Consider the following 57671-nt stretch of genomic DNA (forward strand, 5'->3'; position numbering starts at 1 on the left):
AGGATAAAGATAAAGCCTTAGTAACAGAAATAGTATATGGTACTATAAAATATAAATTAACCATAGATAAAATAATACAAAGTTATTTAAAAAGTAATATAAAAAAATTAGATAAAGATATATTAAATATATTAAGAATAACAATATATCAAATAAGATATTTAGATAAAATACCAGAATTTGCAGCAGTTAATGAAGCAGTAAATCTTAGTAAAAGAGTTTGTTCTAAGTTTTCTAAATTAGTTAATGGAGTTCTTAGAAATTATATAAGAGACAAAAATAAAAAAATATACTATAATGGAAAAGATGTTTTAGAAAGTTTAAGCTTTAATTATTCTTTTCCTAAGTGGATGATTAAACTTTTTATAAATCAATATGGAGAAAAAATTTCTGAAGATATATTAAAAGGATTAAATGAGAGACCTAATATTACTGTAAGGGTTAATGATTTGAAATCTGACTATGATAGTGTTTTTGAAGAAATGACTAAAGAAGGATATAATATAGAACCAGGTTTTATATGTCCAGAAGCTATAAAAATATTTAATGGAAAAAATATAGAAAATAATATTTTATTTAAAAAGGGAAAAGTTACTGTTCAAGATGAAAGTGCTATGCTTGTGGCACCTTCTATGGATTTAAAGGAAAATATGGTTGTATTAGATTTATGTAGTGCTCCAGGAGGAAAAACTACTCATATATCTGAAATAACTAGTGATAAAAGTACAGTTCATGCTTATGATTTACATGAAAATAAGTTATGTTTAATTGAAGATAATGCTAATAGATTAGGAATAAAAAATATAGTAACAAAATCTATGGATGCTTCTTTATATAAGGAAGAATTAGAAAATTTTGCAGATAGAATTCTTATAGATGTTCCTTGTTCTGGTCTTGGAATAATAAGAAAAAAACCAGAAATAAAATGGAATAAAAATACGTCAGATATAAATAATCTAATACATATTCAAAGAAAAATAATGAAAAACTCAGCTAAGTATTTAAAAGACAATGGTGTATTATTATATTCTACTTGTACGTTAAACAAGAAAGAAAATGAAGAAAATGTGAAATGGTTTTTAAGAAATAATAAACATTTTAAAATTGAAAAACTATACTATGGTAATTGTGATAATATAATTTATCATAAGGAGGGGTATGTTACAGTACTTCCTAACAAATCAATGGATGGTTTTTTTATTTGTAGAATGAGAAAAATAGTAGGTGTATAGATTGAATAATATTTTAGACTTGAATTTAGAAGAACTAAAAGAGTGGATGGTTTCAAATGGAGAAAAAGCTTTTAGAGCTAAACAAGTTTTTGGTTGGATATATAGTAACTTTATTTGGGATTTTGACGCTATGAAGAACTTATCTAAGAATACTAAGGAAAAGCTTAAAGAAAACTTTTATGTGGGAATACCTAGGATAGTTAAAAAATTTAAATCAAAAGATGATGATACATGGAAATTTTTATTTAAATATCCTGATGGAAATATTATAGAATCTGTAGTTATGAAATATAAACATGGGAATTCTATTTGTGTGTCAACTCAAGTAGGTTGTAGAATGGGATGTAAATTTTGTGCATCTACAATAGATGGAGTAATTAGAGATTTAACTTGTGGAGAAATTTTAGGGCAAATTTTAGCAGCTCAAAAGGAAATAGAAGAAAGAATTTCTAATATAGTTTTAATGGGTAGTGGAGAACCTATGGATAATTTTAATAATGTGTTGAAATTTTTAAAATTAGTTGTAGCAGATTATACATTAAATATAGGACAAAGACATATAACTTTATCTACTTGTGGGATAGTTCCTAAAATAAAAGAGCTTGCAGATGAGAACATGCAGATAACTTTAGCAATATCTCTTCATGCTTCTAATGATGCAATGCGAAAAAATATAATGCCTATAGCAAACAAATACTCTATAAAAGAGGTATTAGATGCATGTAAATATTATATAAATAAAACAAATAGAAGAATTTCTTTTGAATATGCTTTAGTTAAAGGTGTAAATGATAGTAAGGAAAGTGCTACAGAATTAATAGGTTTATTAAAACCAATTATGTGTCATGTTAATTTAATCCCCGTAAATGAAATAAAAGAAAATGACTATGAAAAGTCTACATGTAAAAACATACATGAATTTGCAGAATTATTAAAGGTAAGTGGTATAGAAACTACTGTAAGGCGAGAAATGGGTTCAGATATAAATGCTGCTTGTGGACAATTGAGAAGAGATTATATTTCAGAATAATGAAAAAAGGGGTGCAAGATTATGTTGGGGATTTTATCTGATATAGGTAATGTTAGAAAGATAAATGAAGACTATGTAGGACATTTTATAAATAGAGAAATAGGATTTTACATAGTTGCAGACGGGATGGGTGGACACAATGCTGGAGAAGTTGCAAGTAAACTTGCTGTGGAAACTATAATAGATAACATTAAGTCTTTAAAAGATTATGAAAATATAGAAGAAATCCTAATAGAATCGATTTTAAAAGCTAATGAAAAGGTGTATAAATTAGCCAAGGAAAATTCAAAACTTAAAGGAATGGGAACAACAGTAACAGCTTGTTTAGTAAAAAATCAAAATATGGTAGTTGCAAATGTAGGAGACAGTAGCTGTTATAAACTTAAGAAAAATGGTGTTTTTAAAATAACTAAAGATCATTCATATGTACAACAACTTATAGATAAAGGTACAATTACAAAAGAAGAAGCTAATACTCATCCTAATAAGAATGTAATTACGAGGGCTCTAGGGACATTTGACTCAGTAAAAGTAGACACCTTTAGTGTCAATTTAAATGATGTGTACAAAGTTTTATTATGTACAGATGGTCTTACTAATTATGTTAATGAAAATGAAATGTACGATATAATAATGAATAATAAGACTGATAATAAATTAGCATGTAACCAACTTGTAGATCTTAGTAATCTAAAAGGTGGAAAAGATAATATATCAGTTATCCTATTTGAAGGAGAGTGTAGAGATGATAGGGAAAATGTTGGGCGATAGGTATGAATTGCTAGAAAAAATTGGAGAAGGTGGCATGGCAGTAGTTTATAAAGCTAAATGTCACTATCTAAACAGATTTGTTGCTATCAAAATATTAAAAGATCAATTTTGTAATGATAAAGAATTCGTAGAAAAATTTAAAAGAGAAGCTACTTCTGTTGCAAGCTTAGGAGATAACAATATAGTAAATATTTATGATGTAGGATCAGAGGAAGATATACATTATATTGTTATGGAATACGTTAAAGGAAAAACTTTAAAAGAACTAATAGATGAAAAAGGTAAACTAAATAACAATGAAGCTCTTTCTTTATCAATCCAAATAGCTAATGCATTAGTATGTGCTCATAAAAATAATATTGTGCACAGAGATATAAAACCTCATAATATATTACTTACAGAAGAAAATATAGTTAAGGTTACAGATTTTGGTATAGCTAAAGCTTCCGGTTCTGCAACTATAACTAATTCAAGTAAAGTTATGGGATCAGCTCATTATTTTTCTCCAGAACAAGCAAAAGGTAGTTTTGTGGATTTTAAGACTGATATATATTCTTTAGGTATAGTTATGTATGAAATGCTTACAGGGAAAGTTCCTTTTGATGCAGAAAGTGCTGTGTCTGTAGCTTTAAAACATATACAAGATGCGCCAACTGCACCTAAAGATTTAAATAAGGATATACCAGATAGCTTAAATAATTTGATATTAAAATGTTTAGAAAAGGATCCTATAAGAAGATACCAATCAGTAAAAGAGTTATCAGAAGATCTAACTAAAATAAAAAATAATGAAGACGTTAATATAAACAATATGATGGAAAATGATATGACTAGAGTATTAGATACTGATTTAGTTAATGACAAATTAAAAGAAGATTCTGATTTAGAAGATGAAGATGATTTTGAAGAAGATGAAGAAGACTTTGAAGAAAAGCCAAAAAGAAAAAGATCTAAAAAAATAAATAATAAACTTATAATTGGAGCAATTGCAGTGCTTGTTATTGTAATAGGATCTGTGGCAGCTTTCTTTTCTTTTGGTAAATCAGATGCTGGAGATAAGGTAGAAGTTCCTAATATAGTAGGAATGACTAAAGAAGATGCAGAGAAAGCTTTAAAAGAGAAAAATCTTAAATTAACAGTCGCTCAAAAGGTTAAAAGTGATAAAAAAGAAGGTACAATTGTAGAATCTTATCCACCATCAGGAACAAAAGTAAAAAAAGATTCTGAAGTTAGAGTAAGTATAAGTGGAGGAAAAATCTTAACTGTGCCTGATTTAAAAGGGATGGATTTACAGTCTGCTAAAGATCTTATAAATAATAGTGATTTAAAAGTAGGAGATGTAAGTAGAGAATATAGTGATTCAGTGCCAGAAGGTAATATAATAAGTCAAAGTTTAAATACAGGTGAAGAAGTAAAAGAAGGAACAAAGATAGATTTAGTTGTTAGTAGAGGTGAAAACCTAGAAGAAAAAAGGAGGCAACAAAGAGAAGCTGAAAAGCAAAGGAAAAGAGAAGAAGAAGCCCAAAGAAAAGCACAAGAAGCCCAAAGAAAAGCTCAAGAAGAAGCCCAAAGAAAAGCGGAAGAGCAAAGAAGAGCTGAAGAGCAACAAAAACCAGATCCACAGCCAAAACCGGATAAACCAGAGCCGGATAAACCAGAGCCGGATAAACCAGAGCCGGATAAGCCAGAGCCAGATAAACCACAACCGGATAATCCAGATCCAAGTCAACCTACTAATGGAAGCGGTAGTGGAAGCGGACAAAACAATAGTAATTAACCTTTAAAGTTATTTAGGAGGAAATATGAGAGGAACAATAATAAAAGGAATAGGCGGATTTTATTATATAAAAATAGATGGTTCTGATGAAGTAGTGGAATGTAAGGCTAGGGGTAAGTTTAGAAAATCTAAACTTACCCCTATGATTGGTGATGAAGTAGAAATTATTATAGAAAAAGGCAAAGGTGTTATAGATGAAATTTATGATAGAAAGAGTGAACTTATAAGGCCGGCTGTTTCTAATGTAACTCAAGCTTTAGTTGTATTTTCTTTTAAAAATCCTGAAATAAATATAGATTTATTAAACAAATTTTTGCTTATATGTGAGTATAATAATTTAAAAGCTACTGTATGTTTTAATAAGTTAGATTTAATAAAGGAAAAAGAATGTGAAAATACAATATCTATGATAGAGAAGGCAGGATATGATATAATATTTTTGAATGCTAAAAAAGGTATTGGTATGGATAAAGTAAAAGAGAAAATAAAAGGTAATGTTACAGTGTTATGTGGACCTTCTGGAGTTGGAAAATCAACTATATTAAATGAAATAACAGGAAAAGAAACTATGGCTACAGGAGATATAAGCAAAAAGCTAAAAAGAGGGAAACATACCACAAGACATAGTGAACTTATTTATGTAGATGAAGGACTTGTTGTGGATACTCCAGGATTTTCTTCTGTAAATATAGACTTTATGGATAAAGAAGATTTGCAATATGATTTTCCAGAGTTTAGAGAGTATATAGGTGGTTGTAAGTATAATGGATGTCTTCATTACAAAGAGCCTTCTTGTGTTGTTAAGGAAGCTGTGGAGAAGGGAGATATACATAAAGATAGATATGAATTTTATATAAAAACTTTAGAAAGTATTATAAATAGGAGGAATAAAAGATGATGAAATTAGCCCCATCAATATTATCAGCAGATTTTTCAAATTTAGGTGAGGATATAAAAACTATAGATAAATATGGAGCAGATGTTATACATATAGATGTTATGGATGGAATGTTTGTACCTAATATTTCTTTTGGTGTTCCAATAATGAAAAGCATAAGAAAATTTACTGAAAAAACTTTTGATGTACATCTTATGATTGAAGATCCTGCAAGATATGTAGAGGATTTCGTAAAAGCAGGAGCTGACATAATTACAGTTCATTATGAAGCAGATAGACATATAGATAGAACAATACAATACATAAAAAGTTTAGGATGTAAAGCTGCTATCGCTTTAAATCCAGGTACTCCAGTTTCAGTTATAAAAGATTTAATACCTAATTTAGATATGGTTCTTATTATGTCTGTTAATCCTGGTTTTGGTGGACAAAAATATATAGATTATTGCTCAGATAAGATAAAAGAAGTTAAAAAGTTAAGTGAAAAGTGTAATCCTAATTTACTTATAGAAGTAGATGGTGGAGTTAATAAAGATAACATAAAAAATGTAGTAGATTGTGGAGCTAATGTAATAGTTGCAGGTTCTGCTGTATTTAAAAACGGGGAAGTTGAAAAAAATATAAAGGACTTAAGAGAGGCGTTATAAAATGAAAGCACTTATATTAGCTGGAGGAAAAGAACCTTCTTTTGATATTTTAAAAGAGGAAGCTAAAAATAGTGATTATATAATTTGTGCTGATAGAGGAGCAAACTGTTTATATAAATATAATATAGTACCAGATTATCTTTTAGGTGATTTTGATTCTATAAATAAAGATATATTAGACTTTTTTAAAAATAAAGAATGTAAAATGGAAGTTTATCCACCGGAAAAAGATTATACAGATACTTATATAGCACTTAAAAGGGCTATGGATTTAAAGGTTTCTGAAGTGGTTTTCTTAGGGGCTACTGGAACTAGATTTGATCATGTATTAGGTAATTTAGGGTTATTAGATATATGTTTAGAAAATCATATAAAAGCTTATATAAGAGATGATAACAATAAAATTATGTTATTAGATAAATCCATAGATTTTAAAGCTCAAAGAGATAAATATTTTTCTGTACAAGCCTATGAGAATAAAGTGGAAGGCTTTTGTTTAAAAAATGCTAAATATCCTTTAGATAACTATACATTAAAAGTAGGAGATACTTTAACTATTTCTAATGAGTTTGTAGAAAAAGACTTAGAAATATCTTTTGAAAAAGGGAAAGTTATATTTATAATTAGTAATGATTAAAAATATTTGGAGAAATAATTAAATAGAATATTTAAAAGCTTTATAGTGAGTATACCTTCACTATAAAGCTTTTATTATTAATAAAATATTATAAGTTTATAGGTTAAGTATATAAAGAAAATAAATTAAGTTTTTTAGTAAAGTAAATAGTTTTTATGATAATATATGTTTTGATTTTTAATCTTTTTTATAAAGTTATAACTTAGTTATAAAAGTAACAGTTATATTTTAATGAGCATATAGATATTATATAGATTTATAAGGAGGCATTGGTGTGTCTTATAAGAGACGGTCTAAACATAGGAAACATAGAAAGAAAAAGAAAAGATTAGGACTTACAGCTGGTGCTATAGGTATTCTTATGATTATAGGAATAATTGTTCCTATATGGGGCTGGCTTTTAGGAGTTGGATCTGCTTTGATATACTTTGGATGGAATTTAATTAATACACATAAATAAATTTAATTATTTTATAATTTATGTTTGATAGATATTAATTATTATTTGATATATTTAAATTATTAATTTTAAATTGATATTGTTAACTTATAATTATAGATTAAATATAGAGGTGTTGTTATGAAGATTATGGCTCTTAAATTGCCCAAATTCTTATCTTATATAATAAAAAAGGTAAGAAAGGATAAAAATTAAATAAAAGAACATAAAATAAAAAATGCAATTGTTATAACAACTGCATTTTTTATGCTATATAGCACGTTGTACTTTACCAGAACGTAAGCATCTAGTACAAACGTGAACTCTTTTAGGAGCACCATTAACTATAGCTTTAACTCTCTTTATGTTAGGAGCAAAGGATCTTTTTGATTGACGATGTGAATGGCTGTATTGAACACCATAAACTACGCCTTTGCCGCATATTTCACACTTTCTTGACATGAAAACACCTCCTTAAAATTGTGAAGTCAGAGCTTCTCAATTCAAACACAAATTATTTTATCACAAATTGTAGGCTATATGCAAGCAAAATAGTAATTAAAAGCATTAAAAATTATAAATAATTGTATATTTCCTTGAATAAATGGCCATTTTAATATAAAATAATCTATATGATGTCATGATGAGGAGGTTTCTTTAATGATAGGAAATATAAGCAATGAGTATGGATATATAAATTATAATGAAGACGTAGTTGCAAACATTGTAGGTGTGTCTACAATGGAGTGCTATGGTGTAGTAGGAATGGCCTCTAAGAATGCTAGAGACGGTTTATGGGAATTAATTAAAGGTGGAAGCTTTAATAGAGGAGTTAAGATTAAAGTAAATGATGAAAAGTTAAGTATAGAATTATATATAATAGTTGAATATGGAACAAAAATTTCAGTTATAGCTAATAATATTATTCAAAAGATTAGATACAACCTAGAAAATTATACAGGAATTAAGGTTTCTAGTATTACAGTTAATGTTCAGGGTGTCAGAGTTTAGGAGGTAATTTACTGATGGAGTATACTAAGATAACAGGAATAGACTTTTATAATATGGTGGTGAATGGTAGTAACAAGCTTGAAAACAAAAAAGAGTTTGTAAATTCACTTAATGTATTTCCAGTTCCAGATGGAGATACAGGTACTAATATGTCTATGACTTTTAGATCCGCTGTTAATGAAATAAAAGATGCACAAAGTGAAACTATAGGAGACCTAGCTAAAAAGCTAGCAAGAGGAGCTCTAATGGGTGCTAGAGGTAATTCAGGAGTTATACTATCACAAATATTTAGAGGTATAGCTAAGGGATTAGAAGGCAAAGAAGAAGTGGATGCAGTAGAGCTAGCTAGTGCTTTAGGAGAAGGTTCAAAATCAGCTTATAAAGCTGTAATGAGACCTACAGAAGGTACTATATTAACAATAATAAGAGCAGCAGCTGAAAGTGGAGTGAAAAGTGAAGCAAGTAATATAACAGATTTAATGGAAGAAGTATGCCAGTATAGTGAAACTATATTAAACAAGACTCCTGAAATGTTACCAGTGCTTAAAGAAGCTAAAGTTGTTGATGCTGGAGGAATGGGATTACTTATAATATTAGAAGGTATGTATGAAGCCTTAAAAAATCATTTAGAAGTAGAAATAGAAGAAGAAAATGAAACAGGTAATTTAGAAAATGAGGGATCTTCAGTAAAAGAATTTAATACTGAAGATATAAAATATGGATATTGTACTGAGTTTTTCATATTAGCTGATAAAGTTGATGTAGATGGATTTAGAAATGAACTATCTCCTTTAGGTGATTCTATGATAGTTGTAGCATCTGAAGGATTAGTAAAAGTTCATATTCATACTAATGACCCAGGAAATATACTATCAAAAGCTATAAAACTAGGATCTCTTTCTAAAATAAAAATAGATAATATGAGAGAACAACATAGACATCTACTAGTAGATAAAGATAAAGAAGAAAGAAGTACTGCTGTAGATAGTGATGATTTTGTGGAAGAAAAAGAATTAAAACCCTATGGATTTATATCAGTAGCCTTAGGCGAAGGTATTAGCGATATTTTTAAAGATATTGGGGTAGATGTAGTTATAGAAGGCGGTCAAACTATGAATCCTAGTACAGAGGATATAGTTAAAGCTGTAGAGAGTATAAATGCAGAGAATATATTTATATTCCCTAATAATAAAAATATAATAATGGCATCTAATCAAGCAGCTGAATTAGTTGATAAAAATGTTGTAGTAATACCAACTAAAACAATACCACAAGGAATAACTTCTATAACTGTTTTTAATCCTGATTTAAAACCAGAAGAAAATGAAAAAGCTATGAAAGAAATAATAGGTACAGTTAGTACTGGATCTATAACTTATGCTGTAAGAGATACAGAGATAGATGGAAAAGAAATAAAAGAAGGTAATATATTAGGATTAAAAGAAGGTAAAATATCAAAAGTAGGAAGTAATCCATTAGATGTATGTGAAGATGTAATTGATGATATGGTTACAGAAGACAGTGAACTTATAAGTTTATTCTATGGTGAAGATTGTAAAGAAAATGAAGTTAATGAATTTGTAGAAAAATTAGAAGATAAATATGGAGATATGGATATTCAATGTTATTATGGTAAACAACCATTATATTACTTTATAATATCAGTAGAATAGTGAACATATTAAGGAATATTTAAACAGTTTATACCTAAGTAAAAAGAGCCTTTTAGGGCTTTTTTTACTTATTAGGAAATCACAGAATTTTAAAATTGTAGACTATATAAATTCCTATTATATTCTTATAAATATAGTATGAATTTATATTACTAGGTTCTTATATAGGAGGAATTCTATGAATATGTATGAAAATATAAGTTCCTTAAAAGGAGTAGGACCTAAAACTTTAGAACAGTTAAATAAATGTATGATTTTTAATGTTTTGGATTTACTTTTATATTTTCCTAGGGACTATGAATTTATAGAAGTTTGTAATAACGGAGCTAAGGCAGGGAAGGTTATTATAAAAGCTGAAGTTGAAGAAATAAAAAGAGATGTAAGGACAAGGAATGGAAAAACTATTACTAATATAATATTAAATGATGGGAATAAAGAGATTAAAGCAGTTTGGTTTAATCAACCTTATATGAAAAGACAATTTTCTATAGGAAAAGCTTATATCCTTGAAGGTTCTATAAAAGAATATAGAGGAGTTTTAACTTTAAATAATCCAAAAATAATTAAAGATTTTAAACCAGTTGAAGTTAAAAATAGAATATTGCCTAAATATCCTTTAAAAGGTAACTTGAAGAATAGTTTATTTGAAAAATTAATAAATGACATTTTAAGTAAAGTTAAAATAGAAGAAAATTTACCTAAAAGATTAATAGATAAATATAAATTATGTTCTTTAGATTTGGCTATTAGAAGTATACATAAACCTAAAGATAAAAAGGGCCTTATAGATGCTAAAAGAAGGCTTAAGTTTCAAGAATTACTAACTTATTGTTTAAAGACATGTATGCTTACAAAATATTTAAAAGAGAAAGATCAAGGGATTTCTTTTAAAACATCAGAGGATACTTTAAATTTAATAGAGAATCTTCCTTTTAAGTTAACTTCTGCTCAAAGTAAGGTTTTAAAAGAGATATTCAAAGATCAAAACTCAAATAAGCCTATGAATAGGTTGCTTCAGGGAGATGTAGGAAGTGGAAAAACTATAGTTTCTTTGATATCTGTTTTAAATGTTATAAATAATGGGTATCAAGCAGTTATTATGGCTCCTACAGAAATATTAGCGGTGCAGCATTATGAAGAGGCTAAATCTATATTTAAAGAATATAACTTAAATATAAGATTACTTTCTGGAAGTGTAAAGCAATCAGAAAAAAAGACAATAAAGAAAGATTTAGCTTTTGGAGAAATTGATTTGATTATAGGTACCCATGCTTTATTAGAAGATGATGTTGAATTTAAAAAATTAGGATTAGTTGTAACAGATGAACAACATAGATTTGGTGTTATGCAAAGAAGTAAGATTTTAAATAAAGGAAATAGTCCAGATACATTAGTTATGAGTGCTACACCTATTCCTAGAACTTTAACTTTAAGTCTTTATGGAGATTTAGATGTTTCTATAATTGATGAGCTTCCACCAGGAAGGCAAAAGATTGATACTTATTATGTTAATAAAAATTATAGAAAAAGAGTATACACTTTTGCTTTAAAACAAGTAAAAGAAGGAAGACAAGTATATATAGTTTGTCCTTTAGTTGAGGAAAATGAAACATTGGAGTTAAACTCTGTAGAAAAACTTTTTAATGAATTAAAAGAACTATATTTTAAAGATATAGAAGTTTTCATATTGCATGGGAAAATGCCACCGAAAGAAAAAGATCATATTATGAAAAAGTTTAAAGATGGGGATATAGACGTTTTAATATCAACTACAGTAATAGAAGTTGGAGTTAATGTTCCAAATGCAACTCTTATGATAATAGAAAACTCTGAAAGGTTTGGGTTAGCCCAATTACACCAGCTTAGGGGAAGGGTTGGAAGAGGAATTTTTAAATCTTATTGTATTTTAATTGCTAACATTAAAAATGATATAATAAAAAGAAGAATGGAAGTTATGAAAAATAGTAATGATGGTTTTTTTATTGCAGAAGAAGATTTAAAGCTAAGAGGTAGTGGAGAAATTTTTGGATTTAGACAGCACGGCGAGGACAATTTGCTTTTGGCTAATATAGTAGATGATATGAATATATTAAAGATAGCTAATAATGAGGCGAAAAATATATTAAAAAGTAATGATAAAGATGATATTAAGATAAAAAAAGAGGTTAAAAATAAAATAAAAGACAACTCTAAATTTATATGCTTTAATTAAAACACATATTTTTGTGAATGAATATTATTTATGTTAAAATATTATAAGAAATTTAGATTAATATATAAGTTTTATAGTTTCTTAAGGAGGAAAAATCAGCATGAGAATCATATCAGGAAGTGCTAGAGGAAGAAAAATTTTATCGCCAGAGAGTAGAGTAACTAGACCTACTTTAGATAGAATAAAAGAATCAATTTTTAATATTATACAAAATAGAGTTTATGGTTCTAAAGTTTTGGATGTTTTTGCAGGAACAGGAAGTTTAGGATTAGAAGCTGCAAGTCGTGGAGCAGAATTTTCTTACTTGATAGATAGAAGCCCAGAGACATATCCATTACTTAGGAAAAATATAGAAAATTTGAAATTTGAAGATATATGTAAAAGTTTTAATATGGATTCCTATGAAGGGTTAAAAGAATTTTCAAGAAGAAATATAGTTTTTGATTTAATATTTGTAGATCCGCCTTATGCTAAGGAAATGATACCTCCAGCTATTAAAATAATAGAAGAAGAGGGTTTATTACAAAAGAATGGGTTGATAGTTAGTAAAATAGATTCAAAAGAAGAAATATATGAAGGTAGTGAGAAAATTAAATTAGTTAGACATAAAAAATATGGTAATACAACTATTTGTTTTTATGAGTACAAGGAGGACTAAAAAGTGAAAGTAGCAATATATCCTGGAAGTTTTGACCCTATAACTAATGGACATCTAGATATAATACATAGAGCCTCAAAAGTTTTTGATAAGGTAATTGTATCAATTTTAGTCAATCCAGAAAAAAAAGGTCTTTTTTCTATAGATAAAAGAGTTGAACTTATAAAGAAAGTTACTAAAGATTGCGAAAATGTAGAAGTAGATAGTTTTCAAGGACTTTTAGTAAACTTTATGAATAAAAAAGAATCTAAAGTTATTATAAAAGGATTAAGAACAGTATCAGACTTTGAATATGAATTTAAAATGGCTCTTATGAATAATAAATTAGATTCAAGTATTGAAACTGTATTTATGATGGCTAATGCTAAATATTCTTATGTTAGTTCTTCTTCTGTAAAAGAAGTGGCTATGTTTGGAGGATCTATAGAAGGTTTAGTACCTAAAGAAATAATACCAGATATAAAAAAACAGGTGAGCAATAAATAATTTTATTTTACCAATGAATATAGGAAGGGAGATGTGACTGTGGATGTTATCAAGCTTTTAGAATATTTACAAGAAACAATAGAGTCAGCTTCTTCTATACCGTTAACAGGAAAGGTTACTATCAATAAAAAAGAAAGTTTAGAAGTTATTGATAGAGTAATTAACTGTTTACCAGATGAGTTTAAAAAGGCTAAGTGGATATGTGAACAAAAGGAAAAAATATTACAAGAAGCTATGGAAGAAGCTGAAAATATGAAAACTCATAATATGAAGATACTGAAAAAACAAATAGAAAATCATAACATAATTAAAGAAGCTAATATAAAATCTGACCAAATAATAAATGAAGCAAAAAAAGAGGGGAATTTTATAAGAAAAGCTGCTAGAAATTATGCAGATGAAATTCTTTGTAATTTAGAAGAAGAAATACAAAATAAAAGTGATGATATAATTTATAACATAGAAAAAAATTTAGAAGCTTTTTCAGCTTCATTAGAAGAAAGTATTAATTTAAGAACGGATGTTATAAAAGATAATATAAAAGAACTTAGAAATATGAAATAGTTATAATTTTCTTTTTGTTATAGTTTTATATAATATTATAGGAAGTATTAAAATAATAACTAATGATAAAAATAATAAATTGGATTGTATATGTGAAGTTTTGTTAAATCTAGAAAAAGCATTTAATGAAACATTAAGCATAGGTATTTTATAAAGTAAAATACAAATTATAGATCCTATAATTCCTTGGAAAATTTTTATTTTTATATATCTTTTCATATTTAAGTTGTGTTTATATGTGAATGAATATACTTGTGATGTTACTGAAAAACCACTAAAACATAATAAAAAGCTTATGGTAAATAATTTTACATATAAATTTACAGAGCTTAATGAAATTAAATAACATCCATTAGTCATTTCTATTAGTCCTAAAATAAAACCTTCAATAAGGTTTTTATCTAAAGAAAAAATATTACATATGTTATTTAAAGAGGTTTGAAACATTGTATTGTTTTTTATTATATTTAAAAGTACAGAAAAAAGAATAATAAATCCTGCTATATTTAAACAAGTTTTTATAGAATTATCTACACTAGTTTTTAATACTTCTCCTATATTTTTAGGAGAAGTATTTATTTTAGGTTTTGTATATCTATATTTTAAATCATTAAAATTTGGAGTAAGCAAACCTATTATTATACAAGATATATAATTTGATATAAGTAGTAAATATCCTGCATAAGGATTTTGAAGCATAGAAGTACCTACAGACCCAATTATAAAGAGTGGGCCAGCATTTGAAGCAATATTTATTAACCTTTGACAGGTTGGATAGTCTATATCTCCTCTTTCGTAAAGGTCACAAGAGTATTTTGCTCCTAAAGGATATCCGCATAAAGCGCTTACTACTAAAGGAAGGCTGCATTTTTCTGTAACCCTTAAAGGAGGACATAAAACTCTGCCTAAAAGTTTAGAATATATATAAACTCCATCACAATTTATTATTATATTTATAAGTATTAAAAAAGGAAACAATGAAGGAAATACTTTATAAAAAAATAAATTTGATCCAGATATAGTTGACTCTATACAAAGTTTTGGATTTAGAATTATATATACTATTAATATTGATGAAATTATTGAAATAATTAAGTTTTTGCTTTTAAAAATTATAAAAAGTAAAGATATAATGCATAGGAATATAATACAAAAAAGTAAAGTCAAATTTTTTCTCCCTAAAGTGATTTAATATAATTATATTTTAAAAATATAATTATATTACAGTATTGTGGTTAACTTTAAGAAAGTTATATAGTTATATTTAGTTTTACTTATATTATATTTAAGTTGAACTATTAAATAATTAATAATTTATTTTATGATTATTGGACTTTTTAAATAATCTTCATGCATACTTATATTTTTGTTTAATAAACTATAAGCTTTAGTTGATGCAATATCTAAATTTAATATAGGATCAGGATTTTTAGGGATTTTGCTATATAAATTAATATTAGAGGTTTTCTTTATTTCTTTTAATATTGAAGCTCCTTTTTTATTAAAACCTAAAATTCTAGCATAATTGCAAACTTCTTTTCTCCATAAATTTGTAGGGTGATTTTCAAAACCTATAAAATATTGGCATAGAATTCTAGAGATTCTAGTATAAGTATATCTTTTGCTTTTTATAGATAATACCAAATCATTGAAAGTTGAATTTTTATTTAATAATAGTTTAGATATTCTATTTTCAAGGCCTTCTTTTATATCTGGTAGATTATTTAATTTATTATTTTCTGATATATTTTTATATTGTATGAATTTTGTCATAGAATTTTCTAGGTTAAAATCAAAATTTGAATCTTTTAATTTTTTTAACACATTAAAAGTATTTAAAGGAATATGATTTTCTAAAAGGGATATATCATCCTTTTCTTTTAAATATTTTCTTATAGAAGATGCACTAGAATATTTTAAATTTAAATCTTCGTCATTATAATTAGAACCTTTTCTTTCTATTGTATAAGGAGTTATATTACTTTTAAGTTTTTTCAAAGATTTCATATATTCAATGCCTAATATATTGTTAGAAGAGCTTATTATAGAAGTTAAGGAATTTTTAGAGAATTTATACTTTTTATTAAATTCATCTAAAGCTATATTTCTTGCTTTAGCATAAGAGTTACCCTCATCTAAAGAATTTTTTAAAAACTTTTTATAATCTAAGGGCTCATCTAAGAGTATTTTTGATATAATATCTAAATCTTTTGTATTACCGCTTTCGCTTCCAAAACAAATACTATTAACTATATTTAATTTATCTAGTATTCCTACAGCTCCTAAAGAGAAAAATTCAGCAGAGGATAGACTATAAATTGTAGGAAGTTCTATAACTAAATCTACTCCATTTAAAAGAGCTATATTAGCTTTAGTCCATTTATCTAAAATAGAAGGTAATCCTCTTTGAACGAAATTACCACTCATAATAGCTATTATGCCATCACAATTAGTTAATTTTTTAGTTTCTTCTATATGTTTTATGTGTCCCTTATGCATAGGGTTATATTCAACAATTATTCCAGCAATATTCATTGTTATCATTCCTTTTTTTACAAATTATTTATATAAATTTATATATGTGTTAATATAATATATATACATATTATATAATAGCATAAACCATTTTATTGTGTATTATTAATAATCTTCTAAAGCGTTGGAGGAATTTATAATGAATAGTGGCATACAGTTGATTTATACAGTTAAAGATATAATGAATAAGGATTTTTTGAAAATTAAAGCTTCTAGCAGGGTATCAATGGCTCTTGATAACATGCTAAACTTAGAGAAAAATGAAATGCTCCTAGTAGACGATAATAATAATTTAGTAGGAGTTTTTACTAAAAATGATTTATATAAATTAAAAGATGAATATAGTACTTTTTATGAAGTTCTAGAAAAGAAAATAGTACAAAAACCTATAACTATTACTCAGGAAAAATCTATAATCGTTGCTAGAAATACTATGGTTAAAAACAATATAAAAAGATTACCTATATTAGATAAAGATGAAAAAGTTGTAGGTCTTATACATTTACATAATTTAAATGATGAGTTTTATAAAAATGTGGAGGAACTATACACTCTACAAGATAACATATTAGAAAATATGCATGAAGCAGTTTGTATAACAAATAGCAAAGGTGTAATAATATACTGGAATAAAAGTTCAGAAGAATTATATGGAGTAAATAGAAAAGATATTTTAGGTAAAAAAATATATGATGTATTCCCTAATGCTCTTATAACTAAAGTGCTTAAAAATCCTAGAAAAATAACAAATGTTAATAATGAACCTTATCCCGGTAAAACGGTTATATTAAGTGCGGTACCTATATATAATAGTAAAAATAAGCTTTTAGCTGTTGTTTCTACAGATAGAGATGTAACAGAAGTTATATCATTATCAAAGGAACTTATGAAAGAAAAAAAGAAGGTAGAATTTTTTGAAAGTGCTTATAAAAAGGAAATAGCATCAAATTATAGCTTTTCTTCTATAATAGGTAAAAGTTCAAAAGTAATAGAGAACATAAGTATTGCTAAAAAGGTAGCACCTACTTCTGCTAGTGTTTTAGTTACTGGAGAAAGTGGTACCGGTAAAGAAGTATTTGCAAAATCCATACATAAAGCTAGTGGAAGGACTGGAAATTTTGTTCCTATTAACTGTAGTGCAATACCTGAGAATTTATTTGAAAGTGAATTGTTTGGATATGTAGGAGGAACTTTTACTGGATCCCTTAAAGAAGGTAAAATAGGTAAGTTTGAGTTTGCTAATAATGGTACTTTATTTTTAGATGAAATAGGTGATATGCCTTTAAGTATGCAAGCAAAATTTTTAAGAGTTCTTCAAGATGGAATGATATATAGAATAGGAAGTCAAAAGGGGATAAAAGTTAATTGTAGAATAGTTGCAGCTACAAATAGAAATCTTCCTAATATGATAAAAGAAGGAAAGTTTAGAGAAGATTTATTTTATAGGTTTGCTGTTGTTCAAATAGAATTACCTCCTTTAAGAGAGAGAAGAGAAGATATAAAAGATTTTATAAATTTATTTATAAACCAAGTGTCTTGTCAAGAAGATATAAAAATAAACAGTGTAGAAAATAGTGTTTATAATGCATTATCTGCTTATGAATGGGAAGGGAATATAAGAGAACTTAAAAATGTAGTAGAGAGAATGGTTGTTTTATCTACAGATGGGAAAGTTACATTAGATTCAGTTCCAAAGCATATCATAGAGGATATAAGGGATATAAAAGAAGGTTCTTCTCATAAATATGATTTAAATGAAAGGGTTAAAAATACAGAGAAAAAGATTATAAAAGAAGTTATGAAAATAACAAAAGGGAATAAGAAAAAAGCAGCTGAAATATTAAGAATAAAAAGAAGTACATTATATTATAAGCTTAAACAGTATGATTTTATTGAATAGATAAAATATAGAGTATTACAAAATAATGCTATTGTTGTTACAATATATAAAATATGATATTATATTTATGGATATAGTCGAATTTTTAAACAATTTTTGACAAAATATCTACTGAACCACATTGAAATAAATATGAAGATAATATTTAAATTCATATTTATTTTCATAGGTCTAGTTTAATTGGTTATACTATTAATATGAAAATTTCTATATAAGAAATTTTAAAATAAAGATTTCAAACTTAGGAGGTATATTATTATGTCAATGTCAGCAGAACATGCAGAAGAACTAAAAAATGAATCAGCCGTTGTGTGCTGTAGAACAGAAGAAGGAACAGTATTAACAGCAGAAAATTTAGAAGATCCAGATATATTCCCAGATATGGTGGATTCAGGATTATTAAATATTCCAGATGATTGTTTGAAAGTAGGACAAGTAATAGGAGCTAAACTACTTAAAACTATAGATTCATTAACACCTTTAACTCCAGCTATAGTAGAAGGAGCAAAAGAATTAGAAGGATCAAATGAAAAAGAAGAAGTTTCAAAAGAAGAAGTAGCAGAAGAAGCTCAAGTAGAAGAGCCTTGTGAATACTTAGAAGATGCAGAGTCTTATGTTGAAGATGGAGTACTTAAAATAAGAATTGAAGAAGGAAAAGGTATAGATATAGAGTTACCTTTATAATATTCTAGTTTGTATTCGTTTAAAATTATAGAAGAAGCTAATAGTTAGGAACTATTAGCTTCTTTTTTTATTATTTTGGAAATTATAAAGTTTTTAGTAATATATTCTTTTAATCTTAATATGTTAAAATCAAGATTTTATATAAAACCTTAAAAAATATGTATTTTAAATTATAAACTATATTTTTGCTATATAATATTTATAAAAAATAGAATGTATACCTTTTAAATTGTTATAAATTTATTATTTTCATACTAAAGAAAATATAATTTTTATCAATATATATTAAAGAAAACGTTTTAATAAAGTTCTTTTTATTAAAAAACAATAAATTAATAAGGTATAATTTTAATATTTTAATTAAAATATTAAAACAAGTGTCAATTTTTTGCAAACAAGTGTCAATTAAATAACATTCATCATAACTTATCCATAACTTGAAAAACCTACCTTATATAGGGAAAAGAATTTTATTTCAATTTATTTTGTCAGTATTTAAACAGAATATGTGATTATAATATTTATCTATAGATGGAACAAATGGCTATAAGTTAATATTATAACTAGTTTTTATATTTTTTAACAAACTTGGCATGGATTATGCTTGGATATATATATGAAGTTATACTTAAGTTGAAGATTTAGGAGGCAGATTTATGGAGAAGTTATACCGATTTCCTCTAAAGATGCATGTAGGAGCACCAGATGTTCCAACAGTAGAAAAAGGACAAGAAGTTAAAAGAGGAGAATGCATAGCTAAACCAAATGGTTTAGGTGCAAAAATTCATACTAGTGTAACAGGTATTGTAGAAAAAGTTAATGATAAAGAAATCGTTGTGAAAGCAGCTGAGAATCAATCACCAAGCTTTGAAAAAATAAAAGAATGTGAAACTATAGAAGAAACTGTAGCAGAAGCTGGGATAATAGGAGCTGGTGGAGCAGGATTCCCAACTCATATTAAACTAAAAGCAGATATACCTGATGGATATGTCATAGCAAATTGTGTAGAGTGTGAGCCAGCACTTCATCATAATATGACATTCATGAAAAGAAATCCTGAAGTTTTATTAAGCGGTATAAGATATGCAATGAAAGCCACAAAAGCACCAAAAGGATACATAGCAATAAAATCAAAACATAAAGAAACTATAAAGGTTTTAAAAAATGCTTTAAAAGGTGCAAAGGATATAGAAATAAAAGAATTAAAAGACTTATACCCAATGGGAGAAGAAAGAGCTATAATACATGCAATATTTGGTAAGTGGTTAGAACCAACACAATTACCTTTAGAAGCAAAATGTGTAGTTTTAAATGCAGAAACATTATGCAATATAACTAGAGCGGTGGAAGAGAGAAAGCCAGTAATAGATAAAGATATAACAGTAATAGGAAAATTGAAAAGTGGAAATCAGCCTAATGTATTTATTCAAGTTCCAGTAGGGATAAAGGTAAAAGATTTAATAGAAGAATGCGGTGGAATAGATGGAGAATATGGTGAACTAGTAATTGGTGGACCATATACAGGAAAAGCTGGAGATATTGAAACATCTACAGTTACAAAAACATCTGGTGGAGCAATAGTTACAATTCCATTACCAGAATATAAAGGAAAAGTAGGCCTTTTAGTTTGTGCTTGTGGAGCTAATGAAGATAGATTGAAAGATGTAGCAGGAAAAATGAATTCACAAGTAGTTTCAGTAGCGGATTGTAAAAATATAGTATATGCAAAAGGCAAAGGAAATGGTCCTGGTAAATGTAAGACACCAGGTGAATGACCAGGTCAAGCAGCTGCAGTTATGCAGTTTAAAAAAGATGGAGCCCAAAGAATTATAATATCAAATTGTAATGATTGTTCAAATACAGTTATGACAATAGCTCCAAAAGCAAAACTTCCAGTATATCATCATACTGATCACATATTTAGAACAATAGATCATACTTTAACTAGAAGATTTCCAGTAGAAAATAAATAATAGAGAAATAGGAGGGTATGTAAATTATGTCAATGTCAGTAGAACATGCAGAAGAATTAAAGAATGAATCTGCCGTATTATGTTGCAGAACAGAAGAAGGAGAAATTTTAGCAGCATCTAATTTAGAAGATCCAGATATATTCCCAGATATGGTCGATTCAGGACTGTTAACTATTCCTGATGATTGTTTAAAAGTAGGAGAAGTAATAGGAGCTAAATTGCTAAAAACTGTAGATTCACTAACACCATTAACTCCAGACATAGTAGAAGGAGCTAAAAAGTCAGAATCAGAAGCTAAAGAAGTTTCTGAAGAAGTGTTAGAAGATGGAAGTGAAAAAGCAGTTCTAAAATATAATTTAAAAGCAGGAGAAGCTATAAAGATTGGTGACTTAGAAAATCCAATGCATTTTGAAAAACTTGAAGACTCTTTACTTGTAAAGTTAGATGAAAGAGTTTTAAGTAGAGAAGAAGTTGTTGGAGCCATATTAAAGGTCGATACACCAGCTTTAACTCCTGTAACACCTGAAATATTAGAAGGATTTGAGGAGGAAGTAAACATGAGTGTTGATGAAAAAGCAACAGTAAGTGGTGGAACTTTAAGAATTAAAATTGCTGAAGGAAAAGGAATAGATATAGAAGTTCCTTTAAATGGCAAAATAGGTTCTGGAAAAACAATGGCAGCTCCAAAAGTTGCAGCTGAAAAAGCTACTGTAGTTCCAGTTTCAGAAGTTAAAGAAGAAGTTAAACCTGAAAAAGTTATAAGATCACTTAAAAGAAAACATTATAAAATAGATGAAATAAAATTTGGAAAAGAAACAAAAATTGAAGGTACTACTCTTTATATAAGAGAAGATGTTTGCAAAGATGCTATAGAAGCAAGTCCATTAGTATTAGATGTAAAAATAGATATAATAACACCAGATAAATATAATACTTATAGTGAAACTATAATGGATGTTCAACCAATAGCTACTAAAGAAGGAGAAGATACTTTAGGTCTTGGAACTACAAGAGTGCTTGATGGCGTTATAATGATGGTAACTGGTACTGATGAAGATGGAGTTCAAATTGGTGAATTTGGATCATCTGAAGGTATATTAGAAGAAAACATCATGTGGAATAGACCAGGAGCTCCAGATAAAGGTGAAACATTTATAAAAACTCAAGTTACTATAAAAGAAAAAACTAATATGGAAAGACCAGGACCAATGGCAGCTCACAAAGCTACTGATGTAATAACTCAAGAAATAAGAGAAGCTTTAAAATCTCTTGAAGATGAATCATTAGTAGTAGATACAGAAAACTTTGAACAAGTAAGAAGACCAGGAAAGAAAAAAGTTGTAATAGTTAAAGAAATTATGGGTCAAGGTGCTATGCATGATAACTTAATATTACCAGTAGAACCAGTTGGATACTTAGGTGGAAAACCAAACGTTGACCTTGGAAATGTACCTGTAATGCTTTCACCACTTGAAGTAATGGATGGTGGTATCCACGCATTAACTTGTATCGGACCTGCTTCAAAAGAATGTTCAAGACATTATTGGAGAGAACCACTTGTAATGGAATGCATGAATGATTCTGAAATAGATTTATGTGGAGTTATATTTGTAGGAAGTCCTCAAATAAACACTGAAAAATTCTATGTATCTCAAAGAATGGGTATGATGGTTGAAGCTCTTGATGTTGATGGCGCATTCGTTACTACTGAAGGATTTGGAAATAACCACATAGATTTTGCAAGTCATGTTGAAGAAATAGGAAAGAGAGACATACCATGTGTAGCATTCTCATTCTGTGCAGTTCAAGGTGCTTTAGTTGTTGGTAATAAATACATGAAATACATGGTAGATAACAACAAATCAGAAGGCGGAATAGAAAATGAAGTATTAGGTTGTAATACTTTATGTAAGGAAGATGCTGTAAGAGGTCTTGCAATGATTAAAGCTGCTATGAATGGTGAAGAAGTTAAGAAATCTGAAAGAAAATGGAATCCAAACGTTAAAGAAAATAACTTAGAAGTAATAGAAAAAGCTAGTGGAGAAAAAATAGAAAGAGTTTTAAATGAAACTTCTATACCAATGAGTAAAAAAAGAGAAGAAAAATACTCAACAAAATAATATAGAAAAGTAGGAAAATATATGGATTTAAAATATGGTAGCAAAATCATAGAAATGGAAGGCGTTATAGTAGAAATAACAGATGGTTCTGTAGCTATAGATTTTAAAGGTAGACTTGGATATTTAAGAGTTCCAAAGAGAATGTTAATATCCGATTATGAATTAAAAGTTGGTCAAGAAGTTGGGCTTAATATGAGTTTCCCAGAAGTGCTATCTGATGAAATAAACGAAAAATATGTAAGTAATATAGAAATCCAAAAAAGAAGAGGATTGACTTCAGAGGATAGATGGCAAAAATAATTGAATTAAAAGTCAGTTTATGAAAATATTTCGTTTAAGAATAGGAAGGAAGGTAAAGATATAATGAGTTTAACTATTGTAAAAGGATTGCAATCAGAAATATTTGTTCCTATTACTCCAGATCCAGTATGGGCACCAGTTGAAAAGGAACTAAAAGATATGACAGTAGCAATAGCTACAGCAGCAGGAGTTCACTTAAAATCAGAAGAAAGATTTAATTTAGCAGGTGACTTTACTTATAGATTAATTCCAGGAGATGCTGATGTAAAAGATATGATGGTATCTCATGGTGGATATGATAATTCAGATGTTAATAAAGATATTAACTGTATGTTCCCAATAGATAGAATAAGGGAATTAGCAAAAGAAGGTTTTATAAAAGGTGTAGCTAAAACTCATGTTGGATTTATGGGTGGTGGCGGAAACCAACAAAAATTTAGAGAAGAAACAGGTCCAAAAATTGCTGAAATATTAAAAGAAGAAGGAGTAGACGCAGTACTTATGACTGCTGGATGAGGAACTTGTCATAGATCTGCAGTTTTAGTGCAGAGAGCGATAGAAAAAGTAGGAATACCTACAATAATCATAGCAGCATTGCCACCAGTTGTTAGACAAACAGGAACTCCAAGAGCAGTTGCTCCAAGAGTACCAATGGGTGCTAATGCAGGTGAACCTCATAACGTAGAAATGCAAACTGGAATAGTTAAAGATTCTTTAATTCAACTAACTAAAATAGAAAGTGCTGGAAAAATAGTACCACTTCCATATGAATATATAGCAAAAGTTTAGTTTAGTTCTTTTAAAATAAGATGCAATAATGTTGTGCAAAAATTGCTCAATGTTATTGCACTTATTTTATAAAAAATAGTAGAATATAGGTTGATTTCATTTAGTGCTTTAATATTTAATAGATAAATATGAGTATATATTTTATAGAAAAATATAGATTTTCTATTGGTTTTGTGAATTTAGGATGTTATTATTATGTTAATATAAATACAATTATTTAACGTTTACAATGAAAAAATTAACAAAAAACCCTTGGTATTATATACAAATTGTTAAAATAATGCTATAATAGTTATATATTTATCATATATGTTAATTTTATAATTAACATAATATAACATGGAAATGTTAATATAAATAGTGTATTATTATATTTGGTAAATTTAAAAAGGTGGTGATGGTGATGGAACAGGAGATAAATTTAAGAAGATTAGTTATAAAAACTTTCCATATAAATAAGGTTTTATTTGGAGAAAGAACATATATAAAAGATAAAGTTTTATATATAAGAGAAAACATACTAGAAAATGTACTAGATCATGAAGAGATGGAAGATAAAAACTTAATAGAAAAACTTAATATTGATATTATATATCCACACCAGAGACATAGATTTGTAAATTCTATAATGGATTTTTCTCCAATAGCAACTAAAGTTTTAGGTACTCTTGGAGAAGGTATAACACATGTGCTAACTGGTGTACAAGTTATGCTTACAGGAGCAGAAAAAGGTGGAATTCAAGTAGCTGAATTTGGTTCTTCAGAAGGAATATTAGATGAACAAGTAGTTTTTGGAAGAAGAGGAACTCCTTCAGAAAATGATATCATAATACATTTAAATGTGACATTAAAAGATGGAGAGGCAACTAATAGACCTGGTCCAATGGCTTCTCACAGAGTATGCGATTTGATTGTTCAAGAAATAAGAAATTATATGAAAAAAATGAATGGTAGATTTTGTGATGAAAAACATGAATATAATGATAGAATAAGACCTGGTAAAAAGAAAGTTGTTATTGTTAAGCAAGTAGCAGGTCAAGGATGTATGTATGATACTGGGTTATTTGCCAAAGAACCTGGTGGACTTGTAGGGGGCAAATCTATAATTGATATGGGAAATATGCCTGTAGTAGTAAGTCCTAATGAGTATAGAGATGGCATATTAAGATCTATGAATTAAAGGGTAGGTGATATTTTATGGGTATAGGACCCTCCACAAAAGAAACAACACTTCATCATTTTAGAGATCCACTATTAGAAATCGTTTCAAATGATAACGATGTAGATTTATTAGGTATAATTGTTGCAGGAACTCCTCAAGTAAATAAAGATAAAGTTTTCACAGGCCAAAGGATAGGAGCTTGGATTGAAGCTATGAGAGCCGATGGCGCAATAGTATCTATTGATGGTTGGGGAAATAGTAATATAGATTTTGCATCTTCCATAGAAGCAATAGGAAAAAGGAATATACCGGTAGTAGGAATGAGTTTTGTAGGTACTCAAGCTCAATTTGTAGTTACCAATGAATATATGGACACAATAGTAGACTTTAACAAGTCAAAAGAAGGAATAGAAACAGAAGTAGTAGGAGAAAACACAGTAATGCCAATTGATGCTAAAAAAGCTTTAGCATATTTAAAATTAAAAATGAAAAAGCAAAACAAATAAGGAGGCACAAAAAATGAGAGCAATTAAAACTATTCAAACTATTGAATCACACACTGTTGGAGAACCAACAAGAATCGTAACTGGAGGTATCCCAAAAATACCTGGAAAAACAATGGCTGAAAAAATGGAATATCTAGAAGAAAACATGGATAACTTAAGAACAATGCTTATGTCAGAACCAAGAGGACATAACGATATGTTTGGTGCTATATACACAGATCCAGCTGATGAAACAGCTGATATCGGTATAATATTCATGGATGGTGGCGGATACCTAAACATGTGTGGACATGGATCAATGGGTGCAGCTACTTGTGCAGTAGAAATGGGAATAGTTCCTATAGAAGAACCTTACACAAACATAAAATTAGAAGCTCCAGCTGGAATGATAAAAGCTAAAGTAAAAGTAGAAGATGGAAAAGCTAAAGAAGCTTCAATAGTAAATGTACCAGCTTTCTTATACAAGAAAGATATTGAAGTTGAAGTTCCTGAATTTGGAAAATTAAAATTAGATATATCTTTTGGAGGAAGTTTCTTTGCAATGGTTGATGTTAAAAACGTTGGAATAGATATCTCTCCAGAAAATTCTCAAAAATTAAATGATCTTGGAATGAGAATAATCAATGCAGTTAATGAACAAGTTGAAATAAAACATCCAGAATTAGAACATATAAAAACTGTTGACCTTTGTGAATTCTACGGAGAACCAAAAAGCGAAGATGCAGATGTTCAAAATGTAGTTGTATTTGGTCAAGGTCAAGTAGATAGATCTCCATGTGGAACTGGAACAAGTGCTAAAATGGCATTACTTCATGCTGAAGGAAAAATGAAGGTAGGAGAAGAAATCGTAAACGAAAGTATTATATGTACTAAATTCAGAGGTAAAATATTGTCTGAAACAAAAGTTGGAGAATATGATGCTATAATTCCAGAAATAACTGGTAGTGCATATGTTACAGGATTTTCACAATTCTTAGTTGATCCAGATGATCCAGTTAAATACGGATTTGTTTTAAAATAATACTTATAAAGTAATAAAGTATTAAAAATCATAATAAAATTATATTAAGAAAAGTTATTTTTTATGACAAATTTCTTTAATATATAATTTGTGTTATTAAAACATATAGTTTTTAAAATGATATTAAGTGGGCTCTTATAAATATATAGGGCCCATTTCTATAAAATGTGAAACCAATATATAGAAGTACTGTAGATAAAATCTAATTAAGTTAGTATTTGAGTAACAAAAGAGTTTTCTAAAAATTATAAAGTTATAGTTAGTTTGTTATATATGAACTAATTATATAGATTATAAATAATTAAGGAGGGCGCTTTATGATAGTAAAGGTAGTTTTTGGGGTACTTCTAATTTTGACTATTTATTTTGCGATTACATTTTTTAAGGATTATGCAAAAGTTTCAAAGGAAGGAAATTTAGAAAAAGATAACTTCTGGATTGCTGGAGGAGTTGGGTTTGTAGCAAATTTCTTTGATACTTTAGGAATAGGAAGTTTTGCACCACTTACAGCAATGCTTAAATTTTTTCATTTAGTAGAAGATAGAGTACTTCCAGGTACATTAAATGTTTCTTGTACTTTGCCAGTTGTTACGGAAGCACTTATATTTATAACAGTTATAGAAGTAGATCCTATAACATTATTTTCTATGTTGATATCATCAACTGTAGGTGCAGTTGTTGGAGCTAGTGTTGTATCTAAATTTGATGAGAAAAAAGTTCAGCTTGCAATGGGACTTGCGCTTTTGGTTGTTGCTGTATTAATGCTTGCAAGTCAATTAAAGCTTATGCCAATGGGAGGAGATGCTATTGGACTTACTGGAGGAAAACTTGTAATAGCCGTAGTAGTAAACTTTTTCTTAGGAGCTTTAATGACTCTTGGAATAGGATTATATGCACCATGTATGGCACTTATATATGCACTTGGAATGAGTCCAAAGGTTGCATATCCAATAATGATGGGTTCTTGTGCTTATTTGATGCCAGCTTCAGCATCAAAATTTGTTAAAGAAAGTGCATATAATAGAAAAGTGTCTATGTCTATAACAATATTTGGGGTTATAGGAGTTTTAATAGCAGCATATTTGGTGAAATCACTTCCTATAAAAGTTTTAACATGGATAGTAATAGTAGTTATAGTATACACTTCAATTACTATGCTTAAAGCTTATAGTAAAAATAAAGCTAAAGAAAGTCAATCTTTATCTAATTAAATAATTTGCATAATATATTTTATAAACATAAGTTAACACAAATAATATATTTAAAAATGTATTGTTTATAATAAACTAAATAAAAAAAGGAAATAGGGGGATACAAATGATAGTAAAAGTAGTTACAGGTCTATTAGCTGTATTAACAATTTATTTTGGAGTTTTCTTTTTAAAAGACTATTACAAAGCAGCAAAAGAAGGAAAATTAGAAAAGGATACTAATTTTTTAGTATCAGGAATAATAGGAATGGTTATTAACTTTTTCGATACTTTAGGAATAGGAAGTTTTGCGCCACTTACAGCAGCATTAAGAGGATTTAAGCAAACAAGAGATAGAGTGCTTCCAGGAACTCTTAATGTTTCATGTACAATTCCTGTTGTTGTAGAAGCTCTTATATTTATAACAGTTATAGAAGTAGAGCCTGTAACTTTATTTTCTATGTTAATATCAGCAACAGTTGGTGCTGTAATAGGAGCTGGGATTGTATCTAAACTTGATGAAAAGAAAGTTCAACTTGCAATGGCTATAGCCCTTCTTGTAGTTGCAGTAACAATGCTTGCAGGACAACTTAAATTAATGCCATCTGGTGGAGATGCAATAGGTCTTACAGGTGTTAAATTAGTAATAGCTGTAGTTGTAAACTTCTTTTTAGGAGCACTTATGACCCTTGGAATAGGATTATATGCACCATGTATGGCTCTTATATCTTTACTTGGAATGAGTCCAAAGATAGCATATCCAATAATGATGGGATCTTGCGCATTTTTAATGCCAGCTTCAGCAACAAAATTTGTTAAAGAAGAAGCATACAATAGAAAAGCATCTATGGCAATAACAATATTTGGATGTATTGGAGTGTTTATAGCAGCATATTTAGTAAAATCACTTCCTATAAATATATTAAAATGGCTTGTGATAGTTGTTATTATATATACTTCATTTACTATGTTTAGAGCTTATTCTAAACCTAGAACAGTTTAAAAGTTATAAAATAATAAAAAAGAGAGATTGCATTTTATTTTTGCAATCTCTTTTTTTATTATTAAGAAATTATAATTTTTAGTAATATATTACTTTATATTTATTTAGAATTAAAAAATAAAAGTTACATAAAATAAATTTACATAGTAGAATATATTAAAAAAACGACTTTATTTTTGTTTATTTATAAACAAACAGAAATAATTACTATATAAATATCAGGGGATATATAAAGGCCTAATAACGATTACAACTAACATAAAATTCTTTATATTCTGAAAATGTCAAAAAATCATACATATATAAGTATGAAAAGGTATAAAAAAATCGAATAAAGTAGAACTAAAGCTATTAAAAATAATTATAATGACTAAAAGTTGACACTTACATTAAATAAGTGTCAATATATTGACTTTAATTAGTTAAAAAATAAATTAAATAATGAATAAAAAATAGGAAATGATAATAAAATAACAAAAGAAGGCTTATAAAAGGCGAAAATAGCGATTTTTTGTAGTAAATTTAACTTTTTTTAAATAAATTTTATTAAAATTATAAAGTTGGCATAAACATTGCTAAGAAGTATATGTGTGTAAATAAGTTGAGGAGGGGTAACATGAATAAGCTTTACAAATTTCCTCTAAAGATGCATGTAGGGGCACCAGATGTTCCAACTGTAGAAAAAGGACAAGAAGTTAAAAGAGGAGAATGCATAGCTAAACCAAATGGTTTAGGTGCAAAAATTCATACTAGTGTAACAGGCACAGTAGAAGAAGTTAACGATAAAGAAATAATAGTAAAAGCAGATGATAACCAATCATCAGATTTCGTAAAAATAAAGGAATGCGACAGTATAGAAGAAACTGTAGCAGAAGCTGGAATAATAGGAGCCGGTGGAGCAGGATTCCCAACTCATATTAAATTAAAAGCTGATATACCTGATGGATACGTTATAGCAAACTGTGTAGAGTGTGAACCTGCACTTCATCATAATATAACATTTATGAAGAGAAACCCAGAAGTTTTATTAAAAGGTATAAGATATGCAATGAAAGCTACAAAAGCTCCAAAGGGATATATTGCTATAAAATCAAAACATGGTGAAACTATAGAAGTATTAAAAAATGCTTTAAAAGGTTCAAATGATATAGAAATAAAAGAACTAAAAGATTTATATCCAATGGGAGAAGAAAGAGCAATAATCAATGCTATATTTGATAGATGGTTAGAACCAACACAATTACCTTTAGAAGCAAAATGTGTAGTTTTAAATGCAGAAACATTATGCAACATAACTAGAGCTGTTGAAGAAGGTAAACCTGTAATAGATAAAGATATAACAGTAGTAGGAAAATTAAAAAGTGGAAACAAACCAAATGTATTTATTCAAGTTCCAGTAGGTACAATGGTAAAAGATTTAATAGAAGAATGCGGTGGAATAGATGGAGAATATGGTGAGCTAGTAATTGGTGGACCATACACAGGAAGTGCTGGAGATTTTGAAACATCAACAGTTACAAAAACATCTGGTGGAGCAATTGTTACTATAAATCTACCACAATACAAAGGAAAATTAGGTCTTTTAGTCTGTGCTTGCGGAGCTAATGAAAATAGATTAAAAGATATAGCAGGAAAAATGAACTCAGAAGTAGTTTCTGTAGTTGATTGTAAAAACATAGAATATGCAAAAGGCAAAGGAAATGGTCCTGGTAAATGTAAGACACCAGGTGAATGACCAGGTCAAGCAGCTGCAGTTATGCAGCTTAAGAAAGAGGGAGCTCAAAGAATTATGATTTCAAATTGTAATGATTGTTCAAATACAGTTATGCAAATAGCTCCAAAAGCAAAGCTTCCAATATATCATCATACTGATCATATATTTAGAACAATAGATCACACTTTAACAAGAAGACTTCCAGAAGAGTAGAAGTGTAAATAAGAATTTAAGGGAGGTTACTAACATATGTCAATGTCAGCAGAACATGCAGAAGAACTAAAAGATGAAGTAGCTGTTGTATGTTGTAGATCAGAAGAGGGAACAATAATAACAGCAGAAAATTTAGAAGATCCTGATATATTCCCAGATATGGTGGATTCAGGACTACTAACAATACCAGATGATTGCCTAAAGGTAGGAGAAGTAATAGGAGCTAAATTGTTAAAAACTGTAGATTCATTAACTCCATTAACTCCAGACATAATGGAAGGAGCTAAAAAAGCAGAATCAGAAGCTGAAGAAGTTTCTGAAGAAGTTTTAGAAAATGGAAGTGAAAAAGCAGTTCTAAAATATAATTTAAAAGCAGGAGAAGCTATAAAGATTGGTGACTTAGAAAATCCAATGCATTTTGAAAAACTTGAGGATTCTTTACTTTTAAACTTAGATGAAAGAGTTTTAAGTAGAGAAGAAGTTATTGGATCTATATTAAAGGTCGACACACCGGCTTTAACTCCTGTAACACCTGAAATATTAGAAGGATTTGAGGAGGAAGTAAACATGAGCGTTGATGCAAACACAACAGTAAATGGTGGAACTTTAAGAATTAGAATCGCTGAAGGAAAAGGAATAGACATCGAAGTACCTTTAAATGGAAAAATAGGTGCAGCAAAATCAGTTGCAGCTCCAAAAGTTTCAGCTGAAAAAGCTACTGTAGTTCCAGTTTCAGAAGCTAAAGTAGAAGCTAAACCAGAAAAAGTAATAAGAACTCTTAAAAGAAAACACTACAAAATCGAAGAAGTTAAATTTGCAAAAGAAACAAAAATTGAAGGAACTACTCTTTATATAAGAGAAAATATTTGCGAAGATGCTAAAGAAATAGATGTATTAGTTAAAGACTTAAAACTTGAAATAATAACTACAGATAAGTACAACACTTATAGTGAAACTATAATGGACGTACAACCAATAGCTACTAAAGAAGGAGACGATTCTCTAGGTTCAGGTGTTACAAGAATACTTGATGGTGTTATCATGATGGTAACTGGTACTGACGAAGATGGAGTTCAAATTGGTGAATTTGGATCATCTGAAGGTATATTAGAAGAAAACATCATGTGGAATAGACCAGGAGCTCCAGATAAAGGTGAAATCTTCATAAAAACTCAAGTTACTATAGAAAGAGGAACTAACATGGAAAGACCAGGTCCTCTAGCTGCTCATAAAGCTACTGATGCAATAACTCAAGAAATAAGAGAAGCTTTAAAATCTCTTGAAGATGAATCATTAGTAGTAGATACTGAAACATTTGAACAAGTAAGAAGACCAGGAAAGAAAAAAGTTGTAATAGTTAAAGAAATCATGGGTCAAGGTGCTATGCACGATAACTTAATATTACCTGTAGAACCAGTTGGAGTATTAGGAGCTAAACCAAATGTTGACCTTGGAAATGTACCTGTAATGCTTTCACCACTTGAAGTAATGGATGGTGGTATCCACGCATTAACTTGTATCGGACCTGCTTCAAAAGAATGTTCAAGACATTACTTTAGAGAACCACTTGTAATAGAATGCATGAATGATCCTGAAGTAGATTTAGCTGGAGTTTTATTTGTAGGAAGTCCTCAAATAAACAGCGAAAAATTCTATGTATCTCAAAGAATGGGTATGATGGTTGAAGCTATGGACGTAGACGGAGCATTCGTTACTACTGAAGGATTCGGAAATAACCACATCGATTTCGCAAGCCATGTTGAACAAATAGGTATGAGAGGCATACCATGTGTAGCATTCTCATTCTGCGCAGTTCAAGGTGCTCTAGTTGTTGGTAATAAATACATGAAATACATGGTAGATAACAACAAATCAGAAGGCGGAATAGAAAACGAAGTATTAAGTTGTAACACTTTATGTAAGGAAGATGCTGTAAGAGGTCTTGCAATGATTAAAGCCGCTATGAATGGCGAAGAAGTTAAGAAATCTGAAAGAAAATGGAATCCAAACGTTAAAGAAAGCAACTTAGAATTAATAGAAAAAACTGCTGGAGAAAAAGTAGACAGAGTTTTAAATGAAACTTCTATACCAATGAGTAAAAAAAGAGAAGAAAAATATGCAACAAAATAAGATGAAATTAAAATATGCTGATAAAATCATAGAAATGCAAGGCGTTATAGTAGAAGTTAAAGACGGCTCAGTAGCTATAGATTTTAAAGGTAGACTTGGATACTTAAGAGTTCCAAAGAGAATGTTAATATCTGATTATGAATTAAAAATTGGTCAAGAAGTTGGACTTAATATGAGTTTTCCAGAAGTTTTATCTGATGAAGTAAATGAAAAATATGTAAGTAATATAGAGATCCAAAACAGAAGAGGATTAAGCTCAGACGATAGATGGAAATAAACAAAAATAATTAAGCTATTACAGGAAAGGAAGGTTAATACAATGGATACAATAAAAGGATTACAATCAGAAATATTTGTTCCTATTACTCCAGACCCAGTATGGGCACCAGTTGAAATGGAATTAAAAGATATGACAATAGCAATAGCTACAGCAGCAGGAGTTCACTTAAAATCAGACAAAAGATTTAATTTAGCAGGTGACTTCACTTATAGAACAATACCAGGAGATGCTCCATCAGCAGACTTAATGGTATCTCACGGTGGATACGATAACGGAGATGTTAATAAAGACATCAATGCAATGTTCCCAATAGATAGATTAAAAGAACTAGTAGAAGAAGGATTCATAAAAGCAGTAGCTAAAACTCATATAGGATTCATGGGTGGTGGCGGAAACCAACAAAAATTCAGAGAAGAAACAGGTCCTGAAGTAGCTAAAATCTTAAAAGATGAAGGCGTAGATGCTGTACTTATGACAGCTGGATGAGGAACTTGTCATAGATCTGCAGTTTTAGTGCAGAGAGCGATAGAAAAAATAGGAATACCTACAATAATAATAGCAGCATTACCACCAGTTGTTAGACAAACAGGAACTCCAAGAGCAGTTGCTCCAAGAGTACCAATGGGTGCTAATGCAGGAGAACCAAACAACGTAGAAATGCAAACTGGAATAGTTAAAGATTCTTTAATCCAATTAACTAAAATCAGCAGTGCAGGTAAAATAGTACCACTTCCATACGAATACGTTGCTAAAGTTTAATTTATAAATAAAATAGGCTTTGCTTAGAGCAAAGCCTATTTAATAACAATAATTGTTAGAAAAATAACAATTTTAATAATTGTATTAAATTAACTAAATATTTTGTAAAATAAAGCATGATTAACTTATTATGAAAAAAATAAAATTATTTTACATATTTTCATAAAAATATGTAGAAATTTTAAGAAAAATGTATTAAAATGAACTAGCAAAGAAAAATAAAATAAATAAAAGAGGTGTTAATATGGTAAAAATAGTTATAGGTGTATTAGTTGCACTTACAGCATTCTTCGGATTCTTCTTTATTAAAGATTATTTTCAAGCAGCAAAAGAAGGTAAATTAGAAAAAGACACTAACTTCTTAGTATCAGGAATTATAGGTATGGTAATAAACTTTTTCGACACTTTAGGAATAGGAAGTTTCGCACCACTTACAGCTTCTTTAAGAGGATTTAAACAAACTAGAGATGGAGTACTTCCAGGAACACTTAATGTTTCATGTACTATCCCAGTTGTTGTTGAAGCTATAATATTCATAAAAGTTATAGAAGTAGATCCTGTAACATTAGTTTCTCTTTTAGCAGCAGCAACAGTTGGTGCTGTAATAGGAGCAGGAATTGTATCTAAACTTGATGAAAAGAAAGTTCAACTTGGAATGGCAATAGCGCTTCTTATAGTTGCAGCAACAATGCTTGCAGGACAACTTAAATTAATGCCATCTGGTGGAGATGCAATAGGTCTTACAGGAGTTAAGTTAATAATAGCAGTAGTTGTAAACTTCTTCTTAGGAGCTTTAATGACACTTGGAATAGGATTATATGCACCATGTATGGCTCTTATATATTCTCTTGGAATGAGCCCTAAGATAGCTTTCCCAATAATGATGGGATCTTGTGCATTCTTAATGCCAGCTGCATCAGTTAAATTTGTTAAAGAAGGAGCATATAATAGAAAAGCATCTATGGCTGTAACAATATTTGGATGTATTGGTGTGTTTATAGCAGCATACTTAGTAAAATCACTTCCTATAAACATATTAACATGGCTTGTAATAGTTGTTATTATATACACTTCATTTACTATGTTTAGAGCTTATTCTAAAGCAAAAACTGCTTAATTAGTAAAATAAAAAATAAATAAATAAAACAAATAGGTTTGGATATTATCCAAGCCTATTTGTTTTATTTATTTTAAAGCTAGATATAATTTATTAACAATATATTATTTTTATATTGAATAAATATTATACATAAAAGTAATAATAAGCATATTATATAATATTTTCTTTAACTATATATTAATATAACGTAAATAATGTTATGTTAATATCAATCTTTCGACAAACATATAGTAAAATTTACATATATATTAAATATATTAAAAGGAGAAATAGTATGATAAAAATATTTTTAGCAGTATTACTTGTTTTGACAGCTTACTTTGCATATATTTTTTTAAGTGATTATATAAAGGCATATAAAAGCAATAAGATAGAGAATTCTAATTTCGCCTTTTTAGGAGTTATAGGATTTATAGCATGTTTTTTTGATACATTAGGAATTGGTTGCTTTGCTATAATAACAGGATTTTTAAGAAACTTTAAACTTTCAAAGGATAGAGTTCTTCCAGGAACTCTTAATGTATCTAGTACTATTCCTATTGTAGTGGAAGCACTTATATTTATGACTGTTATAAAAGTAGAAACTATTACGTTATTTTCAATGATTATAGCAGCTGCTATAGGATCTATATTAGGAGCAGGCTTTGTTTCCAAATTAGACGAAAAAAAAGTACAGATATATATGGGAATAGCTTTGCTTTTAGTAGCCCTATTAATGCTTGCATCACAATTAAAATTAATGCCAGTTGGTGGTACATCCACAGGTCTTACTGGATTTAAGCTTGTTATAGCTATTGTAGGTAACTTTATATTAGGAGCATTAATGACTCTTGGAATTGGCCTTTATGCCCCTTGTATGGCTTTAGTTTTTGCATTAGGTATGAGTCCTAAAATAGCATTTCCTATAATGATGGGATCTTGTGCATTTTTAATGCCTTTTGCATCTTATAAATTCATAAAGGAAGATGCTTATGATAGAAAAGCTTCTTTAGCAATAACTATATTTGGATCTGTAGGTGTTTTAGTTGCAGCATATATTGTAAAATCTCTTCCAATTAAAACTTTAACTTGGGTTGTAATAGTAGTTATAGCATATACATCATTTAGTATGTTTAAATCAGGGATTAAAAAAAGAAGGTACAATTAAAGAGAATTTGTAAATTTATAATAATTTTTTGTAGTAAGATACAATAAAATAAAATCAATAAAAGTAGAAAAACACAATATTTTGTATAAATATCTGTGTTTTTTTTGTATTTATAAATTTATTATTGAAAATATGTATTAAATAGGGTTATATTATATATGTATATACTACTATATTAAATTGAAGGTTGAAGGGAGAAAACGACATGAAATTAATGGAAAAACTATGGGAAAAAGCTAAGGCTGATAGAAAGAAAATCGTCCTTGCAGAAGGGGAAGAGGAAAGAAATCTACAAGCATGCGAAAAAATATTAAATAATAAAATTGCTAATGTAGCCTTAGTAGGGGATGAAAATAATATAAAAGAAAAAGCAAAATCATTAGGTTTAAACATAGATGGAGCAGAAATATTTGATCCAGAAACTTCAGATAAAACTGAAGGATATGCTAAAGAATTTTATGAACTTAGAAAACATAAAGGTATGACTTTAGAAAAAGCGGATAAAATAGTTAGAGATCCCTTATATTTTGCAACAATGATGGTAAAAATGAATGATGGAGATGGTTTAGTATCTGGTGCTGTTCATACTACAGGAGATTTATTAAGACCAGGACTTCAAATAGTTAAAACTAAAAAAGGTGCAAAAGTGGTATCAAGTGCATTTATAATGGAAGTTCCTAATTGTGAATTTGGTGAATCAGGAATGCTTCTTTTCTCTGATTGTGCAGTAAATCCTAATCCAACATCAGAACAATTAGCATCAATTGCTATATCAACAGCAGAAACTGCTAAATCTTTATGTGATATGGATGCTAAAGTTGCAATGCTTTCATTCTCTACTATGGGAAGTGCAAAACATGAACTAGTTGATAAAGTAGTTGAAGCTACTAAACTAGCTAAAGAGCAAAGATCAGATTTAGATATAGATGGAGAATTACAATTAGATGCAGCTATAGTTAAAAAAGTTGCTGATTTAAAAGCTCCAGAAAGTAATGTAGCTGGAAAAGCTAATGTATTAGTATTCCCAGACTTACAAGCAGGAAATATTGGATATAAATTAGTTCAAAGATTTGCAAAAGCAGAAGCTATAGGACCTATATGTCAAGGTTTTGCTAAACCTATAAATGACTTATCAAGAGGATGCAGCAGCGATGATATCGTAAATGTTGTAGCGGTAACAGCAGTACAAGCTCAAAATATGACAAAATAGAGACAAAAATATGGTAAAATAGAGATAAAAAAAGGAAGGCGGTATAAAAATGAATATATTAGTAGTTAATTGCGGAAGTTCATCTTTAAAATATCAATTAATAGATATGGAAACAGAAAAACCTTTAGCAAAAGGTCTTGTAGAAAGAATAGGAATAGAAGGTTCTATACTAACTCAAAAAGCAAATGGAGAAAAATATATCATAGAAGAGCCAATGGATGATCATAAAAAAGCAATAGAGCTTGTTTTAAAAGCTTTAGTAGATGGTAAACATGGTGTTATAAAAGACATGTCAGAAATAGCTTCTGTAGGTCATAGAGTAGTTCATGGTGGAGAAAAATATTCTAAATCTGTACTTATAGATGAAGATGTTATGAAAGAATTAGAAGATTGTATAAAATTAGCACCACTTCATAATCCACCAAACTTAATTGGAATAAATGCTTGTAAAGAACTTATGCCAAAAACTCCAATGGTAGCAGTTTTTGATACAGCTTTCCATCAAACATTACCAGATTATGCATTTACATATGCGTTGCCATATGAAATGTACAGTGATTTAGGAGTAAGAAAATATGGATTCCACGGAACTTCTCATAGATTTGTATCTGCAGAAGTAGCAAAAATGATGGGAAAAGACATAAAAGATCTAAAAATAATAACTTGTCATTTAGGAAATGGAGCAAGTCTTTGTGCTATTAACGGAGGAAAAGCTGTAGATACAACTATGGGATTCACTCCACTTGCAGGACTTGTTATGGGAACTAGATGCGGAGATATAGATCCATCTATATTACCTTTCTTAATGAAAGAATTAAATATGTCAGCAGATGATATAAACAATGTAATAAATAAAAAATCTGGTGTATTTGGTTTATCTGGAGTAAGTAGTGACTTTAGAGATATAGAAAACGCTTCTAAAGAAGGAAACAAAAGAGCAGAACTTGCACTAAAAGTTTTTGATTATAAAGTAATAACATCTATAGGAGCTTATGTAGCTGCATTAAATGGTGTGGATGCTATCGTATTCACAGCAGGTCTTGGAGAAAATTCAGCAACTAATAGAGAAGCTATATGTAATGGATTAAGTTACCTTGGAATAGAACTTGATAAAGAAAAGAATGGTATGAGAGGCGAAGCTGTAGAAATAAGCAAAGCTGATTCAAAAGTAAAAGTATTTACTATACCAACTAACGAAGAATTAATGATAGCAAGAGATACTGAAGAAATAGTAAACGCTTAATAATAGGAATTTATTAGGATAAAAAGTCAAGTAAATGTTATAACTTAATTATAAAATACTTGACTTTTTAATATCACCTTTATATAATAAATTGTGGTTGCTATAATTGAGGTGAGTTTTATGAAATTAGATGTATCGGATTTAATAAGAAAAAATAAAACTTATAAAGAAGTACATGTAGAATTAAAAGACAGCGAAGGTTTTTTTGACGGAACTGAAAAAATTAATTATTTTAAAGTACCAAAATTAAATGGGGAAGTTAGTATATCAGATAATGTAATAGTTTTAGATGGCAAATTGCAAGCTGATTTAGAATTAACTTGTTCAAGATGTCTTGAAAAATTTCATTATCCTATTGATATGAACATACAAGAACAATTTGTTATTGATGATTCTAGTAATGAAGATAATGATGATTTGATAGTTATCAATGGTGATGTTATTGATATTACGAAAGTTATAGAAAATAACATAATTGTGCAATTACCGATTAAAAGACTCTGCAAAGAAGATTGCAAAGGATTATGTCAAAAGTGTGGAGCAAATCTAAATGTTTCAGAATGTAATTGTGAAACATTAGATGTAGATCCTAGATTGGCAAAATTGAAAGACTTTTTTTCGAACAACTAAGGAGGTGTTTACAGTGGCTTGCCCAAAGAGAAAAATTTCAAAAGCAAGAAGAGATTCAAGAAGAGCTCAAACTTTTAAACTAAGTTTACCAGGAATAGTTGAATGTCCTCAATGTCATGAGATGAAACTTGCTCATAGAGTATGTAAAAGTTGTGGATATTATAAAGGCAAAGAAATAGTTGCTTCAACTGATAAATAATAAAAGAAAGTCTTTATGACTTTCTTTTATTTTTTTTACCTTATGAATATAAATAAGGTATTTATTTAAGTGAGTTTTATATTTAAAATAGAAAAATATTGTCCCAATAGATTTTATCATTTATACTTTTATAAGAAAGGGAGTGTGTTTTATGATTATTGCTGTAGATGGCATGGGAGGAGATTTAGCTCCTGATGCAGTAGTTGATGGATGTATACAGGCTGTTAAAGCTTATAGTGATATACATATAATAATCACTGGAAAAGAAAATATTATAAAAGATAAATTAAAAGAAAAAGGTTATAATGGTAATAAAATAGAGATATTAAATGCTGAAGAAGTTGTAAGTACTAATGAAGCTCCAGTTAGAGCAGTAAGAAGAAAAAAAGATTCTAGTATGGTGAAAGCTCTTCAACTTGTAAAAGACAAAAAAGCTGATGCTATTATTTCAGCAGGAAGTACAGGAGCATTAATGGCAGGTTCTACTTTTGTTCTTGGAAGGATAAAAGGTATAAATAGAGTTTGTTTAGCGCCACTTCTTCCTGGAGTTAAAAACCCATTTATGATAGCAGATTCTGGTGCTAATGTAGATTGTAAGCCAGAATATTTAGTTCAATTTGGAATGATGGGTAAAGTTTATTTTGAAAATGTTTTAGGAGTTAAAAATCCAACTATAGGATTAGTTAATATTGGAGAAGAAGAAGAAAAAGGTAATGAACTTACAAAATCCGCCTATTCTCTCTTAAAAGACACAGATTACAATTTTGTAGGTAATGTAGAACCTAGAGATATACCAGAAGGAAAAGTTAATGTATTGGTTTGTGATGGCTTTGTAGGTAATAGTATATTAAAAACTTATGAAGGGGTAGCAATAAATATATTTAAAATGTTAAAAGAAGATATAATGAGTTCTTTTAGATCAAAAGTTGGAGGAGCACTTTTAAAACCTGTATTTAAAAATTTTAAAAAGAAATTTGATTATACAGAGTATGGTGGATCTCCATTTTTGGGAGCAAAAGGAATATGCATAAAAGCTCATGGTAGCTCTAATGCCAAAGCTTTTAAGAATGCTATAAGACAGGCAAAAATATGTAATGATAAGAAGATAGTTAAAAAAATAGAGGATAATTTACACAATTTAATATAAAATATATATAGCCGAATTAACTAATTTATATTGACGGCTACTAGGTTATGTAATATTATTTATTTATAAAGCATTAGGAGGTGAGACTTTTGGTATTTGAAAAAGTAAAAAGTATTATAGCAGAACAGCTTAGTATAGATGAAGAAGAAATCAAAATGGAATCATCTTTTGTTGATGATTTAGGTGCAGATTCACTTGACGTAGTAGAATTAATAATGGCATTGGAAACAGAATTCGATTTAGAAATAGCTGATGAAGATGCAGAAAAAGTATCTAAAGTAGGCGACGTAGTAGAATACATAAAGAAAAATGTTGGTGAAGAATAATTTTTGATTTGAAATCCCCGCATAAGCGGGGATTTGTATTTAAATTTTAAAGTTTATTCTTGAGTTTATTTTTAAAGTTAGCTGAAGAATAAACTTTGTTAAGGAAGTGAAATGTTTGAAAAACAGAGATGATGTACTAAAGCAACTTCAATATAAATTGAAAGTTTATTTTAAAGATGAAAAATTACTTAATATAGCTCTTACTCATAGTTCTTATGCTAATGGTAAGAAAAATATAAAATATAATGAAAGATTAGAATTCTTAGGAGATTCAGTTCTTCAAATTACAATATCAGAGTACTTATTTACAAAATATAAAGATAAATCAGAAGGAGTTCTTACAAGAAAAAGAGCAATAATTGTATGTGAAAATTCTTTATATCAAGTAGCTAAAGATTGGAATTTAGGAATATATCTTAATATGAGTAAAGGGGAAGAGCTAACTGGAGGAAGAGAAAGATCTTCTATACTAGCAGATTGCGTTGAAGCTATAATAGCTGCAGTTTATTTAGATAAAGGACTTGAAAAAGCACGTACTTTTATATTAGATAACTTTAAAGAAATAATTGAAAAAGCTATGAAAAATGAAATTATATTAGATTATAAAACTAGGCTTCAAGAATTAGTTCAACAAAAGGCAGACAAGGTTATTTTATATAAACTTATAAAACAAGAAGGTCCTCCTCATAGAAGAAAATTTTATACAAGCGTTATAGTAGATAAAAAGGTAGTTGGAACAGGCTTTGGATACAGTAAGAAAGAATCAGAACAAAGTGCAGCTAAAAAGGCATTAGAAGTTTTGGAGGATAAAAATGAGTAAAAGACATTATATAATACCTATATTTGTACCTCATGAAGGTTGTCCTCATAACTGTGTATTTTGTAACCAAGACAAGATTACTGGATTAGATTGTGAAACTATAGATGATAATTATACTAGAGCTACTATAGAAGAGTATATAAAAACTATAGAAAAAGAAAACAGCATAGTAGAGGTTTCATTTTTTGGAGGCACTTTTACAGCAATTCCTATGGAAAGGCAAAATAAGTTTTTAAAGGTTGCTAAAGAATATAAAGATAAAGGTATAATAGATTATATACATATGTCAACAAGACCAGATTATATAGATGATACTATACTCCATAACTTAAAAAGCTATTCCGTTGATGTAATTGAACTAGGAGTACAATCTTTAAATGAAGAAGTTTTACTTAAATCAGGAAGAGGACATTCAGGGAAAGATGTTTATAAGGCATCTAAGCTTATAAAGGAATATGGATTTACTTTAGGTCATCAAATAATGGTAGGATTACCTTGTGACACTTTTAAAAAAGATGTGGAAACGGTAAAGAAATCTATAGAAATGAAACCAGATATAGCTAGAATATATCCTGCCTTAGTTATAAAGGATACTCCTATGGAAGAAATGCTAAAGGAAGGTATATATAGACCATATACCTTAGATGAAGCTGTAGAAATAACAAAAGTGTTATATTCTATCTATAAAATTAATAATGTTAATGTTATAAGAGTAGGACTTCAACCAACAGAAGAAATTAATGTAGATGGGGAAATTGTTGATGGTCCCTTTCATCCAGCTTTTAGAGAACTTGTTGAAGGAAATCTTATGAATGAGATGATTTTTGATTCTATACCTAAAGATTATGATAAATCTATAGAAGTTTTTATAAACAATAAAGATATATCTAAGTTATACTGCAATAAAAAATATTTTTTTAATAAAATTTTAAAGAATTTAAATAAAAATACCATAAAAGTTATACAAAATTCAAAAATTCAAAGGGAAAGTTTAGAAATCCATTTAGACCATAAAGTGATTAAAATTTCATTAATTGAATATATGAAAAATGTATATGGTAGAGGAATTTAAGAAATATAATTGAATTTATAATATAGAGATTGATTAAGAACCGTGTAATAAACACGGTTCTTAAGTTTTAAAATAGTTATAAAATTTAAGCTTTTTAGTAAAATAAGTATTATTTTAAGTATTTGATTTTTTAAAAATCTTATATTTAAAGAGTTTAAAAATAAAATTAAAACTATATTTACATTAAAGTTATTTAAGCTTATATATGTACTCTTTATTTCAATAAATAATTGATATTTGTTTACATATATAATAAACTATTAAGGCGTATTAAAATAAATAATAAGTGAAAGATGCTATTAATATTTTGTTAAATAAAGTACTTTAGAATTTAAAGTATCCTTTCTATTAGTAGATTTTCATGAATAAGTAATCCATAAATATATTATAAGAATTACTAGTTATTTATTTTAGTTAGGTAGATGTGATCATTTATAAAAGAGGTGTTTAACATGAAAAAGCAAAGTAGAGAAAAAATGAAAAAAGTATTAGTTATATTTATAGTTTTAATATTTGTAATAGGTTTGATGCCTATGTTGTTTATGAGATAGGAGTGTACTGAATGTTTTTAAAATCTATTGAAATAAGAGGATTTAAATCATTTGCTGATAAAACAGAATTGTTATTTAAAAGAGGGGTTACAGGTATTGTAGGTCCTAATGGTAGTGGAAAAAGTAACATATCTGATGCAGTTAGATGGGTGCTTGGTGAACAAAGCGTTAAATCCTTAAGAGGCAGCAAAATGGAAGATGTTATATTTGCAGGGACTCAATTTAGAAAACCTGTAGGTGTATCCCAGGTGTCTTTAATATTAGATAATAATGATAAAGAATTGGACATGGAATATTCAGAGGTTATAATAACTAGAAGACTATATAGATCAGGAGATAGTGAATATTATATAAATAATACTAAATGTAGACTTAAAGATATTCAGGAACTTTTTATGGATACAGGTATAGGTAAAGAAGGGTATTCTATAATAGGACAAGGTAAGATAGATGCTGTATTAAGTGGAAGACCGGAAGAGAGAAGAAGTCTTTTAGAAGAAGCTGCTGGAATAGTTAAATTTAAATCAAGAAAAGATGAAGCTACAAAAAGACTTTTAAATACAGATGAAAACTTAGTTAGAATTGAGGATATCTTAAATACTTATAGTGAACGTTTAGAACCTTTAAAAAATGATAGCGAAAAAGCTAAGGTTTTCATAGATTTATCAAATAGTTTAAAAGAAAAAGAAATAAATTTAATAGTTTATTCTATAGAAAATATAAATAAAAAATTAGAGGAGATAAATGAAAAGTTTAATTTATCTAAAGAAAAAATAGATGAATTAAAAAAAGAAAAGGATAAATATAAAGAGGATACTGAGAGGCTTACTTCTGAGTTAGAAAAATTAGATAAGAATAATTCTCTTTCAAAAGAAAAATATTATAATAAAAAAGATTTATGTAAAGATTTAGAGTCTGAAAATATATTAATAAGCGAAAAAATGAAAAATATACAAAAGGATATATTAGAAAGAGAAGAAGAGTTTAAATCTAATGAGAATAAATTAAAAAATTACATAGAAGAAAAAGAAAAATTAGAAAAAATAATAAAAAATATAAAAGAAAAATCAGATGAGATAAAATTTAGCATAGAAAATTCAGAGAAAAATATTTTGGATTTTAATGAGTTTTATAAAGATAAATCTAATAGGCTTAATAAATTAAAAGAAAATCAAATAGATATAGTAAGTGATATTTCTAATACAAGAAATGATATTGCAATACTTAAAAATGATATGAAAAATATTCAAAATAAATTAGAACAAATAGAAAGTTCTTGCAAAACTTACTTAAATTCTATAAATATAAATTTAAAAACTAAGTTAGAAATAGAAAAACAAATAGAAAATATAAATAAAAATATAGATAACTTGAAAAATAATTTAGAAAGAAATTGTAAAGAGATATCAAGTATAAAAATATCACTAAGTAGTAAAGAAAAAAAATTAAAGCAAACTACTTCAGAAACAAACAGATTAGAAGCAAACTATCAAATGTTATCTAACCTAGAAAAGCATTATGAAGGGTATAATAGAAGTGTAAAAGTTCTTATGGAGCATATTTCTAAAGATAGAATTAAAGACTCTAAAGGTAAGTGTGAAGTTTTAGGTAAAGTAATAAAAGTTGAAAAACATTTAGAAAAAGCTATGGAGATTGCTTTAGGAGGTTATATTTCTAACATAATAACTAAGGATGAGTTTATAGCTAAAAATCTTATAAACTATTTAAAAAGTAATAATTTAGGAAGAGCAACTTTTTTACCTCTTACAACTATTAAAGGTAAAAAGCTTAATTTGAATAATAATATTTTAAATTATAAAGGGTTTATTGGAATTGCAAGTGATCTTATAAAATACAATGATAGATTTTCAAATATAATAAATCATGTATTAGGAAGAACTATAGTGGTGAAAGATATGGATTCAGCATTACATGTATCTAAAATAATGAAATTTTCTTGTAAAGTTGTTACTATAGAAGGAGAAGTTGTTAATCCTGGAGGTTCTTTAACCGGTGGAAGCTTTAGAAAAAAATCAGGAAGTAGCATAATAAGCAGAAAAAGAGAAATTGAAGAAATAAGCATGAAAGTTAAATCTTCAAAAGAAGAAATTGAAATTTTAAGTAAAAATATTAGTCAAAGAAGAAATGAATTAAAAATATTAGATGAAGAAAATCTAAATATAAAAGATGAAGTATATAAAGACAACATAGAAGTAACTAAACTTCAAAGTAAACTTATGTCTATTAGAGAAAATACTGATACTTTAAAAAGTAATTTAAGAGTTTCAAAAAAAGAAGTAGAACTTATAGAAAGTGATATAAATTCTACAGAAGTAAACATAAAAAAAGAAGAAAATAAATTAAATGAATTAATAAAAAACAAAGAAATTAACGAGAAAAATATAGATAGTTTAGAAAAACTAATAAATGAGAAAAATAAAACAATAAAAGATTCAGAAGAAAAATTAACAGAGCTTAAAATAAAAAATGCTCAATTAAAAGAAAATATAGATAGTAAATCAAAAGATTTTAATAATATACAAAAGGATATAAAAGAATTACAAAATAATCAAAGTGATATATTAGTAAAAAATAAAAGAGATAATGGTACTATAGAGGATTATAAAAATAATATTATAAACAATAAAAAAGAAATAGACAGCATAAAAAATTCTATTGAAAATCTAGAGAGTAGTTTTAAAGAATATGAAGTTTATAGAATAAAGCTAAAAGATAATTTAGAAAAATATAAAAATAAAGAAGAAAGTATAAGTTTGGTTTTTCAAAATAAAGAACAAGAAGTACACAAGCAAGAACTACAAATAACTAAGCATAAAACAGAGAAGGAAAGTTTTTATAATAAGTTAAATGAAGAATTTTCTTTAACTTATGCAGAGGCATTAAGCTTTAAAAAAGATATTTTAGATATAGTAAAATATAAATCAGAGGTATCATCTTTAAAGGGGAAGATAACTTCCTTAGGAAATGTAAATTTAGGAGCTATAGAAGAATATAAAGAATTAAATGAAAAAATTACTTTTATGAATAACCAAAAAGAAGATTTAGTTAAATCTAAAGAAGAACTTCAAAATGTTATTGATGAAATGACTAAAAAAATGAGAACTGTATTTTCTGAAAATTTTAATAAGCTAAATAGGTATTTTAATGAAACTTTTAGGCAACTATTTAAAGGTGGAAGCGGTAATCTAATATTAAATGGTGAAGATGAACTTACTTGTAATATAGATATTAATGTTCAGCCGCCAGGTAAAAAATTACAAAACATTAATCTTATGTCCGGTGGAGAAAAGGGACTTTCTGCTATAGCACTTTTATTTGCTATATTAAAAATGAAACCTACACCTTTTTGTATATTAGATGAAATTGAAGCAGCTTTAGATGATGCTAATGTAATACGTTATGGCGAATTTTTAAAAGAGTTTTCAGAGAAAATACAATTTATAGTTATAACTCACAGAAAAGGTACAATGGAAGCATGTGATGCATTGTACGGAGTTACCATGGAAGAAAAAGGAGTATCAAAACTTATTTCTGTAGATTTAACAGCAAGAAAAGAAGCTGCTGTTACCTCATAAAAAAACTTAAAGGAGAGATAAACATGTTTGGAGGATTTTTTGAAAAATTAAAAACTGGACTTTCAAAAACTAAAGATAACTTTACAGACAAAGTTAATAGTGTATTAAAACTTGCAGTTACAATTGATGAGGATTTATATGAAGAATTAGAAGAAATACTTGTTACTGCTGATATTGGAGTAGACACATCCCTTGAAATAATAGAAAGATTAAGAAAAAAAGTAAGAGAAGAGAAAATAAAAGATCCAGAGGAAATAATACCAGCTTTAAAAGCTGTTGTACTAGATATATTAGGTAGAGAAAAAGGTAGTATAGAACCTGAAACTACTCCTAAGGTTACTTTTATAATTGGAGTAAATGGGGTAGGTAAAACAACTTCTATAGGAAAAATATCTTCAAAACTTAAAAATAAAGGATTTAAAGTTATTATGGCAGCAGCAGATACTTTTAGAGCAGCAGCTATAGATCAGCTTGAAGTATGGAGTAATAGATCCGGTGTAGATATAATAAAACATCAAGAAGGATCAGATCCTGGTGCTGTTGTTTTTGATGCAATACAAGCATCTAAAGCTAGAAAAGCAGATGTTTTAATATGTGATACAGCAGGAAGATTACATAACAAGAAAAATTTAATGAATGAACTTTCTAAGATAAATAAAATATTAGAAAGAGAATATGAGGAAGCTTCAAAGGAAACTTTATTAGTGTTAGATGCAACTACAGGACAAAATGCTGTTATACAGGCTAAGGAGTTTATGGAAGTTTGTCCTATAGATGGCATAATACTTACTAAATTAGATGGTACTGCAAAAGGTGGAGTAGTTATTTCTATAAAAGAACAACTTGATATTCCAGTAAAACTTATAGGTGTAGGAGAAGGCATAGAAGACCTTCAAGAATTTGATCCTGAAGAATTTGTAGAAGCATTATTTTAAAAAATTAGGGCTGTTAAGTAAAAATACTTGACAGCCCTTTAATAGTTTGGTAATATATAAATCGTTGTATTTAATAAATAGATATGGAAATGGGGAATCGATATTAAACTTAAAGATTTTAATATGGATGAAAGAATAGAAGTATCAGTATTAATAGACTTTTATGGTAACTTACTTACAGATAAGCAAAATAAAATAATGAACCTATATTATAATGAAGATTTTTCTTTAAAGGAGATATCCGAAATTACTAATACTACAAGGCAGGCTGTTTATGATATTATAAAAAGATGCCATAAGCTTTTGGTTCAATATGAAAGCAAGTTACAAATTATGAATAAAGATTTAGAACTTAAAAAAGCAAAAAAACAATTAATAGATAGATTAAATAAATTAAAGTCAAGACAATCAGATGAACTTTATGATAATATAGAAGAAATAAAACAGTACGTAATTGATAATATTTAGGAGTGGATTGTAATGGCGTTTGATGGATTAGCTTCTAAGCTTCAAGATGCAATGAAAAAACTTAGAGGTAAAGGTAAACTTTCAGAAAAAGACATAAAGCAAGCAATGCGAGAAGTAAAACTTGCACTGTTAGAAGCAGATGTTAACTATAAAGTTGTTAAAAAATTTGTAAAAGGTGTTAGTGAAAAAGCTGTAGATAAAGAAGTACTAGAAAGTTTAACTCCCGGTCAGCAAGTTGTAAAAATAGTTAATGATGAGTTAACTAAGCTTATGGGAAGTGAAGAAAGTACAATAAAATATTCAAATAGTGGAATCACAGTTATAATGCTTGCAGGACTTCAAGGTGCTGGTAAAACTACAATGGCAGGGAAATTAGCACTTCATTTTAGAAAAAGAAATAAAAGTCCATTGTTGGTAGCTTGTGATGTATATAGACCAGCTGCTATAAAACAACTTCAAGTTGTAGGAAAACAAATAGATATACCTGTATTTACTATGGGAGATAAATTAAACCCAGTAGATATATCAAAAGGTGCTATTGAATATGCTAAAAACAATAAACACAATGTAGTTATAATAGATACAGCCGGTAGACTTCATATAGATGAAGATCTTATGGATGAACTTAAAAACATAAAAGAAAATGTTGATCCTAGTGAAATACTTTTAGTAGTAGATTCTATGACTGGTCAAGATGCAGTTAATGTAGCTAATAATTTTAATGATAAATTAGATATAACAGGAGTAGTCCTTACAAAACTAGATGGTGACACAAGAGGTGGAGCTGCTCTTTCTATAAAAGAAATGACAGGAAAACCTATAAAGTTTGCAGGTATCGGTGAAAAAATGAATGATTTAGAAGTTTTTCACCCAGATAGAATGGCATCTAGAATACTTGGAATGGGAGATGTTCTCTCATTAATTGAAAAAGCAGAACAATCAATTGATCAGGAAAAAGCAAAAGAAATTGGAGAGAGAATGTTAAACCAAGAGTTTAACTTTGAAGATTTCTTAGAATCTATGAAACAGATGAAAAAATTAGGACCTATTACTAAACTTTTAGAAATGGTTCCTGGTATGAACTCAAAGCAACTTAAGAATATGGATTTAAGTCAAAGTGAAAAAGATTTAAAAAGAATAGAAGCTATAATAAATTCTATGACTAAAAAAGAAAGACAAAATCCTACTCTTATATCATCATCTTCTTCAAGAAAAAGAAGAATTGCTAATGGGTCAGGTACAAAGGTTCAAAATGTAAATAAACTTTTGAAAGATTTTCAAGCTTCAAAGAAAATGATGAAGCAAATGAAAGGCATGCAAAAAGGAATGAAAAAAGGTCTATTTGGGAAACTCCCGTTTTAGATAAAATAAATTATTAACCTAAAGGAGGTGAAACACATGGCAGTAAAAATCAGATTAAGAAGAATGGGTGCTAAAAAAGCTCCTTTTTACAGAGTTGTTGTTGCAGATTCAAGATCTCCAAGAGATGGTAGATTTATAGAACAAATAGGATACTACAACCCAATCGTGAAACCAGTAGAAGTTAAATTAGATGAAGAAAAAGTATCTAAATGGATTAAAAATGGTGCACAACCAACTGATACAGTTAAAAGATTAATGAAACAAGCTGGAATATCAGAAAAATAATACTGGGGGTGTATAAAGTGAAAACTTTGGTTGAAACTATAGCTAAGGCATTAGTAGATAACCCAGATAAAGTTCAAGTGAATGAAGTAGCTGGTGAACAATCAGTTATTCTTGAACTAAGAGTTGCACCTGATGATATGGGAAAAGTAATTGGAAAACAGGGAAGAATAGCAAAGGCTATTAGAACTGTTGTTAAAGCAGCAGCTATTAAGGAAAATAAAAGAGTAGTTGTTGAAATAATATAAAAGAGTTAGGTGAGCCTAACTCTTTTATTTTTAAAATTATTTAAAGGGCATTAGTACATAATTTAATTGTTTTAATATATTTTAAAGTAATATATAATTAATTATATAAAAATAAATAATAAGAAATAGTATTAATTACATGATTTAAAGGAGAATGAAAATGAAAGATTTTATATCTATAGGTCAAATTGTAAATACTCATGGTATAAAAGGAGAAGTAAAAGTATATCCTTTAACTGATGATACTAAAAGATTTAAAAAACTAAAAAAAGTTTACATAGATGGTGAAGAAAGAAATATATTAAGTTGTAAATTAAAACCTACTACTGTAGTTTTAAAAATAGAAGGAATAGATTCTATAGAAGAAGGAAATAAATATAGAAATAAATATCTAGAAGTTGAAAGAGAAAATGCTGTTAATCTTCCAGAGGGAAGGTACTTTGTTATAGATATAATAGGTTGCAGCGTAGTAGATACTAATGGAGAAAATATAGGTAAAGTTTATGATGTTATGGAAACTGGTAGCAATGATGTTTATGTTGTAAAAGGTGAAAAAGAAATACTTATACCTGCTATAGAATATGTAGTAACTAATATTGATATAGAAAATAAATTAATTACCATAAAACCTTTGGAGATGTGGCAATAATGAAAATAGATATTTTAACATTATTTCCTGAGATGTTTAATATATTTAATCATAGTATTATTGGAAGAGCTCAGGAAAAGGGTATTATAGATATAAATACTTTTAATATAAGAGACTTTACCAAAGATAAACATAAAAAAGTAGATGATTACCCTTATGGAGGAGGAGCGGGAATGCTTATGGCTACCCAGCCTATAGTAGACTCTATAAGAGCGGTAAAGAAGCTTAATAAAGGTAAGGTAGTATTTCTAGGACCTAGAGGTATTCCTTTTAACCAAGAGATTGCTAAAAGCTTATCTAAAGAGGATGAGATAATATTTTTATGTGGACATTATGAAGGAATAGACGAAAGGTGTTATGATTACATAGATATGGAAATATCCTTAGGGGATTTTGTTTTAACAGGAGGAGAAATGGCCTGTATACCTGTAGTTGATTCTGTATGTAGAATGGTAGATGGAGTTTTATCTAAAAGTGAAAGTTATGAAGATGAATCTTTTTATAATGGACTTTTAGAATATCCTCAATATACAAGGCCAGCTGTTTTTGAAGAAAAACCAGTTCCTGAAGTTCTACTTTCAGGTCATCATGAAAACATAAGAAAGTGGAGAAAATTCAAATCTATAGAAACTACTAGAATTAAAAGACCGGATTTATTTAAAAAATACACTATTACTAAAGAAGATAAAAAGATTTTAAAAAAATTTAACAGGGATAAATAATTAAATAAATTTATATTATATAATGAATTTTAAATAAACCTGTTGAATTACTATTATATATGTGGTAAAATGATGGTTGTGCTAGTACGGGCGGTCCTCTATTTACATATTTTACAAAAGTGAGTACGAACGTCAATAAACGATAGGAGGGAATGCACATGTTAGATATAATAAAAGCTATAGAAGCAGAACAAGTTAAAAGTGATTTACCAGAATTTCACGTAGGAGATACTGTAAAAGTTCACCAAAGAATTAAAGAAGGTAACAGAGAAAGAATCCAAATTTTCGAAGGTACTGTTCTTAAAAGACAAAATGGTGGAGCAAGAGAAACTTTCACAGTAAGAAGAGTTGCTTACAACGTAGCAGTTGAAAAAACTTTTCCTGTTAACTCTCCATTAGTTGAAAAAATCCAAGTAGTAAGAAGAGGTAAAGTAAGAAGAGCTAAACTTTACTACTTAAGAGACAGAGTTGGTAAAGCTGCAAAAGTTAAAGAATTAATGAGATAATAATTAGGGACTTTATAAAGTCCCTTTTTTCATATCAGGAGGTGAATTACCCTAAAATGGCAAAACAATTTATGGAAATTATAAAATCTATTGTTATAGCTGTTATAGCAGCATTTCTTATAATAACCTTTGTCTTTGAAACGGTAAGTGTTGATGGACATTCTATGGACCCAACATTAAATGACAGAGATAGATTAATAGTGGAGAAAGTTTCTTATTATTTTAGGAAACCTAAACCAGAGGATATAATAGTTTTAAAATATCCATCAGATACTAGAGAAAAGTTTATAAAAAGGGTAGTAGCAGTTGCTGGAGATAAGGTTAGCATACATGATGATAAAGTATATGTTAATGGAAAAGAAAAGGACGAACCTTATATAGCAAAGGAAAGAATGGAAGATTTTAATGAAGTTATTGTTCCAGAGGATACAGTTTTTGTATTAGGGGATAATAGAAATCATAGTAGAGATAGTAGATATCCAGATGTTGGTTTTGTTAATTTAAAACTGGTAGTTGGAAGAGCTGCTTTAAGAATATATCCTTTTAGTAGGTTTGGAAGTTTGTATAATAAAAAATAATAATAGGCTTAAATGTGCTTTATAATTTAAATTTAGAATAAGTAATAGGCAAGTATGCTTATTACTTATCATATTTTAGATAGAGTAAGCTTTAAGATATTAAGGAGGACAAATAAACAAATGAATATAAATTGGTTTCCAGGACATATGGCTAAAACTCGTAGACAAATAAAAGAAAATTTGAAATTAGTAGATGCTGTAATAGAAATTAGAGATTCAAGAATAGTAAGTTCTAGTAAAAATCCTGATATTGAATCTATATGTGAAAATAAGCCTAGAATAATATTGCTTAACAAAAAAGATTTAAGTGAACAAAATATAACTAATGGATGGATAAATCATTTAAGTAAAAGTAATATAAAGGTTTTAGCTGTGAATTCTCATACTGGAGAAGGATTAAAAAAAATAAAACCAACTTTAAATGATCTTTTAAAAGATAAACATGATAAGTTAAAAAGTAAAGGTATAGTAAATATTATAGATAGAGTTATGGTTGTAGGAATACCTAATGTAGGTAAATCATCTTTTATAAATAAAATGGCTAAAAATTCTATAGCAAAAGTAGGAGATAGGCCAGGAGTTACAAGAAGTAAACAATGGATAAAAACTAAAATAGGAATAGAACTTATGGATACACCAGGAGTATTATGGCCTAAATTAAATAGCAGTGATGTACAATTAAATTTAGCTTTTACTGGAGCTATAAAAGATGAAATTATGGATATAGAAACTTTAGCTTTAAGATTAGTAGAAAAGCTTCAAGATTGTTACCCTGATAGATTAATGGAAAGATACAAATTAGATGAGTTAAGTGAAAGTGGATTAGAAAACATGGAGAATATAGCAAGAAAAAGAGGTGCTATAATATCTAGAGGAGAAGTAGATTATAATAGAATTGCAGTTACTCTTTTAGATGAATTTAGAGGGGGAAAACTAGGGAAAGTATCCTTAGAAAGACCGGATACTGTTTAATTTTAGGAGATTGATTATATGAGTATAGAAAATATATATGATATTAATAATACATCAGATTATAAATACAGTGATATAAAAAAGGCTGTAGATAAATTTAAAAAAGAATATAGCATTTCTTTTAGAGAAAGAGTTCAATCTGTAGTTGAACTTTTAAGTAAAGATTCAAGAAAAAATGTTATAAATCTTTCAAATAACCTTTTAAAGTTTTTGGACAAGTATCATAGTGAAGTTAGTAGAGTAAATTCTATGTACGAATTTGATAGAGAAATCTTAAGAAAAAAGGGACTAAATATACTTTGTGGAGTAGATGAAGTTGGAAGAGGACCCTTAGCAGGTCCTATAGTTTCTGCATCTGTAGTATTAGATTTAAATGTTTTAGAAGAAAAGATGATACTTGAAATTAAAGATTCTAAAAAACTATCTAAGAAGAAAAGAGAAGAGCTAGATTTAATAATAAGAGAAAAAGCATTAAGTTTTAATATAGAATTATTAGATAATAAAGTTATAGATGAAAGAGGTATAGCATGGTGTAATAATGAAGTGCTAAAAAGAGCATCAGAAGGATTAAAGGTTAAACCAGAGTTAGTTCTTTCAGATGGATATCCTATAAAAAAAGGTAATATAAGAAATGAATATGTAATAAAGGGAGATAACAAAAGTGCTAGTATAGCCTGTGCTTCTATTATAGCTAAAGTTTATAGAGACAATATTATGAAAGAATATAATGAAACTTATCCTGGTTATGGGTTTGATTCAAATGTAGGCTATGGAGCACAAAAACATATTGATTCAATAAAAAGCCAAGGCCCTTGTAAAATACATAGAAAAAGTTTTCTAACAAATATTTTAGAAAAATAAAACATACAAAAATGTTTTTATAAAGTTAAAAATAAAGAACCAATTGGCATATATTTAACAAAGTATTTGATAAAATACTTATATTTTCATTAGGTGTATAAAAATATATGAAATGGTTCTTTTTATTATATAATAAATTATTTTTTATAGACCAAAAGCATTTTTTATAAGACGTATTGAATGATTATTATTAGAATGGTTTAATATTATTTCAACTACATCAAATCTAAAGTTAAATTTAGGGTATAACTTTTTCTTTAAAATATACATTTGAGCTGTTTTATATATTTTTCTTTGTTTATAATAGGTGATAGATTCACAAGGTTTTCCATAAATAGTTCCATATCTTGATTTTACTTCAATAAAACATATGTAATCTTTATCTTTACCAATCAAATCTATTTCTCCTATTTTACAGGAAAAATTTCTATCTAATATAATATATCCTAAGTTTTTTAAATATCTAAAAGCAATATCTTCCCCAAGATAACCTACATCTTTATTAAATGAGTGCATAAAAATCCCCTTTCTATTTTTCTTAAGCTTAATTTATGAATTATTATATTTGTGTTTACTATAGAGAAATTATTAGTAAAATTTAAGTTTATATATTTCACAAAATATCCTACTTATATTTCATTTGTTATTATTTTTATATTTTAAATAATTTTGCTGTTTATAAATTTTCTATATTGAAGAGATTCTATTAAATCCTGTTCTTCAATTTTATTACTACCTCTAAGGTCAGCTATAGTTCTAGCTACTTTTAATATTCTTCCGTAAGCTCTAGCACTTAAATTTAGACTATTATAAGCTTTTTCCATTAAATTAGATGCTTTTAAGTTTAAAGCACAATATTTTTTTATATGATTTCTATTCATTTGAGAATTTGTATGTATTTTTTCATCTTTAAATCTTTTATTTTGAATAAGTCTAGACCTTGAAACTCTATCTCTTATTGTTGAGGAAGATTCAGAAGAATTAAAACTATTTATTTCATCATAGGATAAAGAGTTTACAAAGGTAAATATATCTATTCTATCTAAGAGAGGACCTGAAAGTTTTTTTATGTATCTTTTTCTTTCATAAGCTGTGCAAGAGCAAGGTTTATCACTTCCGTAAAATCCACAGGGACAAGGATTTAATGCTGCTACAAGCATAAAGTTGCAAGGATATGTAGATGATCCGTTATATCTAGAAATTTTTATGCATTTATCTTCTAGAGGTAGTCTTAATGTTTCTAATACTTTTCTTTTAAATTCTAAAATTTCATCTAAAAATAATACTCCATTGTGAGCAAGAGAAATTTCGCCAGGAAGTATTTTAGATCCCCCTCCTATTAAAGATATTTGTGAAGAAGTATTGTGAGGACTTCTAAAGGGTCTTTTATTAATTAAAGATATTTTATTATTTAACTTTCCACAAATGCTATATATTTCAGTTACTTCTAAAGATTCTTCATAAGTTAAATCCGGTAATATTGTAGGTATTCTTTCAGCAATCATTGTTTTTCCACAGCCAGGAGGTCCAAACATTATAAGGTTGTGCCCGCCGGCAGAAGAAACTTCAATAGCTCTTTTGCAGCTTTCTTGACCTGAAATTTCAGAAAAATCTTTTTCATATTTTATAGATGGATTTAAATCTTCTTTGTTTATTTTATAAGGAAGTAAATCTTTAAAGTTTAAAAAGTGTACTACTTGTTTTAGGGTAGAAAAAGGGAAGACTTTAGCTTTTTTAACTATTGCACATTCATTACAATTGGAAGAAGGTACAATAAAGTTAGGTATATTATTTTTAACTGCATTTAAAGTTATAGGTAGAGCCCCTCTTATTTTATTTAAGTTACCAAATAGAGATAGTTCTCCTATTGCAACAAAATTTTTTAAAGATTTATGGTTTATTTGGGAAGTTGCAGATAGTATGGCAAGAGCTATAGGAAGATCAAATAAAGAACCTTCTTTTTTTATATCTGCAGGAGATAAGTTTACTGTGATTTTATTTATAGGAAATTCAAAATTAGAATTTATTATTGCAGATTTCACCCTTTCTTTTGATTCTTTAACAGAGGTATCTGCAAGTCCTACTATATTAAAAGAAGGTAGGCCAGAGCTTATATCAACTTCTACAGATACCAATTCACAGCATATACCGTTTAAAGTAGCTGTTAAAACTTTACCAGTCATAGAGGTTTCCTCCTAATTAATTTTTTATATAAAGTATTGACATTGGATTAATATATATTATATAAACTAAAAAATTAACAAAATATTTACATGTAATATAATTTTATATCTATTTTGAATAAAAGTTATATATTTGACCAAAATGGAATAAAGATAAAATAAATATTCAAGGAGAATTTAGATATGGAATTAAATTTGTGGTATTCTAGTGCTAAAATTCCTAATAGCATAAAAGTACAATTATTAAAAAATTATAAAAGTTTAAATAACATTTTTAAAATTATATTTGATAATCCTATAAAAACTCCTGATAATTTGTTAAATTCTAAAGTAGTTAATTTACTTAAAAAAGCATGGGATGTAGATAAAATAAAAAAATTAAAAGAAAAAGCTTTGGATAAAGATGTTAATGTAGTAAATTTTAATGATGATCTATACCCTAAAAAATTAAAAAGCTACGAAGATTCACCTTCTGTGCTTTTTTATAGAGGAAACATAAAAGCTTTAGAAAATACTAAATCAGCAGGAAT

Annotated in this window: 57 protein-coding genes and 1 pseudogene (2 of these 58 cut by a window edge); 53 read left to right on the plus strand and 5 right to left on the minus strand. The window is 28.0% G+C overall.

What is annotated here, in order from left to right:
• From rsmB to ABDZ71_RS03700, 8 genes are all read left to right on the plus strand, one after another.
• Positions 1–1232 carry the 3' portion of a 16S rRNA (cytosine(967)-C(5))-methyltransferase RsmB gene (gene rsmB, locus ABDZ71_RS03665; protein ID WP_343758979.1) on the plus strand. It extends 106 nt beyond the left edge of the window, so only the last 1232 of its 1338 coding nucleotides appear in the window; the start codon falls outside the window, past its left edge; its stop codon occupies positions 1230–1232.
• A gap of 1 nt (position 1233) precedes the next feature.
• Positions 1234–2262: a dual-specificity RNA methyltransferase RlmN gene (gene rlmN, locus ABDZ71_RS03670; protein WP_343758981.1), complete on the plus strand. Its 1029-nt coding sequence runs from the start codon at positions 1234–1236 to the stop codon at positions 2260–2262.
• Between the two features lie 21 nt (positions 2263–2283).
• Positions 2284–3033, plus strand: a complete 750-nt coding sequence (locus ABDZ71_RS03675) for a Stp1/IreP family PP2C-type Ser/Thr phosphatase (RefSeq protein WP_343758983.1) — start codon at positions 2284–2286, stop codon at positions 3031–3033.
• Positions 3008–4810: a Stk1 family PASTA domain-containing Ser/Thr kinase gene (gene pknB, locus ABDZ71_RS03680; protein ID WP_343758985.1), complete on the plus strand. Its 1803-nt coding sequence runs from the start codon at positions 3008–3010 to the stop codon at positions 4808–4810. The genes ABDZ71_RS03675 and pknB overlap by 26 nt, the downstream gene beginning before the upstream one ends.
• A 25-nt stretch (positions 4811–4835) precedes the next feature.
• Entirely contained in the window at positions 4836–5708 is an 873-nt protein-coding gene (rsgA, locus tag ABDZ71_RS03685) for a ribosome small subunit-dependent GTPase A (protein WP_343758987.1), read from the plus strand.
• Positions 5705–6355 carry a ribulose-phosphate 3-epimerase gene (gene rpe / locus ABDZ71_RS03690; protein WP_343758989.1) on the plus strand — a complete coding sequence of 217 codons (651 nt, stop codon included), beginning with the start codon at positions 5705–5707 and terminating at the stop codon, positions 6353–6355. The genes rsgA and rpe overlap by 4 nt, the downstream gene beginning before the upstream one ends.
• A 1-nt stretch (position 6356) precedes the next feature.
• Complete coding sequence (locus ABDZ71_RS03695) at positions 6357–6992, plus strand: thiamine diphosphokinase (protein WP_343758991.1); 636 nt, start codon at positions 6357–6359, stop codon at positions 6990–6992.
• A gap of 274 nt (positions 6993–7266) precedes the next feature.
• Positions 7267–7452 (plus strand): hypothetical protein, encoded by a 186-nt coding sequence (locus ABDZ71_RS03700; protein WP_343758993.1) that lies wholly within the window; start codon positions 7267–7269, stop codon positions 7450–7452.
• A gap of 249 nt (positions 7453–7701) precedes the next feature.
• Here the strand turns inward: ABDZ71_RS03700 and rpmB are convergent, their stop codons facing one another.
• On the minus strand, positions 7702–7893 hold the full coding sequence (rpmB, locus tag ABDZ71_RS03705; RefSeq protein WP_343758995.1) for a 50S ribosomal protein L28: 192 nt from the start codon (positions 7891–7893) through the stop codon (positions 7702–7704).
• Between the two features lie 198 nt (positions 7894–8091).
• On the opposite strand from rpmB, the gene ABDZ71_RS03710 reads away from it, so the two are divergent.
• From ABDZ71_RS03710 to ABDZ71_RS03735, 6 genes are all read left to right on the plus strand, one after another.
• Entirely contained in the window at positions 8092–8442 is a 351-nt protein-coding gene (locus ABDZ71_RS03710) for an Asp23/Gls24 family envelope stress response protein (RefSeq protein WP_343758997.1), read from the plus strand.
• 14 nt (positions 8443–8456) lie between these two features.
• Positions 8457–10115, plus strand: coding sequence for a DAK2 domain-containing protein (locus ABDZ71_RS03715; protein WP_343758999.1), 1659 nt, complete (start codon positions 8457–8459; stop codon positions 10113–10115).
• A 178-nt stretch (positions 10116–10293) separates the two neighbouring features.
• Entirely contained in the window at positions 10294–12327 is a 2034-nt protein-coding gene (gene recG, locus ABDZ71_RS03720) for an ATP-dependent DNA helicase RecG (RefSeq protein WP_343759001.1), read from the plus strand.
• Between the two features lie 100 nt (positions 12328–12427).
• Positions 12428–12985 (plus strand): 16S rRNA (guanine(966)-N(2))-methyltransferase RsmD, encoded by a 558-nt coding sequence (gene rsmD, locus ABDZ71_RS03725; protein ID WP_343759003.1) that lies wholly within the window; start codon positions 12428–12430, stop codon positions 12983–12985.
• A gap of 3 nt (positions 12986–12988) precedes the next feature.
• The gene (gene coaD / locus ABDZ71_RS03730) at positions 12989–13471 is read left to right on the plus strand and encodes a pantetheine-phosphate adenylyltransferase (protein ID WP_343759005.1); all 483 of its coding nucleotides are present in this window, start codon (positions 12989–12991) and stop codon (positions 13469–13471) included.
• Between the two features lie 39 nt (positions 13472–13510).
• A complete protein-coding gene (locus ABDZ71_RS03735; RefSeq protein ID WP_343759007.1) occupies positions 13511–14035 on the plus strand; it encodes an ATPase in 525 nt (174 codons plus the stop codon).
• On the opposite strand, the gene ylbJ is transcribed toward ABDZ71_RS03735, so the two are convergent.
• Positions 14036–15202: a sporulation integral membrane protein YlbJ gene (ylbJ, locus tag ABDZ71_RS03740; RefSeq protein WP_343759009.1), complete on the minus strand. Its 1167-nt coding sequence runs from the start codon at positions 15200–15202 to the stop codon at positions 14036–14038.
• 147 nt (positions 15203–15349) lie between these two features.
• Entirely contained in the window at positions 15350–16570 is a 1221-nt protein-coding gene (locus tag ABDZ71_RS03745) for a nucleotidyltransferase (RefSeq protein ID WP_343759011.1), read from the minus strand.
• A 139-nt stretch (positions 16571–16709) separates the two neighbouring features.
• On the opposite strand from ABDZ71_RS03745, the gene prdR reads away from it, so the two are divergent.
• The 38 genes and pseudogenes from prdR to ABDZ71_RS03935 all read left to right on the plus strand — a co-directional run bounded on the left by prdR (position 16710) and on the right by ABDZ71_RS03935 (position 54958).
• Positions 16710–18470 (plus strand): sigma-54 dependent transcriptional regulator PrdR, encoded by a 1761-nt coding sequence (gene prdR, locus ABDZ71_RS03750; protein ID WP_343759013.1) that lies wholly within the window; start codon positions 16710–16712, stop codon positions 18468–18470.
• Positions 18471–18728: 258 nt separating this feature from the next.
• A pseudogene (locus ABDZ71_RS03755) lies at positions 18729–19151 on the plus strand (sugar transporter); the annotation flags it as partial.
• Positions 19152–19810: 659 nt separating this feature from the next.
• The gene (prdC, locus tag ABDZ71_RS03760) at positions 19811–21127 is read left to right on the plus strand and encodes a proline reductase-associated electron transfer protein PrdC (RefSeq protein WP_343759016.1); all 1317 of its coding nucleotides are present in this window, start codon (positions 19811–19813) and stop codon (positions 21125–21127) included.
• A gap of 26 nt (positions 21128–21153) precedes the next feature.
• Complete coding sequence (gene prdA, locus ABDZ71_RS03765) at positions 21154–23247, plus strand: D-proline reductase (dithiol) proprotein PrdA (protein WP_343759018.1); 2094 nt, start codon at positions 21154–21156, stop codon at positions 23245–23247.
• Between the two features lie 21 nt (positions 23248–23268).
• Entirely contained in the window at positions 23269–23547 is a 279-nt protein-coding gene (locus tag ABDZ71_RS03770; RefSeq protein WP_343759020.1) for a CBO2463/CBO2479 domain-containing protein, read from the plus strand.
• Positions 23548–23610: 63 nt separating this feature from the next.
• Positions 23611–24336: a D-proline reductase (dithiol) protein PrdB gene (gene prdB / locus ABDZ71_RS03775; RefSeq protein WP_343759022.1), complete on the plus strand. Its 726-nt coding sequence runs from the start codon at positions 23611–23613 to the stop codon at positions 24334–24336.
• A 403-nt stretch (positions 24337–24739) separates the two neighbouring features.
• A complete protein-coding gene (prdD, locus tag ABDZ71_RS03780; RefSeq protein WP_343759024.1) occupies positions 24740–25516 on the plus strand; it encodes a proline reductase cluster protein PrdD in 777 nt (258 codons plus the stop codon).
• 17 nt (positions 25517–25533) lie between these two features.
• On the plus strand, positions 25534–26004 hold the full coding sequence (locus tag ABDZ71_RS03785; RefSeq protein ID WP_343759025.1) for a glycine/sarcosine/betaine reductase component B subunit: 471 nt from the start codon (positions 25534–25536) through the stop codon (positions 26002–26004).
• 13 nt (positions 26005–26017) lie between these two features.
• Entirely contained in the window at positions 26018–27025 is a 1008-nt protein-coding gene (locus ABDZ71_RS03790; protein WP_343759027.1) for a proline racemase, read from the plus strand.
• A 317-nt stretch (positions 27026–27342) separates the two neighbouring features.
• Positions 27343–28236, plus strand: a complete 894-nt coding sequence (locus tag ABDZ71_RS03795; protein ID WP_343759029.1) for a sulfite exporter TauE/SafE family protein — start codon at positions 27343–27345, stop codon at positions 28234–28236.
• Positions 28237–28342: 106 nt separating this feature from the next.
• Positions 28343–29218: a TSUP family transporter gene (locus ABDZ71_RS03800; protein WP_343759031.1), complete on the plus strand. Its 876-nt coding sequence runs from the start codon at positions 28343–28345 to the stop codon at positions 29216–29218.
• Between the two features lie 586 nt (positions 29219–29804).
• Positions 29805–31145, plus strand: coding sequence for a proline reductase-associated electron transfer protein PrdC (prdC, locus tag ABDZ71_RS03805; protein WP_343759033.1), 1341 nt, complete (start codon positions 29805–29807; stop codon positions 31143–31145).
• Positions 31146–31181: 36 nt separating this feature from the next.
• Positions 31182–33275 (plus strand): D-proline reductase (dithiol) proprotein PrdA, encoded by a 2094-nt coding sequence (gene prdA, locus ABDZ71_RS03810; protein ID WP_343759035.1) that lies wholly within the window; start codon positions 31182–31184, stop codon positions 33273–33275.
• A 1-nt stretch (position 33276) separates the two neighbouring features.
• Positions 33277–33552, plus strand: a complete 276-nt coding sequence (locus ABDZ71_RS03815; protein WP_343759937.1) for a CBO2463/CBO2479 domain-containing protein — start codon at positions 33277–33279, stop codon at positions 33550–33552.
• Positions 33553–33594: 42 nt separating this feature from the next.
• Positions 33595–34314 (plus strand): D-proline reductase (dithiol) protein PrdB, encoded by a 720-nt coding sequence (gene prdB / locus ABDZ71_RS03820; protein WP_343759037.1) that lies wholly within the window; start codon positions 33595–33597, stop codon positions 34312–34314.
• A gap of 244 nt (positions 34315–34558) precedes the next feature.
• Positions 34559–35431 (plus strand): TSUP family transporter, encoded by an 873-nt coding sequence (locus ABDZ71_RS03825; protein ID WP_343759039.1) that lies wholly within the window; start codon positions 34559–34561, stop codon positions 35429–35431.
• Positions 35432–35708: 277 nt separating this feature from the next.
• Positions 35709–36581, plus strand: coding sequence for a TSUP family transporter (locus ABDZ71_RS03830; protein ID WP_343759040.1), 873 nt, complete (start codon positions 35709–35711; stop codon positions 36579–36581).
• Between the two features lie 205 nt (positions 36582–36786).
• A complete protein-coding gene (gene pta, locus ABDZ71_RS03835) occupies positions 36787–37791 on the plus strand; it encodes a phosphate acetyltransferase (RefSeq protein WP_343759042.1) in 1005 nt (334 codons plus the stop codon).
• A gap of 49 nt (positions 37792–37840) precedes the next feature.
• Entirely contained in the window at positions 37841–39034 is a 1194-nt protein-coding gene (locus ABDZ71_RS03840) for an acetate/propionate family kinase (protein WP_343759044.1), read from the plus strand.
• A 120-nt stretch (positions 39035–39154) separates the two neighbouring features.
• Entirely contained in the window at positions 39155–39664 is a 510-nt protein-coding gene (locus ABDZ71_RS03845) for a YceD family protein (RefSeq protein WP_343759046.1), read from the plus strand.
• A gap of 13 nt (positions 39665–39677) precedes the next feature.
• The gene (rpmF, locus tag ABDZ71_RS03850; RefSeq protein WP_343759048.1) at positions 39678–39863 is read left to right on the plus strand and encodes a 50S ribosomal protein L32; all 186 of its coding nucleotides are present in this window, start codon (positions 39678–39680) and stop codon (positions 39861–39863) included.
• A gap of 151 nt (positions 39864–40014) precedes the next feature.
• Positions 40015–41010: a phosphate acyltransferase PlsX gene (gene plsX, locus ABDZ71_RS03855; RefSeq protein WP_343759050.1), complete on the plus strand. Its 996-nt coding sequence runs from the start codon at positions 40015–40017 to the stop codon at positions 41008–41010.
• A gap of 89 nt (positions 41011–41099) precedes the next feature.
• Positions 41100–41336: an acyl carrier protein gene (gene acpP, locus ABDZ71_RS03860; RefSeq protein WP_343759052.1), complete on the plus strand. Its 237-nt coding sequence runs from the start codon at positions 41100–41102 to the stop codon at positions 41334–41336.
• 115 nt (positions 41337–41451) lie between these two features.
• The gene (gene rnc, locus ABDZ71_RS03865) at positions 41452–42156 is read left to right on the plus strand and encodes a ribonuclease III (RefSeq protein ID WP_343759054.1); all 705 of its coding nucleotides are present in this window, start codon (positions 41452–41454) and stop codon (positions 42154–42156) included.
• A complete protein-coding gene (locus ABDZ71_RS03870) occupies positions 42149–43228 on the plus strand; it encodes an elongator complex protein 3 (RefSeq protein WP_343759056.1) in 1080 nt (359 codons plus the stop codon). The genes rnc and ABDZ71_RS03870 overlap by 8 nt, the downstream gene beginning before the upstream one ends.
• A 452-nt stretch (positions 43229–43680) precedes the next feature.
• Positions 43681–43779 carry a DUF4044 domain-containing protein gene (locus ABDZ71_RS03875; protein ID WP_343759057.1) on the plus strand — a complete coding sequence of 33 codons (99 nt, stop codon included), beginning with the start codon at positions 43681–43683 and terminating at the stop codon, positions 43777–43779.
• 11 nt (positions 43780–43790) lie between these two features.
• Complete coding sequence (gene smc / locus ABDZ71_RS03880) at positions 43791–47375, plus strand: chromosome segregation protein SMC (protein WP_343759058.1); 3585 nt, start codon at positions 43791–43793, stop codon at positions 47373–47375.
• A 23-nt stretch (positions 47376–47398) separates the two neighbouring features.
• Positions 47399–48310, plus strand: coding sequence for a signal recognition particle-docking protein FtsY (ftsY, locus tag ABDZ71_RS03885; RefSeq protein ID WP_343759060.1), 912 nt, complete (start codon positions 47399–47401; stop codon positions 48308–48310).
• A gap of 123 nt (positions 48311–48433) precedes the next feature.
• Positions 48434–48778 (plus strand): putative DNA-binding protein, encoded by a 345-nt coding sequence (locus ABDZ71_RS03890; RefSeq protein WP_343759062.1) that lies wholly within the window; start codon positions 48434–48436, stop codon positions 48776–48778.
• A gap of 12 nt (positions 48779–48790) precedes the next feature.
• Complete coding sequence (gene ffh, locus ABDZ71_RS03895; protein ID WP_343759063.1) at positions 48791–50140, plus strand: signal recognition particle protein; 1350 nt, start codon at positions 48791–48793, stop codon at positions 50138–50140.
• A gap of 36 nt (positions 50141–50176) precedes the next feature.
• Entirely contained in the window at positions 50177–50425 is a 249-nt protein-coding gene (gene rpsP / locus ABDZ71_RS03900; RefSeq protein ID WP_343759064.1) for a 30S ribosomal protein S16, read from the plus strand.
• A 17-nt stretch (positions 50426–50442) separates the two neighbouring features.
• Entirely contained in the window at positions 50443–50670 is a 228-nt protein-coding gene (locus tag ABDZ71_RS03905) for a KH domain-containing protein (RefSeq protein WP_343759066.1), read from the plus strand.
• 160 nt (positions 50671–50830) lie between these two features.
• The gene (gene rimM, locus ABDZ71_RS03910; protein ID WP_343759067.1) at positions 50831–51319 is read left to right on the plus strand and encodes a ribosome maturation factor RimM; all 489 of its coding nucleotides are present in this window, start codon (positions 50831–50833) and stop codon (positions 51317–51319) included.
• On the plus strand, positions 51319–52041 hold the full coding sequence (trmD, locus tag ABDZ71_RS03915) for a tRNA (guanosine(37)-N1)-methyltransferase TrmD (RefSeq protein ID WP_343759069.1): 723 nt from the start codon (positions 51319–51321) through the stop codon (positions 52039–52041). The genes rimM and trmD overlap by 1 nt, the downstream gene beginning before the upstream one ends.
• Before the next feature lie 158 nt (positions 52042–52199).
• Positions 52200–52547: a 50S ribosomal protein L19 gene (gene rplS, locus ABDZ71_RS03920; RefSeq protein WP_343759071.1), complete on the plus strand. Its 348-nt coding sequence runs from the start codon at positions 52200–52202 to the stop codon at positions 52545–52547.
• 56 nt (positions 52548–52603) lie between these two features.
• Complete coding sequence (gene lepB, locus ABDZ71_RS03925; protein WP_343759073.1) at positions 52604–53125, plus strand: signal peptidase I; 522 nt, start codon at positions 52604–52606, stop codon at positions 53123–53125.
• A gap of 120 nt (positions 53126–53245) precedes the next feature.
• On the plus strand, positions 53246–54097 hold the full coding sequence (ylqF, locus tag ABDZ71_RS03930; protein ID WP_343759075.1) for a ribosome biogenesis GTPase YlqF: 852 nt from the start codon (positions 53246–53248) through the stop codon (positions 54095–54097).
• A gap of 18 nt (positions 54098–54115) precedes the next feature.
• The gene (locus ABDZ71_RS03935; RefSeq protein ID WP_343759077.1) at positions 54116–54958 is read left to right on the plus strand and encodes a ribonuclease HII; all 843 of its coding nucleotides are present in this window, start codon (positions 54116–54118) and stop codon (positions 54956–54958) included.
• 144 nt (positions 54959–55102) lie between these two features.
• Here ABDZ71_RS03935 and ABDZ71_RS03940 read toward each other — a convergent pair whose 3' ends face one another.
• Positions 55103–55474 carry a YraN family protein gene (locus ABDZ71_RS03940; protein ID WP_343759079.1) on the minus strand — a complete coding sequence of 124 codons (372 nt, stop codon included), beginning with the start codon at positions 55472–55474 and terminating at the stop codon, positions 55103–55105.
• A 143-nt stretch (positions 55475–55617) separates the two neighbouring features.
• Positions 55618–57141 carry a YifB family Mg chelatase-like AAA ATPase gene (locus ABDZ71_RS03945; protein ID WP_343759081.1) on the minus strand — a complete coding sequence of 508 codons (1524 nt, stop codon included), beginning with the start codon at positions 57139–57141 and terminating at the stop codon, positions 55618–55620.
• Positions 57142–57324: 183 nt separating this feature from the next.
• Here ABDZ71_RS03945 and dprA point away from each other — a divergent pair, with 183 nt between their 5' ends.
• Positions 57325–57671, plus strand: the 5' end (the start) of a protein-coding gene (gene dprA, locus ABDZ71_RS03950) for a DNA-processing protein DprA (protein WP_343759083.1). Its footprint extends 736 nt past the window's final position; the window shows 347 of its 1083 coding nt (coding positions 1–347); the start codon lies at positions 57325–57327; its stop codon lies off the right edge, out of view.

It is taken from the genome of Clostridium oceanicum (assembly GCF_039521385.1).
In the GTDB taxonomy this organism is placed as follows: domain Bacteria; phylum Bacillota; class Clostridia; order Clostridiales; family Clostridiaceae; genus Clostridium_F; species Clostridium_F oceanicum.

Excerpts from the sequence above, each read along its gene's own strand:
- ABDZ71_RS03675 (WP_343758983.1), top strand. The coding sequence starts at position 2,284 with ATGTTGGGGATTTTATCTGATATAGGTAATGTTAGAAAGATAAATGAA.
- pknB (WP_343758985.1), top strand. The coding sequence starts at position 3,008 with ATGATAGGGAAAATGTTGGGCGATAGGTATGAATTGCTAGAAAAAATT.
- rsgA (WP_343758987.1), top strand. The coding sequence starts at position 4,836 with ATGAGAGGAACAATAATAAAAGGAATAGGCGGATTTTATTATATAAAA.
- rpe (WP_343758989.1), top strand. The coding sequence starts at position 5,705 with ATGATGAAATTAGCCCCATCAATATTATCAGCAGATTTTTCAAATTTA.
- ABDZ71_RS03695 (WP_343758991.1), top strand. The coding sequence starts at position 6,357 with ATGAAAGCACTTATATTAGCTGGAGGAAAAGAACCTTCTTTTGATATT.
- rpmB (WP_343758995.1), bottom strand. The coding sequence starts at position 7,893 with ATGTCAAGAAAGTGTGAAATATGCGGCAAAGGCGTAGTTTATGGTGTT.
- ABDZ71_RS03710 (WP_343758997.1), top strand. The coding sequence starts at position 8,092 with ATGATAGGAAATATAAGCAATGAGTATGGATATATAAATTATAATGAA.
- ABDZ71_RS03715 (WP_343758999.1), top strand. The coding sequence starts at position 8,457 with ATGGAGTATACTAAGATAACAGGAATAGACTTTTATAATATGGTGGTG.
- recG (WP_343759001.1), top strand. The coding sequence starts at position 10,294 with ATGAATATGTATGAAAATATAAGTTCCTTAAAAGGAGTAGGACCTAAA.
- rsmD (WP_343759003.1), top strand. The coding sequence starts at position 12,428 with ATGAGAATCATATCAGGAAGTGCTAGAGGAAGAAAAATTTTATCGCCA.
- ABDZ71_RS03745 (WP_343759011.1), bottom strand. The coding sequence starts at position 16,570 with ATGAATATTGCTGGAATAATTGTTGAATATAACCCTATGCATAAGGGA.
- prdR (WP_343759013.1), top strand. The coding sequence starts at position 16,710 with ATGAATAGTGGCATACAGTTGATTTATACAGTTAAAGATATAATGAAT.
- prdA (WP_343759018.1), top strand. The coding sequence starts at position 21,154 with ATGTCAATGTCAGTAGAACATGCAGAAGAATTAAAGAATGAATCTGCC.
- ABDZ71_RS03770 (WP_343759020.1), top strand. The coding sequence starts at position 23,269 with ATGGATTTAAAATATGGTAGCAAAATCATAGAAATGGAAGGCGTTATA.
- prdD (WP_343759024.1), top strand. The coding sequence starts at position 24,740 with ATGGAACAGGAGATAAATTTAAGAAGATTAGTTATAAAAACTTTCCAT.
- ABDZ71_RS03785 (WP_343759025.1), top strand. The coding sequence starts at position 25,534 with ATGGGTATAGGACCCTCCACAAAAGAAACAACACTTCATCATTTTAGA.
- ABDZ71_RS03790 (WP_343759027.1), top strand. The coding sequence starts at position 26,018 with ATGAGAGCAATTAAAACTATTCAAACTATTGAATCACACACTGTTGGA.
- ABDZ71_RS03795 (WP_343759029.1), top strand. The coding sequence starts at position 27,343 with ATGATAGTAAAGGTAGTTTTTGGGGTACTTCTAATTTTGACTATTTAT.
- ABDZ71_RS03800 (WP_343759031.1), top strand. The coding sequence starts at position 28,343 with ATGATAGTAAAAGTAGTTACAGGTCTATTAGCTGTATTAACAATTTAT.
- prdA (WP_343759035.1), top strand. The coding sequence starts at position 31,182 with ATGTCAATGTCAGCAGAACATGCAGAAGAACTAAAAGATGAAGTAGCT.
- ABDZ71_RS03815 (WP_343759937.1), top strand. The coding sequence starts at position 33,277 with ATGAAATTAAAATATGCTGATAAAATCATAGAAATGCAAGGCGTTATA.
- ABDZ71_RS03825 (WP_343759039.1), top strand. The coding sequence starts at position 34,559 with ATGGTAAAAATAGTTATAGGTGTATTAGTTGCACTTACAGCATTCTTC.
- ABDZ71_RS03830 (WP_343759040.1), top strand. The coding sequence starts at position 35,709 with ATGATAAAAATATTTTTAGCAGTATTACTTGTTTTGACAGCTTACTTT.
- pta (WP_343759042.1), top strand. The coding sequence starts at position 36,787 with ATGAAATTAATGGAAAAACTATGGGAAAAAGCTAAGGCTGATAGAAAG.
- ABDZ71_RS03840 (WP_343759044.1), top strand. The coding sequence starts at position 37,841 with ATGAATATATTAGTAGTTAATTGCGGAAGTTCATCTTTAAAATATCAA.
- ABDZ71_RS03845 (WP_343759046.1), top strand. The coding sequence starts at position 39,155 with ATGAAATTAGATGTATCGGATTTAATAAGAAAAAATAAAACTTATAAA.
- plsX (WP_343759050.1), top strand. The coding sequence starts at position 40,015 with ATGATTATTGCTGTAGATGGCATGGGAGGAGATTTAGCTCCTGATGCA.
- ABDZ71_RS03870 (WP_343759056.1), top strand. The coding sequence starts at position 42,149 with ATGAGTAAAAGACATTATATAATACCTATATTTGTACCTCATGAAGGT.
- ABDZ71_RS03875 (WP_343759057.1), top strand. The coding sequence starts at position 43,681 with ATGAAAAAGCAAAGTAGAGAAAAAATGAAAAAAGTATTAGTTATATTT.
- smc (WP_343759058.1), top strand. The coding sequence starts at position 43,791 with ATGTTTTTAAAATCTATTGAAATAAGAGGATTTAAATCATTTGCTGAT.
- ftsY (WP_343759060.1), top strand. The coding sequence starts at position 47,399 with ATGTTTGGAGGATTTTTTGAAAAATTAAAAACTGGACTTTCAAAAACT.
- ABDZ71_RS03890 (WP_343759062.1), top strand. The coding sequence starts at position 48,434 with ATGGATGAAAGAATAGAAGTATCAGTATTAATAGACTTTTATGGTAAC.
- ffh (WP_343759063.1), top strand. The coding sequence starts at position 48,791 with ATGGCGTTTGATGGATTAGCTTCTAAGCTTCAAGATGCAATGAAAAAA.
- rpsP (WP_343759064.1), top strand. The coding sequence starts at position 50,177 with ATGGCAGTAAAAATCAGATTAAGAAGAATGGGTGCTAAAAAAGCTCCT.
- rimM (WP_343759067.1), top strand. The coding sequence starts at position 50,831 with ATGAAAGATTTTATATCTATAGGTCAAATTGTAAATACTCATGGTATA.
- trmD (WP_343759069.1), top strand. The coding sequence starts at position 51,319 with ATGAAAATAGATATTTTAACATTATTTCCTGAGATGTTTAATATATTT.
- rplS (WP_343759071.1), top strand. The coding sequence starts at position 52,200 with ATGTTAGATATAATAAAAGCTATAGAAGCAGAACAAGTTAAAAGTGAT.
- lepB (WP_343759073.1), top strand. The coding sequence starts at position 52,604 with ATGGCAAAACAATTTATGGAAATTATAAAATCTATTGTTATAGCTGTT.
- ylqF (WP_343759075.1), top strand. The coding sequence starts at position 53,246 with ATGAATATAAATTGGTTTCCAGGACATATGGCTAAAACTCGTAGACAA.
- ABDZ71_RS03935 (WP_343759077.1), top strand. The coding sequence starts at position 54,116 with ATGAGTATAGAAAATATATATGATATTAATAATACATCAGATTATAAA.
- ABDZ71_RS03940 (WP_343759079.1), bottom strand. The coding sequence starts at position 55,474 with ATGCACTCATTTAATAAAGATGTAGGTTATCTTGGGGAAGATATTGCT.
- ABDZ71_RS03945 (WP_343759081.1), bottom strand. The coding sequence starts at position 57,141 with ATGACTGGTAAAGTTTTAACAGCTACTTTAAACGGTATATGCTGTGAA.